The following is a 53,695-nucleotide window of genomic DNA, read 5'->3' as shown; positions in this document are numbered from 1 at the left end:
TGGACCGGCTGTTCCGCAAGGTGACCGGCTACCAGCCGCAGATGTGGGGCCCGTCAATCATCGGTTACGGCAGATACCACTACCGCTACGCAACAGGCCGCGAAGGCGAGTTCCTGGCGACTGGATTTGCGCCCCGCAGGGCGCGCCACTCGATCTACATCATGCCTGGCTATCAGGACTACAGCGCCATCCTGTCCCGCTTGGGCAAGCACCGCCTTGGCAAAAGCTGCCTCTATGTGAACAAACTCGCCGACATTGATCTGGACGTGCTGGGGGAACTTATCCGCGCGGGCCTCAAGGATCTGCACGCGATCTGGCCGGTTAAGCCGGAGTAACTTTCCAGCTCTTCTTCTTTGTCAAAATACTCGCGCCGCAGGCATGCGCCAAAGGCGCGTTAACCCTCGCGAAACTGGACAAACCGCGGCCCATGTGACAAGGGGCAGGGCAACAGGAGACTCGTGATGACCACCACCCGTTTTGCCCCGTCGCCGACCGGCTATATCCATGTCGGCAACCTGCGCACCGCGCTGATGAACTATCTGATCGCCCGCAAGGCAGGCGGCACCTTCATCCTGCGCATCGACGACACCGACCCGGAACGGTCCAAGGAAGAATATGTCGATGCCATCAAGCAGGACCTGGAATGGCTGGGCCTGACTTGGGACAAGGTGGAGCGCCAGTCCGAGCGCCTCGACCGCTATGTCGCCGCTGCTGACAAGCTTCGGGAGATCGGCCGCTTCTACGAGGCTTTTGAGACCCCGACCGAACTGGACCTGAAGCGCAAGAAGCAGCTGAACATGGGCAAGCCGCCGGTCTACGACCGCGCCGCGCTGAACCTGTCCGATGACGAGAAAGCCGCTCTGCGTGCTGAGCGTGGCGACGGCGTCTGGCGTTTCAAGCTGGACCATCAGCGTATCGAATGGACCGACGGCATCCTGGGTGACATCTCCATCGACGCGGCCTCGGTTTCCGACCCGGTGCTGATCCGCGGCGACGGCCAGTTCCTCTACACCCTGGCCTCGGTGGTGGATGACACCGAAATGGGCGTGACCCATGTGGTGCGCGGCTCTGACCACGTGACCAACACCGCCACCCAGATCCAGATCATCGAGGCGCTGGGCGGCTCTGTGCCGTCCTTCGCGCACCACTCGCTGCTGACCGGCCCGCAGGGCGAGGCATTGTCCAAGCGCCTGGGCACCCTGGCGCTGCGCGATCTGCGCGAGGCCGGTGTGCAACCGATGGCGCTCCTCAGCCTGATGGCGCGCCTGGGCTCCTCCGACCCGGTCGAGCTGCGCTCGGAGCTGGCAGAGCTGATCGACGGCTTCGACATCAACCGCTTTGGCGCTGCGCCGACCAAATTCGATGTAGAGGATCTCTACCCGCTGACCGCCCGCCACCTGCAGTCGCTGCCGCTGGAAGCCGTGCAAACCCATGTGGACGCGCTGGGCGTGCCGGCTGAGAAACAGGCCGCCTTCTGGGACATGGCCAAGGAAAACATCACCACGCTCAAGGATCTCGCGGGCTGGTGGGAGCTGTGCCGTGACGGGGCTGAGCCGCTGGTGGCGGATGAAGACAAAGAGTTCATCGCTGAGGCAATGGCTTTGCTGCCCGAAGGCCCCTACGACAGCGAAAGCTGGGGCAAGTGGACCGCCTCGGTGAAAGAAGCGACAGGCCGTAAGGGTAAAGGCCTGTTCATGCCGCTGCGCAAAGCCGTGACTGGCATGGAGCGTGGCCCCGACATGTCTGCCCTGCTGGCGCTGATGGAAACCGTTCGCGCCCGCGGCTGACGTCTGAGACATTCTAATGAAAAAAGGGCGGTGCCTGATGGCGCCGCCTTTTTCTGTCCAGAAGGGCTGGGTGCGGATGGTTCAGCCCCAGCGGCCGTCCTTTACCTCCCGGCACATCTCCTTGGCCGCCTCTGCCATGTCCGGGTTCGGATGCCCGCTAAGCGCATCCAGCGACTTCTCCATCCAGCGCATTACCGAAGGCGAGTCGCTGCCGCAGCGGGCAATCGGCGGAAAGGCGCAGTGCAGCAGATGCTTGGCAGTGACCGGCGGGATGCTCACATTCGGATAGGTTGCCTCGCGTGTCCCGCTTGTCTCATCCGCGGGCATGTTCTCCCACAGCAGCCGTTCCAGCCGCCCCATGACCTCCACCGCGGTGCCGGGATCATTGACGCCGGGCGACAGCGCCCGCTGCGCAGTCTCCGCCAGCAGGGTGAGGCCAAAGGACGGGTCCTGATCGAAGCTGCGCACATCGCCGATGTCGATCGCGGCTGAGGCCGCCTTGCAGAATTCACTGTCCCCCGCCGTGGCCCAGGCCACCGGCTGGCCGCGCAGAATGTACTCTCCCGGTGCCCGCGCCAGGGTGATCTGCGTGCCCGCTTCCTCCGCCAGCTCATTCAACTGGGTCAGCGCCGCAAAACGGACAAAGCCGCTCTTGGCGGCAGGGATATCCACGGCATCCGCGGGTTTGGCGTCTTCGCGCGCGCACAGCCCGCCCAGGCAGGGCTCGTCCATTCGCGCCTCCAGGCTGGCGCGGGTGCGGCTCTCAATCAGCCGTAGGGTATGGTCCATGCTGCCGAGGCTCGACAAATGGTCGATCCAGCGCAGGATGGCACCGACAATCAGCACCACCACGATGACGGTCTGGCCAAACACCACCAGCGCGCCTTCCGGGGTGAAATAGCCGGCCCGGAACAGGATCACCGCGCTCAGCGAATAGATGAAGCCGCTGACAAATGTCGCCAGCACCCGGTGGGTGACGGTGTCCTCCAAGAGCAGCCGGTAGACCCGCGGTGTCGCCATTGACGCGGCCGTGCGGTAGGCGCTGACCATGACGTTCAGGGAGAAAGTGGTGACCGCCAGCATGCCAGACGCCAGGATTGTCAGCACCGGCAGCACTGCGTCGCGCCCGAAGTCCTCGCTCAGGTTGTCCGGCAGCCAGGGTTTCGCCAGCGGCGCCAGCAGCAGAGCCAGCACTGACATCATGGAAATCAGCACAACCCGGAACCAGAGCTGCCGGGCAATCCGGCCCAGGTGCAATAATAGCTTTTCGATCATGCCTTGCAGACTATGCGGCGGGCGCCGGTGCTGTCGATCAGATCGTCAAATATTTTGCGCTCCGCTGCACTGATCTCCTGATGGCGCGGATAGCGCGGTGCTGCACGGTCATCCAGAATTGGCGCGTCCCAGCCGTCGGTGGTCTCCACGAAACCCTGCAGGCCCTCTGTGCCGAACACCTGCAGATAGCCCTGCAGCACCACATCCAGATAGCTCAGCAGGATCGGGTGCAGCTCGCTGACGCCGTTCTGCTTGTCCGCGGCAACCGCATAGACAGAAATTTCCGGCGCGCCCGCCAGCCCGTGCTGCACGCGGTCTGAGGCCGGCAGCCGCTCATAGGCAAACTCCCTTTCGTCCAGTGCCGCCCAGTCGGCACCCGGCACCTCGGCAATCAGACCGTCGATTTCACTGTTCTCGCAGGGTACCGCCGACAGAAACGCCACCTCGCGCAGGGAGGTGTGCACCCAGGCCCGCCGCCAGCCCCGCAGGCGGGCAGGATGTGCGCTGCCGTAGCTGTGCGTCGCCGTGTTCACCAGGCTGCCGTAGCCGAAGAAGTAAGGAGCTGTCATCTGCGCACCCTTCCGCCGCATTTCCGCCAATTGATGTATGTCAAACCGCTTTTTGGCGGCTTGTGCAATAAGCTATGCAATCTAGCTTCGGGAGCACCCCATGCGCATTACCAAAAGGACCAACATTGCCGTGCGGCTGCTGATGTACTGCGCCGCGCATGAAGACCGCCTGGTGACCAAGGCCGAGATCGCAGAGTGCTGTAATATCTCGGAAAATCACCTGGCACAGGTGATCAACCAGCTGAGCCAGCTGGGCTATCTTTCGACCCAGCGAGGCCGCAACGGCGGTATGAACCTGGGCAAACCCGCGGCAGAGATCCGAATCGGCGACGTGTTCCGCGATGTCGAGGGCAACCTGCCGATGGTGGAATGCTTTGCCGACGCCGACAACACCTGCCCGCTGGCCTCGGCCTGCCGGCTCAAAGTGGCATTGGCGGATGCGGCGCAGGCTTTCTACACCTCGCTGGATGACATCTCGCTGGAATCTCTGGTCTGCGACAACCATGATCTGATGCGCCTCCTGCAACCGGTGTCCTGCGGCGTCCGCTAGGACGGGCCGCCGCAAACCTGATTATTCCCGGGCGCGCAGGATGCGTGCAGGCTTGGCGGCCAGCGGCCGCAGCGCAAAGGCAAGCCCGGCCAGCAGCGTCGTCAGCACCCCGCCGGAAATCACCATCAGGGCATTGGGCCAGATCACTGCATAGCTGGTCTCGAACACGTAGGCGTTGATTGCCCAGGCCCCGGTAATACCGGCAGCCAAGGCAACCATCCCCGCCGCTGCACCCAACAGGGCAGAGCGAAGGGCAAAGCTCGCCAGGATCTGCTTGCGCGGCGCGCCCAGGGTTTTCAGCAGCGCCGCTTCATAGCGCCGCGCGGGCTCCCCCGCCGCCGCGGTGCCCAGCAGCACCAGGAACCCGGTCAGCAGCGTCGCTGCCGCGCCATAGGCTGTGGCAGCCGCCAACTGGCGCAGGATGTCTGACACCCGGTCGATGGCATCGCGCATCCGGATCGCGGTGATATTCGGCATTTCCCGCGCCAGATCGCGCAGGATCGCTGCCTCCGCTTGCTCCTCGGCATAGACGGTGGCGATGAAACTGTGCGGCGCACCTGCCAGCGCGGCCTCGTTCAGCACCATCACAAACCCCATTCCGGCGGTGGAGAAATCCACGTTGCGGAAACTGGTGATGGTGCCGGTGATGTCGCGGCCCAGGATGTTCAGCGTCAGTGTGTCGCCCAGCTTGAGGCCCAGTTCCTCCGCCTCCTCGGCGGCAAAGCTGATCTGCGGCTCACCGGAATAATCCTCCGGCCACCATTTGCCCGCTGTGACCTCAGTCGCCTCCGGCTGGGCGGCGGCATAGGTGATGCCACGGTCGCCACGCACCACCCAGTGATCGCCTGCGACCTCGGTGGCGGGCTGCCCGTTGATCCGGGTCAGCACCCCGCGCAGCATCGGCGCGTTTTCCACCCGGGTGACGGAGGGGTCATTCTCCACCCGCTCCAGGAAGGCAGGCATCTGGCTGCGCTGGATATCGACAAAGAAATAGCTCGGTGCCACATCCGGCAGGTTGCCCGCAATGGCGCGGCGCATGTTGCCGTCGATCTGGCCGATGGCAGCCAGCACTGTCAGGCCTAGCCCCAGCGCCAGAACCGCAGGCACCGCGCCATCGCGCGCGCTGCCAATGGACGAGAGCGCCCACCGCAGGGCAGGGCGCCCGCGCGACGCCCCGGTGCCGCGCCGCGCAGCAAAACCGATCGCTAGCGCCGCCAGCAGCAGCACCATCAGCGCCCCCATCAGCCCGCCCGCGGTCCACAGTGTCAGCTGCGCCGAGCCGCTGAACCATGCGGCCAGTCCCACCAGTGCCGCCAGAGCGATCCCGGTTGCCAGCAGGTAACGCGGCGCGGGCAGCCTTGTGCGGCTGGCAAAAGCGTCCCGGAACAGGGAAGCCGCGCGGATCCGTTCTGCCCGCGCCAGCGGCCAAAGGGCAAAGATAAAGGCCGTGAGCACGCCATAGACAGCGGCCTCTGCCAGCGCGGACGGGTAAAGCGAGAATACCGCCGGGAACGGCAGCTGCGCCGCAATCAGCGGACCCAGCAGCACTGGCCCCAATCCGCCCAGAACCAGGCCGATGCCCACGCCCACCAATGTCAGCGCGCCGATCTGCAGGAAGTAGGTGAGGAAAATCGTCTGCCGCTCCGCCCCCAGCGTGCGCAGGGTGGCGATGGTCGCGGTTTTGGTCGCCAGGTAGGCGCGCACGGCAGCGGACACGCCGACGCCGCCGACTGCCAGACCGGACAGGCCGACCAGAACCAGAAACCCGCCCAGCCGCTCGACGAAGGTAGTGATGCCCGGCGCGCCGTTCCGTGCATCGCGCCAGCGCATGCCGGTGGTTTCAAACAGCCCTTCGGCCTCTGCCTGCAAGGCAGTCAAATTGCTGCCCGCGGGCAGTTCCATCCGGTACTTGGTGTCAAAAATGGTGCCGGGTTCCAGCAGGCCGGAGTCACCCAGGTCTGCTGTCCGCACCATCGTGCGCGGCCCAAGTTCAAAGCCTGAGGCGGCGGCATCCGGCTCCAGCGCGATCATCGCCATCAGCCGGAAATCCTGGGTGCCGAGCCGGAAGGTATCCCCCGGCTGCAGCCCCAAACGGTCGGCCAGCACCCGGTCCATCACCCCGCCGGGCAACCCGTCCGCGCCCGCCAGGGCAGTCTCCAGCGGCATTTCCGGTGCCAGCTTCATCTCTCCCTTCAAGGGATAGAGGCCATCCACCGCCTTCACCTGGGTCAGCCCGCGTTCCTCGCCCACGGTCGCCATGGAGCGGAACTCGGCAATCCCGGAATGGCGCAGCGCGGTCCGCTCCAGCCAGGCGCGTTCCTCTTCGGTTGCAAAGCGGTAGGTGAAGTTCAGCTCCGCATCGCCGCCCAGGATGGTGGCGCCCTCGCGCTCCAGCCCGGTCTCGATCGACGCGCGGATGGAGCCGATGGCGGCAATCACCCCGACCCCCAGCGCCAGGCAGGCGAGGAAGATGCGGAACCCCTTCAGGCCGCCGCGCAGCTCGCGCAGGGCAAAGCGCCAGGCAAGGCGGAAGGCTGCAGCATTCATTCCGCGGCCTCACGCGCCGCGGCGTCATCCACCCGCCCGTCGCGCAGCCGCACCACCCGGTCGCAGCGCGCGGCCAGTTCCGGCGCGTGGGTGACCATCACCAGCGTCGCGCCATAGCGGTCGCGCAGGCCAAACAGCAGGTCCATCACCGCGGCGCCATTGGCCTCATCCAGATTTCCGGTGGGTTCGTCCGCCAGCAGGATGGCGGGCCGCGGCGCGAGCGCCCGCGCCAGCGCCACCCGCTGCTGCTCGCCGCCCGACATCTGCGCCGGGAAATGGCCCGCCCGGTGGCCCAGGCCCACGGCTTCCAGTTCTGCCTGCGCGCGGGGGAAGGCATCCTTGACGCCTGCCAGCTCCAAAGGCGTTGCCACGTTTTCAAGCGCCGTCATGGTCGGGATCAGGTGAAAGCTTTGGAACACCACTCCCATGTTGTTGCGCCGGAACCGCGCCAGCGCGTCCTCATTCATCGCGGTCAGATCCTGGCACAGGGCCGTCACCGTGCCGCCGGTCGCCTGCTCCAGACCGCCCATCAGCATCAACAGCGACGACTTGCCCGACCCGGACGGCCCCACCAGCCCCAAGGTCTCCCCCTGCCGCACGTCCAGCGAGATGTCGTGCAAAATCTCTACCGGGCCGGTATTGCTATTCAGGGTCAAACTCGCATCTAAAAGATGCAGAACGGGGCTGTTTTGATCGGTCATCGGGCCTGCCTGTTGGATGCACCTAACCGATATGGAGTGTTTGCCGCCATGCGCAAGACATTGGCACTGCTGAGTTTGCTGCTTTTCACCGGTGCTGCCTGGGCGGAACCGCTGCGGATCACCGCGCTCGGCGACAGCCTCGTGCAGGGCTACGGGCTGCCGCAGGGCCAGGGGCTGGTGCCGCAATTGGAACGCTGGATGATTGAGAACGGCGCTGAGGTCACGCTGCAAAACGCAGGCGTTTCCGGCGACACCACCGCCGGCGGGGCAGAGCGCGCCGAATGGACCCTGTCGGACAATCCCGACGGACTGATCGTGCTGCTAGGCGGCAACGACATGCTGCGCGGGCTGGCCCCGCAGGAGGCGCGCGCAAATCTGCAACGCATCCTGCAGACGGCTCAGGACAAGGGGATCGAGGTTCTGCTGATCGGCATGAAGGCTCCGCGCAACTACGGGCCGGACTACAAGCAGGATTTTGATGCAATCTATCCGGAGCTTGCGGCTGAATACGGCGCTGTGCTGCACCCGGACGCCTTTGCCGGCATCGCAGCGGCGGTCGGCAACGATCCTGCGGCAGCTCAGGACTTCATGCAGGACGACGGCATCCATCCCAACGCCAGGGGCGTGGCGCTGAATGCGGCCGCAATCGGCCCGGCTGCCCTGCAGCTGGTTGCGGCCATAGACCGCTGAAAACAGCCCCGGCCGTCAGGGCTGTTTGAAAATCTCGGTGCAGATCAGAGGATCAGGAGACCAGTGCGATATCCACTGCGGATTCGCGGCCGTCGCGGCCTGCGCGCAGCTCATAGGTCACTTTCTGATTGTCTGCCAGGCCGGTCAGGCCGGAACGCTCAACAGCGGAAATATGGACAAAAACGTCCTTGCCGCCTTCTTCGGGTGCAATAAAGCCGTAGCCTTTGGTGGTGTTGAACCATTTGACGGTGCCAGTGGCCATCGTCGTCTTCTCCTAAGTCGTCTCAGTTCTCTGCCCGCTTATGCGGCAGTCCGGCAAGGTTTGCAGATGATCATGACCGCGCCGGGTAAGGAACAGTGATGGCATTCGCGTAACATCGCCGTGACAGAATTGGGTACGAATCCCCCTTAGCGCAAGAAAAATGCGCTGTGACGCGGGGTTCCGGGGCAGATTCCGGCGGCAGAGCGCTTAATGAACCGTCAGTTGTGCGCCTATAGCACAGTCACCACCGTGCCCAGCGGCACCCGTTCGTACAGGTCCATCACATGCTCGTTCAGCATCCGGATGCAGCCGTTTGACACCGAATGGCCGATGGTCTGCGGCTGGTTGGTGCCATGAATGCGGAAGTATGTGTCGATGCCGTTCTGGAACAGATACAGCGCCCGCGCACCCAGCGGATTGTCCGGTCCGCCCGGCTGGATGTATTCATTGTCGACGAATTTGGCGTAGGCCCTTGGGTCGCGCTCGATCATTTCGTCGGTGGGGCGCCAGGTCGGCCATTCCTTCTTGCGTTCGATCACAGCCTTGCCCGTGAACTCCAGCCCCGCCTTGCCGACGCCGACGCCATAGCGCATCGCCTTGCGCTTATCAGTCACGAAGTAGAGGTAATAGGACCGCGGCAGGACCAGGATCTGGCCGGGGGCAAAATCCTTGCGGATGCGCACCTCCTGCGGGGTGGGGTCAAAAGGCGCAGGATCCTTCTTGCGGGCCAGCGCAGGCAGCGGCAGAGCGGTGGCGGCAGTTGCGGCCAGGAAATTGCGTCGGGAAAACATGAAACCCTCACTGGTCTATGGGACTGTCCTGCCCAGTCTGAAAGCCGCGGGAACAGGCGTCAAGAGGGCCAAAGACGCCGCAACCTTGCCGGATCACAAAACCGTGATAGCTTTGTGGGTAAGGGCAGGCATTCCCGTCAGGCGTGCTGAAAAGCCCTGCAGAGGGACCGGTTTTTCAGGAGTTTTTGTTATGCGGTATTCTTTCCTGCTGCGCGCCCTAGGGGCTGCGCTTGCTCTGGCAGCTGCACCGTTTGCCGCCTTGGCCCAGGACGGGGCGGGGTTTATCGGCACCGATCTGCGCTATTCCGAGCGGATGTTCGACCGGCAGGAGGATGTGACCAATAAAATCGCGACTGCCTTGCGTGCCCGCCAGAGCGGCGTGCTGGATCCTTACCGCCTGTACATCGGCGGCCGTTTCCTTGGCACGGTGATCCACGAGGAAACCAGCACCCCGGGCAAGTTTCCGATCCTGTCGCGGCTGCCGCCGACGCATACCAAAGGGTTTTCCGACACTTACGACGTTATCAATGACATCTCGCTGAATGCGACGCTGGCGCTGCCGATGGTCACGGCCTTTGTGCAAGGCGAATACACCGAAATCGAATACCCCGGCCAGGACGAAACCCAGCTGCGCAAATACTGGATTGCTGTGGGCGATCTCAGCCGGTCGCCGTTCTATCTGGCAGCGGGGCGGAAAACCGTGAACTTCGGCAATTTCGCCACCTACGCGCCGTTCACCCACAGCCACAGCAATCACTACTTCTGGTCGCAGGTGGAGGATCCGCTGGTTGAGCTGGGTTATGTCACCGACCGGACCGAACTGGCATTCTCCCTGATCCGCAACCACCGCGGCCTGCGGGTGATCAGCAGCCCCGGCAATGACGGCGGCTGGGAAAACTTTGCCTTCAATGCCGCCCACAGCTTTGATGCCGGCCAGGACATGCGCGTGCGGCTCGGCGCGGGCTACCTGCGCGGCACCATCTATGACAGTATCATCGCGCACCATCCGCCCAGCCAGGGCATCGACCGCGGCTGGAACGGCGCCTGGAACCTGAACGCCACCCTCAGCGGGCGTGATTTTGACGTGATGGCGGAATTCACCCGGACTGAGGATGTCTGGCCCGCCACCGGCCACCGGGTCAGCGCGCTGACGCTGCAGGGGCGCTACCGGTCAGAGCTGTTCGGCAAGCCGGCCACCTGGTCAGTTGCCGCCAGCCGCGGCGTGCAGGGCGCGGAGGGCACCGAATGGGAAAGAATGGACCAAGTGATTTTCGGGCTCGAAGTCGAGGTCGCAGAGCATGTGAAGCTAGGGGTGGAATACCTGTACAACGACCGGTTCGTGCCGCTGATCCTGCCGACCATCACCGCGGATTCCGCGGTCCGGTCGGATACACTTATTGTCGGGGCCAAGCTGACTTTCTGACCGCTGCTGGCGGGCTTGCCCTTGCCGCCGCCCTGCGTGCGGCGGTATCTGCCGGGCAAGACACAGCCGGAGGAGCCATCATGGGCGCCAAGACCCTGACCTGCCTGACCTGCACCCAGCTGAACCGGGTGCCGGAGGAGAAGCTGGGCAGCGGCCCGAAATGCGGCAGCTGTGGCGCCGCGCTGATGCCATCCAGGCCGGTGGACGTGGACCCGGCCACGCTGCAAAAGGCGCTGCAGAATGATGATGTGCTGTTGGTGGCGGATTTCTGGGCGCCCTGGTGCGGCCCCTGCCGGATGATGGCGCCGGAATTTGCCAAGGCTGCCAAGGCCCTGGCAGGCCGCGCGCGGCTGGTCAAGCTCAACACCCAGGACCATCAGTCAACCGGTGCCCGCTACCGCATCCGCGGCATCCCGGCACTGGTTGCCTTTGAGCGCGGCAAGGAAAAGAAACGCCAGGCCGGCGCGATGCGCTCAGGGCAGATCATCAGCTGGCTGCGCGGCTGACACCGCACGCAAGCCCATTCAGAACTGCCCGGGCTGTTGGCCGGGGCGCACTTCGGGGCCGCGGCCCTGGCTGGCGCCGGCGCCTTGCTTCGGGCTGCGGGGATTGCCGCTGCGCCATAGCTGGACCGCAAGCATCCCAAGCATCAGAACTGCGGCTGCAACAGGGTAGAGGAGCGCAATCAGCCACAGCGGCCAGCCGGTGATCAGGCCGGCGCCAACAGCCAGCACAAGGCCGCCCAAAGCACCGAATAACGCGCTGAACCAGGCCATACAGCCCTTCCCCCAAAGTCCCCTCCTGCAAAAGGTAGGGCGCAGCACACAGGCTGGCAACTCTGCAAATGACACCTTAGGGCGAAAATTGAGCGGACAGCTATGTCAGGGGTAGTTCATCAGGCTGCTTCTGCGGAGGCGGTGCCGCCCGGTTCAGGCGGCGGCCAGCTGACCGCCGGGGGGCATCCCGCCATCAGGTCCCGCCGCCTCGCTGAGCCAATAGAGGATGGCAGTTGCCAGCAAGGTCACGGCCGTCCCTGCAGCCGGATAGATCAGAAAGCAGGCCCACCAGGGCAGCCCGGCAAAGGCATAGCCCATCACTGCGGCGCACAGACCTGCAACCATACCCAGAAAAACACCTGCCCAAGCCATGACGTCCCCATTGCCCCACGCAGCACGGACCCGGTGCCCGGCTGCTCCTGCGCCCATCATCCGGTCAAGAGTGTTATCAAAAGGTTAATTTTCCGGCGATGCCGGCAATCCTGAGTAAATAATTGGAACGCAAGCCCTATTTCGAGGTCAACGCCACCCCGCCCTTGGCCTTGGGTATCCGTCCCTTGCCCTGCTGCAGCACATGTACCAGCTCATGCACCAGCAGTTCCGGGTTCTTGGCATCGCCCGGTTTCATGAAGAAAATGTCGTTGCCATAGGTGAACGCCTTGGCTTTCAGCTCCTTGCAGACGTCCTTGGCGTTGCCGCCCGAACGCTCCGGGGGAGCGTTTGAGGGTCGGACGGGCGGAGCCCTTCGCATCCAACCGTGCAAGTCAAAGAGCAGCGTTTGCTGGATCTCTACTGGGACGTGAGGTGACGTGCTCCCCTGAAATGTCCTCGCTTTGAGGTTAGCCTGTTCTCCAACTGAGGAGACAGACGATGAAAAGAAGCCGGTTCAGCGAAGAGCAGATCATAGGCATTCTGAAGGAGCACCAGGCCGGGTTGGGCGCGAAAGAGTTGTGCCGCAAGCACGGCATCAGCGATGCGACCTTTTACAAGTGGCGGTCGAAATATGGCGGCATGGAAGTTTCGGATGCCCGGCGGTTGAAGGCGCTGGAGGCCGAGAACGCCAAGCTGAAGAAAATGCTGGCGGAGCAAATGCTTGATGTCGCCACGCTGAAAGAGATGCTTGGAAAAAACTTCTGAAGCCCGGTTCAAGGAGACGCGCCGTGGACTGGGCCATGAAAGAGAAAAGCTACTCGCAGCGGCGGGCTTGTGCGCTGGCCGGGATCGATCCGCGTGTGTACCGGCGGCGGCCGGTCAGGCCGGAAAACAAGGACCTGCGGCACCGGCTGCGTGAACTGTCTGGTGAGCGCAGGCGGTTTGGCTATCGGCGCCTGCACATTCTTCTGAAGCGGGAAGGCTGGGAGGTGAACTGGAAAAAGCTTTACCGGGTCTACCGGGAAGAGGGGCTGACGGTGCGCAAACGGGGCGGCCGCAAGCGCGCAATCGGAACCAGGGCGCCCATGGCGGTCCCGCAGGGGCCGAACCAGCGGTGGTCGCTGGACTTCGTCTCAGACACGCTCTCGGACGGGCGCCGGTTCCGTATTCTGTGTGTGATCGACGACTTCAGCCGGGAATGCCTGGCCACTGTCGTGGACACATCTCTGTCGGGCCTGCGTGTCGCCAGGGAACTGGACAGGATCGCGGATTTGCGTGGCTATCCCTGCTTGGTGGTGTCCGATCGAGCCATTGGAACGCCATTGGTCCGAGAGACAATGGCGAGGGGCACCGAACTGACCAGCAACGCGATCTTGAAATGGCAGCAGGACCGGCAGGTCGAATGGCACTACATCGCGCCCGGCAAACCGATGCAGAACGGCTTCGTGGAGAGCTTCAATGGCCGTCTTCGGGATGAGTGCCTGAACGAGCACTTGTTTGCGAGCCTGCGCCATGCCTGTCACCTGATCCACGCCTGGCGCAACGACTACAATCACCACCGCCCGCATTCGAGCCTCGACGGGCTCACCCCGCGGGAGTATCACCAACGGTCAAGAGAGGACCAAACCCTGAACAGAGCTAACTGAAATACGCGGACTCTAAGGGGAGCACGTCAGAGGCGCCAACCGCACGGCCCGCACCTGACCTTCCATTCATGCCGAAGGAATGCCCTCAGCATGACGAAGGCGCATTCGCGCACTCCCAGGGTAAGGCCTGGGCCTTGTGTTGCGCGATAGTAGCCAAAATAGGCACTGAAAAGGCTTGCGGTAAAAACAAACCTACTCCGCCTTAGCTAAGCCGCTGGAATCTAAGGCCGGCATTTGTTCAGCCCGCTCATGCTGAACCATTTGGAAATGCCGGCAGATACGCGGCTCCCGGGATTGGTCGCTTTTTGAAAAGTGACTTTGACAGCAACAAGCGGGGCATTGGTGTCAATCAGCTGAAAACCTGAGTTGAGCTGAGTGGCCGCCAGCTTCGCTTTGATGGAGTTGAAATGCCGGGACCAGTAAACCCGGCAGAGGGACTGGGCGTCCCGCTGCAATGAGTTGCCGGTGTCTGACACCGTATATGTCAGTTCCAGCACATTGCCTGCAGCTGTCCCGCCATATTTCGAAGGCGCAGTGACCAGCGCCGAGCTTGAAAGTTCAGCGCGGACGCCGGACTTCAGGCGCACCTCTTCTGCATGAAGAGGAAGGGCGGCCGTTAAGGCCGCCCCAAGAAACCACCGTTTCAGCCAGCTCACCGCACAAATTTCTTGTGCTTCAACCGCTTGGGCTCCAGCGCGTCGGGACCCAGGCGGCGCTTCTTGTCCTCTTCGTAGTCCTCGAAGTTGCCCTCGAACCACTCCACATGGGCGTCGCCTTCAAAGGCCAGGATGTGGGTGCAGATCCGGTCGAGGAAGAAACGGTCGTGGGAGATCACCACGGCGCAGCCGGCGAAATCAACCAGCGCATCTTCCAGCGCCCGCAGGGTCTCCACGTCCAGGTCGTTGGTCGGTTCGTCGAGCAGCAGCACGTTGCCGCCCTCTTTCAGAAGCCGCGCCATGTGCACGCGGTTGCGCTCACCGCCGGACAGCAGGCTCAGCGGTTTTTGCTGGTCGCCGCCCTTGAAGTTGAAGGAGGAGCAATAGGCGCGGGAATTGACCTGCGCGTCGCCCAGCTCGATGATCTCGGCGCCGCCGGAAATCGCTTCCCAGACGGTTTCATTGTCCTTCAGGTCATCGCGAGACTGGTCGACATAGGACAGCTTCACCGTGTCGCCGTATTCAACGGTACCGGAATCGGGCTGCTCCTGGCCGGTCAGCATCTTGAACAGGGTCGATTTACCGGCGCCGTTGGGGCCGATCACGCCGACAATTCCGCCCGGCGGCAGCGAGAAGTCGAGGCCTTCGATCAGCTGCTTGTCGCCGTAGTGCTTGGCGAGGCCGTTCACTTCGATCACCTTGGAGCCCAGGCGCGGGCCGTTCGGAATGACGATCTGGGCGCGGCCGACCTTCTCGCGTTCAGACTGGCTGGCCATCTCGTTGTAGGCCTGGATACGGGCCTTGGACTTCGCCTGGCGGGCTTTCTGGCCCTGGCGCATCCACTCCAGCTCGCGCTCCAGCGTCTTCTGCTTGGCCTTGTCCTCGCGGGCTTCCTGCTCCAGTCGCTTGGCCTTCTGCTCCAGCCAGGCGGAATAGTTGCCCTCGTAGGGAATGCCGCGGCCGCGGTCCAGTTCCAGGATCCAGCCGGTGATGTCATCCAGGAAGTAGCGGTCGTGGGTGACGCAGAGGATGGTGCCCTTGTAGTCGATCAGGTGCTGCTGCAGCCAGGCGATGGTCTCAGCGTCCAGGTGGTTGGTCGGTTCGTCGAGGAGCAGCATGTCAGGCGCTTCCAAGAGCAGCTTGCACAGCGCCACCCGGCGGCGCTCACCGCCCGACAGATCCGCGATCTTGGCATCATCCGGCGGGCAGCGCAGCGCCTCCATCGAGACGTCCACCTGGCTGTCCAGATCCCACAGGTTCTGGGCGTCGATCTCGTCCTGCAGCTTGGCCATCTCCTCGGCGGTCTCGTCCGAGTAGTTCATCGCCAGCTCGTTGTAACGGTCGAGGATGTCCTTCTTGGCCTGCACGCCCAGCATGACGTTTTCGCGCACGCTCAGGCTCTCATCCAGCTGCGGCTCCTGCGGCAGGTAGCCGACTTTGGCGCCTTCCGCGGCCCAGGCCTCGCCGGTGAAATCCTTGTCGAGGCCGGCCATGATCTTCATCAGCGTGGACTTACCGGCGCCGTTGACGCCGACCACACCGATCTTCACGCCGGGCAGGAAGGAGAGGTGGATGTTTTCAAAGCATTTCTTGCCACCCGGGTAGGTCTTGGAGACACCCTGCATGTGGTAGACGTACTGGTAGGAGGCCATGTGCTCGCTCCGTTAAGGGGGAAATTTGCTGGCGGGAGTGATAGCGGATGGGCGGCGGCGGGGCAATGCGGGATGCAGGCCTGCGCGAGGGGGTGCCAAGCGTGCACTCCCTGTGCACCCCCTGTGCACCGGGTGGTGCCTCAGGTGCCGCACCCGAACCTAGGGCGCCCGCGCTTGTCGAGTGTATTTTTGCGGCTTGGTGGGGGGGGCTGATGCAGTAGGCGATAGGAATTGCCCTCTTTTGCATCGGAAAGCAAGATTGCGTAATTTGTACCATCCCTAACGCGAAGCGGTCACCCGAAGGGCGACCGATCCAAAAACTTCTGAAGGTAAGTCTGCTTCTGTGGTTCTATCTGCTCCGCTTCTAGCATCGCCTTGCTGTTTAGCCTTCCTCTTCGCTTTCTTCTTGCTCGTCTTCGGTGATCTCATCGTAGACTTCTTCGATCACATATAGGTCATCTAGGGCTCCTTCCGTATCCCTTAGGATGTCCATAAACGCGTCCATTCCTTCGCTGATCCCCCAGCGGATGGCTCCTTGAATGATGGCTTCTGCAATCGTTTGCCATATTGGTCGCTTTCTTGGTTTGTCGTCCAAGGGCATCATTGCTCCTTTCTAGAGTCATGGTGAACGGTTCCTTTCTTCGTTTGGGTGCTGCTGTTCTAAGTCCCTCCTTTTCTGTTCGCCTTGAGGCCTGATTTGGTAGCTCATTACCGTTCCTCCGTTGGTTAACTTATCCCTGTGTGGCGGCTCTCTTTCTGGAGCCCCCTTGTTCTGGACACACTGTGCCCGCGATCACATTTACATCATCAGCTGTGAGAAAACAACTTATCTTGTCATACTTTTTCACACTTTAGATGTTGACGCTTGGCGCTGATCATGCCTATATCGTTGTCAGTGTGATATCCGGCCCTACGACAAAGGTTGGCCATCGCACTTCGATCAAGGCTCTCCGAAACAGGCAAACGGAGCGCTAAATTCAACTATAAGGAGATACGTCATTATTGCTGAAATGCAGAAAGATGGCGTTCATGAAACTATAAAAACAAGCAAACCCACCAAGCAGGTTAAGGGACGAGTCACGATTGCTTTGTCCCCTAAAAGTGTAGCCATCTTAGATGAGTTGAAGGACTACACAGAGGCAGAGACAACGACAGAGGTATTCCGGGACTCTCTACGCCTGGCCTATACTATCATGAACGCACAAAAGAATGGACTTCGCGTTGAAGTCACAAACCCGGCCGACCCTAATGCACGCCCTTCGATCATTGGTGTCGGAAATGAAATTCCGGGTTAAAAATCAGAGCAGCCCCCTACTGGAGGCTGCTTTACTTTGCCGAAGTCAGCATGTTTGTCTCCGCACTTTGCACTCAGTACGTGCATCGAGCGCCGAACCCGAGGAGATGGCAAGGTCCGATCTAATACCGTCCCGAGGGCAGCACGAACTGCGCCTGCCGCCCCATCAAACCGCAGAATTGTCTAAGGTAAAACCGGACGGGCGCTTCGCGTCCAACTGCGGACAAGCGCTGCCTTCGCGTCCCTAAGAGGGTTCCTCCTCACATCTTCCACTTCTTCTTCACGTTGTCCGGCACCGGGTAGATCAGTTTGCGGTTGTCGAAGTGATGGCACTTGATGCCTTCGCTGTTCCTTTCCGCCAGGTAGCGCAGGCAGGTGGACAGCGCCTTGATGATCTTGGGGTCGGTGCGGGTGGTCACATCCACCGCCTGGCCCGACAAGTGGCGCGAGATGTATTTCCAGTTGGCCTTCTTGAACATGCACTCGATGAAGCCCTTCTTGTCCTTGGCCTGAACAAACCCGTCCAGCTCCAGCCGCAGCTCCTCGTTGCTCTTGAGGTAGGAATAGATCCGGCCGTGTTTGAGGTGGCTGTTCCAGCCGCCGTACATGGCGCTGGCCTGGCCTTTCTTGTCACGCAGCCCGGAGACCACATGGATGGTCTCGCCGTAGTGGGAGGAGACCTCCATCAGCACATCGAGGATCTTCTTCTTCACCCCTTGCGTCTTGCCTGTGAGGCGTCCGGGTTTCTGCACACCTCCGGTGTCGACGGTCTTGATGACATTCTCCGCAGCTTTCTTCTGCGCTTCCTTGGCGGCCTTCTCCGCGGCCTGCTTCGCCGCCTTCTGGGCGTCCTCTCCCTTTTTCTCGCCCTTGGCAAAATAGCTGTCGTAGAGCGAGGTGGCGTAGTCCTCGATCTCCTCCAGCAGCGCGGCCCAGCCGCCCTTGTCCAGCGACTTGGCCTTGGCCTCCTTCATCACCGCGTCCTTGGCGGCCTTCACTGCCTTGGCCTTGGCTTCTTCCTTGGCCTTTTCGTCCTGCTTTTCCTTGGCCTTCTGCTCCGCCTTGGCCTTGGCCGGGCCTGCGTTCAGCTTCTTGATGGTGTTCTTGCCCGGATCGATCCGGTAGTCGGCCTTGAAACCGCAGACCTCCTGCTGGAACTGGCCGATCATCTTTTCCAGCACCGGTGTCGGGGTCCCGTCGGTCTTGACCTTCTTGATCCCGGATTGGCCTGCAAAGGCATTCAGCAGCTGTTGTACGGTTTTGACGTCTTCGGGCAGGTTCTTGCCCTTACGCCCGACGGAGGCGGAAAGCTTGGCAACCATGGTGAACTCGCAATTTGGAACCTGCGGGCCGGAAACACTGCCCGCGCAATAAAATTCTACACCCAAAGCGGCGTGCCAGGCAATCTGCGCAGGGTTGTGCGCCGCCGGTGCAGGCGGCAATTGATCTCAGCCGGAAACTGTGCGCATCAAGGCGGTTATGGTTTGCAAGCTGCCGCATATCCGCCCGGGCCAGAGCGTCGGGTTGCTCGGAGGGTCCTTTGATCCGCCGCACCGCGGCCATGCGGCGATTTCCCATGCGGCGCTAAAGCGCTTCGGGCTTGATCACCTGTTCTGGCTGGTGTCGCCCGGCAACCCGCTGAAGACCCGCCAGCCGGCCTCCCTGCAGCGCCGGATCGCAGCGGCAGAGGTGCTGGTGCAGCATCCGCGCATCCATATCAGCGGCATCGAGGCGGATCTCGGCACCCGCTACACTGCCCAGACCCTGCGTCACCTGCGCCGCCGCCATCCGGGCGTGCGTTTTGTCTGGCTGATGGGGGCCGACAACCTCACCCATTTCCACCGCTGGAAGGACTGGCAGCAGATCCTGGAGACGGTGCCGGTGGGGGTGCTGGCGCGGCCCGGCGACCGGATCTCAGCCCGGTTTTCACCCGCGGCGCGGATCTACCGCCATGCGATGCTGAAAGGCAGTGAAAGCCGCCTGCTGGCGCAGGCCGAAAGCCCGGCCTGGTGCTTTGTGAACCTGCCGATGGTGGAGGCCAGCTCGACGGAAATCCGCGCCCGCGGCGGCTGGTCAGCGCCGCAGGAGGGCTGAGGCCAGCCCCGCCGACAGCACCACCGCCAGCCCGGCCCAGGTCCAGGCGTCCGGCAGCTGGCTGAACACCGCCCAGCCGAGGCCAACCGCGGCGACCAGCTGGAAATAGACCATCGGAGCCAGCTTCACCGCCTGCACCCGGCCATAGGCAAACAGCAAGAGCAGGTTGCCCGTCATCGAGAACGCCGCACTCCCCACTGTCAGCGCCGCGGTGGAGGGGGTGAACTCCGGCAGGTTGGCGAGGCCCAGCGGCAGCATCAGCAGGGCCGACAGCAAGAGTTGCGTCAAGCTCAGCTCCAGCGGCGTGCCGACATGCGCCAGCCAGCGCGAGCTGGTCAGGAAGCCGCCGTAGAAACAGCCCGCCAGCACCGCCCACAACAGGCTGACGGAGCCGCCGAACCCCGGCCGCACCACCATCAGCACGCCAACGAACCCCAGCGCCATCAGCAGGCTGCGCAGGCCGGTGGCCTGCTCGCGCAGCAGCAGCACCGACAGCACGTAGCTGACCACAGGCCCGATGAAGAAGGCGGCAAAGACATTGGCCAGCGGTTCCGTCTGCAGCGCCAGCTGGATCGAGAAGATGCCGCCGGTCAGCATCCCGGCCCGCAGCCACAGCCGCCAATCGCCCAGCAGGGTGAACGCCCGGCGCGGCACAAAGGGCAGGATCAGCGCGGTGCCGATGGCAAAGCGGGACCAGGCGACAAAGGCCGGCGTCGCCAGCCCGGCGCCGGTCAGCAGTTTCCCGCACAGGTCGCCTGCGGGGATCATTGACATGGCCGCGAACATGAGGAGTACTGCCTGAAACATGGCTGCCAGCGGTAGCAGGACTTGCCCGTGTGAAAAAGCCCGGACCTTGCGGCGCAAAGCTGCGGATCGGGGATTGAAGTAGAGCCGCTCCTGACCCTAAAAATGAACAAGATGACTTCACGCCGGACATTTCTCCTTTCCGGGCTTGCCGCTTTGGCGGGCTCCTCTGCGCTGGCCAATGCGCCGGCGGTTTCCTTGCGGCCTGTTGCCCGCAAGGTGAGCTCTCTGGCCGCGGGTGCCGATGGCCTCAAGGCGCTGATCGAACGCGCGGGGCTGCGCGGCGAGGCTGTTTGCGCAGTGGCTGATGTGAAAACCGGCAAGCTGCTGGAATCCTCCGGCGGCTCCCAAGCCCTTCCGCCGGCCAGCGTCGCCAAGGCGCTGACCGCGCTTTACGCGCTGGATGTTCTGGGCGCGGACCACCGGTTCGAGACCCGCATCCTCGCCACCGGCGGCGTGTCCGGCGGTGTGGTCAAGGGCGACCTGATCCTCGCGGGCGGCGGCGACCCGCTTTTGAACACCGATCATCTGGCGCTGCTGGCAAAGTCGCTGAAGACTGCCGGCGTGCGCGAAGTGCGCGGCAAGTTCCTGGTCTGGGACGGCGCGCTGCCGTCGGTCAAAACCATCGACCCCGACCAGCCCGATCATGTCGGCTATTCCCCCGCGGTGTCCGGCATTTCGCTGAACTTCAACCGGGTGCATTTCGAGTGGAAACGCGCCGCCAGCGGCGGCTGGGCGATCACCATGGACGCCCGTACTGAGAAATACCGCCCCGAGGTGGCCACCGCCCGGATGGAGATCCAGTCCCGCGCGGTGCCGGTCTATACCTACGCCGAGAAGGGCGGTGTCGATCACTGGACCGTCGCCTCCAAGGCGCTGGGCAAGGGCGGTTCCCGCTGGCTGCCGGTGCGCAATCCGGCTGCCTATGCCGGTGACGTGTTCCGCACCCTGGCGCGGGCCAACGGCATTAAACTGCCGAAGCCCAAGGAGACCCGCGCGCTGCCCTCCGCCACCCTGCTGGCCCAGCACCACAGCCCGCCGCTGGATGTGCTGCTGAAAGCGATGCTGAAATACTCCAACAACCTGATGGCTGAGATGATCGGCATGTCCGCCACCGCCGCCCGCGCGGGCCGCCCGGCCTCGCTCAAGGCGTCAGCCGCGGAGATGAGCCGCTGGGCAGCGGGCAAATACGGCATGTCCGGCAGCCGGCTGGTGGATCACTCCGGCCTTGGTGAAGACTCTCGGATGACACCCGCGGATCTGACCGGCGCGCTGGTGGCTGCCTACAAGGCGGGCCAGCTGAAGCCGCTCCTGAAGCCCTTCCAGATGCGCGACGGCAAGGGCCGCACCATCAAGGGGCACCCGATCAAGGTTGCTGCCAAGACCGGCACGCTCAACTTCGTCTCCGGCCTTGGCGGCTTCATGACCGCGGCGGACGGCACCGTGCTGGCCTTTGCCATCTTCAGCGCGGATCAGAAAACCCGCAGCCGCCTGACCCGGGCGCAGCGCGAGCGCCCCGAGGGCGCCCGCAGCTGGAACCGCCGCGCCAAGCAGCTGCAGCAGCAGTTGATCGAACGCTGGGGCGCGGTTTACGGCAGTTAGGCTCTGACTGGTCTGGGAAAGTTTTCACTTTCTGGACGTTTGCGCTGGGCCAGTTTGCAGGCAGACCGGCGGGCGGCATCTGCCTGCCCGGAGTGCAAAGGACCAGACCATGACCGAGCGTATCAATGACCACGGACAGCCCATCGGTGCCGCTCTGCCGGACTGGCAGGGCGCGCGCCTGCCCGGCCACGACGGCCTGGCAGGCCGCTATTGCCGGGTGGAGCCGCTGGACGCCGCACGCCATACCGCGGATCTGTTTGCCGCCTTCAGCCAGGATCCCAGCGGCGCGATCTGGACCTATATCCCCTGGGGGCCGTTTGGCACGGAAGCCGGGCTGCGGACCTGGATCCAGGGCGCCAGCGGCGTTGATGCCCAGCCCTATTTCGCCATCGTCAACGGTGCCAGCGGCCGGGCCGAAGGTGTCGCCAGCTACATGCGGATCAAACCCGAACATGGCGTGATCGAGGTCGGCGGCATCACCTATGCCCCCGCCCTGCAGCGCACCCCCGCCGCGACAGAGGCGATGTTCCTGATGATGGCGCGGGTGTTCAATGACCTGGGCTACCGCCGCTATGAATGGAAATGCGACGCCCTGAACGCGCCCTCCTGCCGGGCGGCGGAGCGGCTGGGCTTCAATTACGAGGGGCTGTTCCGCCAGGCCGTCGTCTACAAGGGCCGCAACCGCGACACCGCCTGGTATGCGGTGCTGGACAGTGAATGGCCGCGGCTGGAGGCGGCTTATGCCGAATGGCTCGACCCCGGCAATTTCAACGCCGACGGGCAGCAGAAACAGAGCCTAAGCAAGCTCATAGAGGCCCATCGGGGGTAGCGTCCGCCACTGTGCGCCCGGCCTGCGGGTCGTACAGCCCGCCGCCCAGATGCGCGTGGCCCCAGCCCATGATCTGCAGCAGCAGCGCCTCCAGGCTGCGGCCCTCCTCCGTCAGCGCATAGCGGTAGCGCACCGGCCGGTCCTGATACGCCTCCCGCGCCACCAGCCCCAGCGCCATCAGCCGCTTCAGCCGCTCTGACAGCAGGTTGGCGGCGATATGCTCCTCGCTCGCCTGCAGCTCCTGAAACGTATGCTTGCCGTGCCACATCAGGTCGCGCACCACCAGCAGCGTCCACTTGTCCCCCAGCACATCCAGCGTGCGGGCAATCGAACAGCGCGAGCGGTACTTTGTCTGCGGCTGGGTCACGGCGCGTCTCCTAAGGGTATTAGCCCTCTAACACTAAGAGACTTTTAAAATGAAAGCCACTGGCGCATAGTCACTTTAATTTTGAAAGTGAGTCGCGCAGCAAGGGAGACCCGCCGCATGAACGCCATCGGAAACACGCCGCTTGTTCAATTGAAGCATCTGACCACCCCGGACATGGCCGAGGTCTGGGTGAAATGGGAGGGCGCCAACCCGACCGGCAGCATGAAGGACCGGATGGCGCTGTCGATGATCGAAGGGGCGGAGCGGCGCGGCGATCTGGAACCCGGCGGCAGGGTGGTGGAATACACCGGCGGCAGCACCGGCAGCTCGCTGGCGATGGTCTGCGCCACCCGCGGCTACCAGGCGCATTTCGTCTCTTCCAATGCGTTCTCGGAGGAAAAGCTGCAGACCATGCGCGCCTATGGCGCCGAGGTGGAGATCATCCACGCCGAGGGCGGCATCCTGACCGCCGGCGTGATCGACCGCACCATCGCGCGGGCCAGAGAACTGGCGGCGGAGCCGGATGTGTTCTGGACCGATCAGGTCAACAACATGGACAACAAGCGCGGCTATCACGGTATGGCGCGGGAGATCCTGTCGCAGCTGGACGGGGCGGTGGATGAGTTTGTCACGGCCACCGGCGGCGGCGGCTGCATCTCCGGCAATGCCGAGGTGCTGAAGGAGGTGAACCCGGCAACCCGCATCATCGCCATCGAGCCCTACCACGTGCGCAACCTGTCGGGCGGCGACACCAGCGGCACCCACCAGCTGGAGGGGATCGGGCTGTCCTTCCTGCCGAAAATCCTACGCCGCGACCTGATTGATGAGGTGGTGCCGGTCCGGGACGAGGACGCCTTTGCCGCGGCTCGCATGCTGGCGCAGCAGGAAGGCTTGCTGGGCGGTATCACCTCCGGCGCCAATATCTGGGCGGCGCTGCAGCGGGCGCGCGAACTGGGGCCAGGCAAGCGGGTGGTCACCGTGGTGATCGACACCGGCCTGCGCTACCTGAACTCTGCTCTGTACCAGTGATGAAAGAAGTACGGCCGGCGCGGGGTGTGCGCCGGCCGGGTCCCCGGAAGCACTGCTCAGGTGCCGGAAGTTTCCAGCACGCCGGCCTCACTGCGCATCATGTCCCTGGCCAGATCGCTGAGGATCTCCATGCTGAAGCCGCCCATCTGCCGGTGGAGCGCCTGGACCGCGGTCCAGATGTCCTCGCGGCGGATATTGTCCAGCAGTTCGTGGCCGCTCCAGGTCAGGCCGCGCACATGCCAGTTGCCGTTCGACAGCCGGCTGAACTGCGCCAGCCCGGCGCTTTCCAAGAGGCTCAGGTGATAGGACAGCTTGCGGGCCTCGGCGTCGGGCAGGCACTCCTCCGCGGGCAGCATCATTGCTTCGGCAGAAGAGCGCGGCAGGGCGCAGAACGCCTCTCTGCCGCCCTCAATCTCAAGCAGAAGCCTGCGGATTTCACCAATATCTCTTTGCCACCTGACCATGAACCGATTCCCACTTCGCATCGAACTAGCGCGAAATGGGAGTCGGTCAAATTTTCTGCAAGCCTGCGTTGTGCAACCCCGCCATGCGCGGGCAGCAAGGGAAGCTGCGACAACTTCTGGCGTTAGACCATGTGCCGCGCCCGTGCGCCGCGCTCGATTGCGGCGGCGTGCAGCCTGTCGATGTTCAGCTCGTAACGGACCTCTGCCAGGAACTCCAATTCGGTCTCGCCCAGCACCCCGTCGGCCGCCGCCACATCGCAGGACAGCGCATAGGCTGTCTCAAACAGCCGCTCCGGCAGATCGCCGCGAATGAGGCCGAACAGCGCCTCCAGACCGTCCTCCTGCTCAAACAGGTCGAACACGGTGCGGGAAATGCGGCTCACCCGGTCGATGTCATAGTCGGCAAACACCGGCAGCATGTTCACTGCCGACTGGATCTTGACCAGCTCGGCGGTGCGGATGTTCTCGTCCGAGGCAGACACCGCCACCATCAGCGCCACCAGGCAGTCCTGCGGGGACATCGGGTGCGGGGTTTGCTCTGTCATGGACGAATTCCTTGTCTGGAAAAAATGCGATGCAATCAGGATAGGTATGCCCGCAGCCGGGTTCAACGGCAGACCGCGCCGCCGCGGCATTTTTTGCACCACCCGCAGCCCCATTCGCCGCCGCGCGGGGCTGCCATTATTGACTCATGCTGCACAGGCACAATAGAGGGAAGGGCCGGATGCATGGGGCATCCGGGATGATCACGCGGCACCCCGATAGCTGACAGAACTGCCGCCGATGGAGAACACAAATGTCTGATGTGCGCGAAGAAGCTCTGAAGAGCAAAGCCTGGCCGTTTGAAGAAGCCCGCCGGGTTCTCAAACGTTATGCCAAGGGCGCGCCGGAAAAGGGCTATGTGCTGTTCGAAACCGGCTATGGCCCCTCCGGCCTGCCGCATATCGGCACCTTCGGCGAGGTCGCCCGCACCACCATGATCAAGAAGGCGTTCGAGACCATCTCGGATATCCCGGCCAAGCTGATCTGCTTCTCCGACGATCTGGACGGCATGCGCAAGGTGCCCGGCAACGTCCCCAACCAGGAGGCGCTGGCAGAGCACCTGCAAAAGCCGCTCACCTCGGTGCCGGACCCGTTCGGCACGCATGAGAGCTTTGGCCACCACAACAACGCCATGCTGCGCCGGTTCCTCGATACCTTCGGGTTCGAATATGAGTTCTACTCGGCCACCGAATTCTATGGCTCCGGCCAGTTCGACGAGATCCTGAAGCGCGCCGTCGAGAAATACGACGACATCATGGCGATCATGCTGAAGTCCCTGCGTGAGGAGCGCCGCCAGACCTATTCGATCTTCCTGCCGATCCACCCGGACACCGGCCGTGTCCTCTATGTGCCGATGAAGAATGTGGACGCGGAAAACTACACCATCACCTTCGACGACGAGGACGGCAAGGAATGGACCCTGCCGGTCACCGGCGGCAATGTGAAGCTGCAGTGGAAGCCGGACTTTGGCGCCCGCTGGGCCGCGCTGGAAGTCGATTTCGAGATGTACGGCAAGGACCATTCCACCAACACGCCGATCTACGACGGCATCTGCCGGGTGCTGGGCCAGCGCGCGCCGGAGCATTTCACCTATGAGCTGTTCCTGGATGCCAACGGCCAGAAGATCTCCAAATCCTCCGGCAACGGCATCTCGATCGACGAATGGCTGACCTACGCCTCGACCGAGAGCCTGGCGTATTTCATGTACCAGAAGCCCAAGACCGCCAAGCGGATGCATTTCGACGTGATCCCCAAGGCGGTGGACGAATACCACCAGCAGCTGCGCGCCTACCACACACAGGACCTGAAGGCTCAGCTGAACAACCCGGTGTGGCATATCCACGGCGGCGACGTTCCGCAGTCCGACATGGTGGTGCCGTTCTCGATGCTGCTGAACCTGGCCTCTGCCTCCAGCGCCGAGGACAAGGCAACCATGTGGGGCTTCATCAACAAATACGCCCCCAACGCCACCCCCGACACCCATCCGGGCATGGACCAGGCGGCGGGCTTTGCGGTCGCCTATTTCAACGACTTCGTGAAGCCGGCCAAGGAATTCCGCCTGCCCACCGATCAGGAGCGCGCAGCACTCAGCGATCTGGCAGACGCGCTGAAATCACCGGAGGCCGCACTGGCTGCGATTGCCAAGAAGAACGAGATCGCAGGCAACGACGACCCGCTGCCCGAGGCCAACTTCGCGGATGAGGAATTCCTGCAGTCGGTGGTCTTTGCCATCGGCAAGATCCACGGGTTTGAACCGCTGCGTGCCTGGTTCTCGGCGATCTACGAAGTGCTGCTGGGCGCCTCCCAGGGCCCGCGTTTCGGCGGTTTCATCGCGCTTTACGGTGTCGAGGACACCATCGCGCTGATCGAGAAGGCATTGGCGGGCGAGCTGGCCTGAGCCTGAACAAGTTTCCGCAATTGAAGGGCGCGGTCTTCCGCGCCCTTCTTCGTTTTCAGCCTTGCTGATCACATCAGGCTGCGGCGCTGCGCCGGGCAACAAAATTACCAAACCGCAAAAAATATTTTGACGCAGCGTCACTCTGTCCTAACATTAAGCAACGGACCGGGAGGGACAGATGCGCAGTGTTCTGTTTGCGGGGGTAAGTGTTTTTCTTCTGACCTTTCCGGCCATAGCGCAAAGAGAGCCGGTCACTGCCGTGATCGGCTCTCAGTTTGAGGCCTTCCTGAACAATGATGCTGAGACGGCGTTCACCTACGCCTCCCCGAATATCCGGCGGATTTTCGGCACGCCCGAGCGGTTTGGCGAAATGGTGCAGCAAGGCTATCCGATGGTCTGGCGCCCGGCTGAGGTGCGCTATCTGGATCTGCGCGAAGTGGCCGGCAGCCTGTGGCAGCGGGTCATGATCACTGATCAAAGCGGCGCCGTGCACCTGTTGGATTACCAAATGGTTAATCTGGAAAGCGGCTGGAAAATCAATGCTGTACACCTTCTGAAAGGGCAGGCTGACAGCGTCTGAACCCAGGGCAGCGTACGCACTGCTGGGCGGAATTTAATGCCCTTTCTGTACTTCCTTTTCCCCGAACGCGAGATGCGCAGCAGGAAAGGAAGCTTCCATGAACAAGGCAATCACCGACGGTCTGCAGCTGATGCCCCCCGCCTTTGCGGAAGGTCTCAATGTCTGGTCCAGCGGCGACGGCACACCGGGGTCTGACACCTATGACGGCGCTGCCAATGCGGTCTTTGTGGCGGCGGATGGCGATTTCGGCGGCTGCCTGGAAATGCAGAAGACCGGGAACACCCAGAAGCTGCGCTTCATGGGCCAGACACCGCTGGAGCCGGGCTGTTATCTGCAGATCAGGATCCGAATCAAGGCCATGAGCGGCGCGCTGCCTTCGGTCCGGGTTGCGGGCTGGGCGGCGGCGGCAGGCGGCAGCCACATCAGCGGCGTCACTGAATTTGCGCCGCAGGCGTCGCTCAGCACCTATGGCCAGGTGGTGGAGGTGACCGGCATCGTCGGCAGCGGCAGCCGCGGCGGCGTGGACATGCCCTGGGGCCGCGATGCGGCTTACGGCCATTTCGGCCTCGACCTCACCGGCCCCAACGGCGGCGTGGTGCGGATTGATGACATTGAGATCACCGACATCACCAGCGCCTTCCTGCGCGATATGCTGAGCGTGGTGGACGTCACCGATTATGGCGCAGTGGGCAACGGCAGTTTTGACTGCACCGCAGCGTTTGAGGCCGCCGACGCTGCCGCCGACGGCCGCCGCATTCTGGTGCCTGCGGGGGAGTTCTATCTGGCCAGCACCGTGTCGCTGAACCACCAGGCGGTGTTCGAGGGCACGGTCGGGATGCCGGACAGCGCCATGCTGCTGCTGACCCGGAACTTTGATTTCCCCTCCTACGCCGCGGCCTTCGGGGATGAGGGGCTGGGTTTCAGGAAAGCTTTCCAGGCACTGCTGAACAACTCCGACCATGAATCGCTGGACCTGATGGGCCGCAAGATCACCGTCAGCGCCCCCATCGATATGGCGGCGGCAGTGCCCAACAAGACCACCTATGCCACCCGCCGCATCATCCGCAATGGCCAGATCGAGGCCGCGGACAGCGCCGCCTGGGACACGCAGGTGGTCACGTCGCAGGCCAGCTACAGCGCCTCGGATGCCAAGAAACTGACCAATGTCGCGAATATCGCCAATATCGCCGTCGGCTCCCTGGTCGAAGGCGCGGGCGTGGGGCGCGAGGTCTATGTCAGGTCCAAGAACACCGGCGCGGGGGAGCTGACCCTCAGCGCCCCGCTCTATGATGCCGAGGGCACCCAGACCTTCACCTTCCGCAACTTCAAGTACCTGGTGGATTTCAGCGGCTTCAGCGCGCTCAGCAAGTTCGGGCTTCAGGATATCGAGTTCCAGTGCAACGGCCGCTGCAGCGCTGTGCGGCTGGCGCCGTCGGGTTCGGTGAATACTTTTGACAGCTGTTTCATCTCCCGCCCCAAGGACCGCGGCATCACCTCCATCGGCACCGGCTGCCAGGGCGTTCTGATCGACAATTGCCAGTTCCTGTCGAATGAGGACGCGCTGGATGTGCCGGACCGCGTCAGCATCGGCCTCAACGTCAATGGCAATGACGCCAAGCTGCGCGGCAACCGCGCCACGCGGTTCCGCCATTTCGCGGTGCTGGGCGGCAGCTACAACACGGTGGCCGGCAACCACTTCTTTCAGGGCGACGCTGTTGCAAACGGGGTGCGCACCGCCGGGCTGGTGCTGACCTTCAACAACTGCACCTCCACCGTGTCGGATAATTACATCGACAACTGTTTCATCGAATGGACCAACGAGCGCGACACAACGCCGGATTTTGACGGCGGTTTCTCTTTCAGCGCCTTGTCCATCACCGCCAATGTGTTCCTGTCCGGCGATGTGGCGCCCTGGTTCAGCTACATTGTCATCAAGCCCTACGGCAGTGGTAATTTCCTGAATGGCGTCTCTGTGACCGGCAACAAGTTCCGCTCCCTCAATGGCACCATCGACCGCGCGGAAAGGGTCGATACCAGCTTTGCCGATCTGGATTTCAGCCGCTCCAAACACGTCGATTTCAGCGGCAACATGTACCACAACGTTCTGATCCAGTCGGCAAACCCGCTGCGGCGGGTGCATGATCAGGCCTCGGCCGCCTCCACCTGGACCGTTGCCGCCGGCGGTGAGCTGCCGTTCCAGGGGCACGCGCGGTTTGTCGACAGCGTGGTGCCGCTGGGGGCGTTGCAATCCAGCGGCAACAGCACCCGCTACATCACCCCCTATGCAGAGGTTTCGCAGGGGGCGAACAATGACAACGTCAATCTGCGCTGGCCTGAGGCAGTCAAGGGTGAGGTGCAGGTGCTGATGCGGATGGACAGCGGGTCCTGACGCGGTGGCCCTAATCGCCCGGCAGCAGATCAGCGGCGGCAAGGCGGAACGCCTTGCCGAAGCCGCCGTTCAGATGCGCCGCCGTGACAGTGAAGCGGACAAAGCTGAAATCGGCAAACTGCAGGTACAGTTTGGCCTTGGGCTGATGCGCCAGATAGGCCGCGGCAAGGGTTTCATGGTCCGGGTTTTCACGCGGCACAAACGCCGCCTCCGCCAGCAGGCTGAGGCGCGGATGGGTCAGCGCATCGCCCTTGCTGCCCGGCTCCCCCACCATCAGCGAACATGCCGGATGCTGCCGCAGCGCCTGCGTGTGCTGCGCCAGGTCCGAGATCAGGCTGACGGGATGCCCGCCCGGGTCCAGACCAAAGGCCACCCGCGTCACCAGCGGCTGGCCGCCCTCCAGCAGCACGCCAAGCGCGGCGAACCGGGCCCCGGTCATCAGGCCGCGGGCCAGCTCGCGGGCGTCGTCATCGGTGGGGCGGATCACATCGGCCATGGCGCACTTTCTGTCTGGGTCTTCCTGTCCGGGCCAGGGGGTTCAGAATTTCTGCCACAGCCCCAGCTTCAGGCCAAGGCTGCCTTCGCCCGCGCTGCGGTGCTCCACCCCCACAACCAGCTCGCGCCCGGAGCGCAAGGGATAGCGCAGCGACGGTGTCAGCGTATAGGAGAACACCCCGCCATCCGGTTTGGAGGTCTCGATCTGCAGCATCGGGGCAGGTTTGCCGGGGCGGTTCAGCCCCAGGGTGGCGTCCAGTTTCCAGACCGCCGCCAGCCCGTTGTTGCGCAGCTCATAGGCGGCGTCGACGGCCAGCCAGCCGCTGGCGGTACCGGTGTTGAAGCTGCGGCCATAGGACAGGGTGGCCTTCTGCATCATCATCCACACTCCGCGGTCGTGATTGCCGCCAAAGGCGGCCTCTGCCGCCAGCCGGTAGCGCCCTCCCTCGCGCAGCGGCAGCCGGGCAAAGACCAGCGCATGGCCGGACAGGTCGCCGGTCTGGTTCAGATCCACCCCCAGCGTCAGCTTGGGCGTGATGCCAATGGCGCCGTAATAGTTCAGCTCATGCTGCGCGCCGCTGGCGGTCTGCCGGTAGCTGGCGCTGGCCGCTGCAAAGCCCTGGCCCGGTGTCTCAAGCCAAGCGCCGCCATCCGCCGGCGGGGCCAGCAGCACGGCAAGACAGGCGGCATAGGCAGGTCTCATCCCGAAGCCTCATTGCGACTGCTTCAAGGGTTCGGGTTTATGGTTAAGGTTGTATTAACCATGTTGAAAGCGACTAGGAGGCGTTCCGTAAAAAATGTCGTGCGCTTTCTGCGCGAACGGGCGTAGGCTGGGATCACGTCAACGGAGGAGCCAATGCCGAAAATAGCAAAAACCGCGGACATCCAGACCGTTATCACCACATTTGAGATGACGCCGGGCACCTGCCAGGACCTGCTGGAGGCGCTTGAGGACGCCTATTCCGAGTTCATCTCCAAGCAGCCGGGCTTCATTGCGGCCGGCCTGCATGTGAATGATGCGCAGACCCGGATCGCCAACTACTCGCAATGGCGCCGCCGCGAGGATTTCATGGCAATGCTGCGCAGCCCGGAGATGCGCGAGCGCAACCGCAAGATCAACGAGCTGTGCCGCAGCTTCGAGCCGGTCATGTATGACGTCGCTGAGGTTTTCGGGGCCTGAGCCCCGGCTGCCTCAAATGAACCGGCGCAGGGTCATCAGACCGGAGCGGATGATGACCTTGGCCGAATCCACCACAGTGGCGATACGCTCGTAATGCTCCTTGATCGGCCCTTGGGAGCGCAACAGGATCGTCACCGCATCAGCCCGGGCGCGCCGGAAGGCCTCAGCCGCCGGGCTCAGCCCTTCGGGCTTGATTGCCTTGAACGTCTTTCCGCCGCTGCGCAGGGAAGCTGCCGATCTGTCCCGGTACTGCTTGAGCGCCGCATTCAGGGTGCTTTCCACCATCTTCAGCGCCTTGCGCCCGTCCTTGTAATCCGGGTAGCGGCTCAGCTCTGATGCGGCGCGGCGGTAGAACTGCCGGTAGCAGTCGATCTGATAGGCAGGGGGCAGCTGGCGGCAGGTGCCATTGCCGCTGGTCAGCACCTTCACCGCCTTGGCGGTGACGCTGTCCGACATCGCGATGGTGTAGCTGCCCTGCGGTGCCTGCGGGCTGGCGGACGCGGGCAGGGCCAGCGCCACCGCGAGAAAGCCTGCGGCAAGAGATTTGAAAATCATCCGGGTACCTTTCAATCAATGCCCCGGCGCGAAACCGGGGCAGGGGCCTCATCCGGAACCATAGGCGGGCGGCGGCGTTTGGCACAAGACAAGAGCAGTCGCGCCCCCGCCTGCACGCTGCAGATGATCCCCGTCAACGCACCGGGCGGCAAAAGGGTGTAGACTGGCAAAGAAGGGAGAACTGCCATGTATCATAATATTCTGGTTCCGGTCTCATTTGACCCTGAACGCGACACCACCGGGCCGCTGAAGGTGGCGCGGCTGTTGTCCGCGCCGAACGCCAAGGTGACGCTGCTGCACGTGATCGAAGAAGTGCCGGCCTATGCGATTTCCTATATCCCTGCGGATTTCATGGAGGGCACCCGCACGGCGCTGCAGGCAGAGCTGGACGGTCTGGCCAAGACCCTGCCCAATGCCGAAGGCGTGCTGGTGGAGGGGCATTCCGGCCGCACCATCCTGGACTGGGCGGAGCAGAACCAGCCGGACCTGATCATCCTCGCCTCGCACCGGCCGTCGATGCAGGACCTGATCTGGGGGTCGACCTCAGGCCACGTGGTGCGCCACGCGGCCTGTGCCGTGCATGTGGTGCGCTGACGCTAGGCCGGAACCGCCGCTTTCAGCAGGCTCCAGGCCAGCCGGATCATGCCGCCGGGCAGCAGGGCGGAGCGCAACAGAACCTTGTTCGAATTCACGGCCTCTGCGATGCGGGCATAGTGCACCTGCTTGTTCGCCGGTGAGCGCAGCAGGATGGTTTCGGCTTTTTTCATCGCCGACTCCGCCTGCCGCTTGATCTGCGGCACCGCTTCCGGTTTCACCGCGCGGTAAAGGTTCAGCCCCTTGCGCTTGACCGGCTGGGCCGGGTCCAGGTTCTGCTTGACGGACCGCGTCAGGGTTTCCTCCACCAGCACCAGCGCCTTGTAGGCCTCGGCATAGGCCTGGTTGCTGCTCAGCTTCTGGGCCGCCAGCTTGTAGGTGTGGCGGTAGCAGTCGAACTTGTAGACCCGGGGCAGGGTGCCGCAGCGTTCGAACCCGCTGACCAGGGTTTTCACAACCGCCTTTGTGGCCTTGGAGCTGAGGCCGCTGCGATGGCCGCCGCCAGTGTCCATGCCCATATCCCTGCCGCCGCCGCCGCCGCCGCCTTCACCGGCCAGGGCGGGCACGCAGGACAGGATCAGGGCCAGAAGCCCGGCGAGGATGGTCTTGCTGCTCATGTAAGCCTCCTTGATTTGGCCCCAGCTTACCACGCGTCAGCTGTCTGGAAACGGGCGGAAAGCCGCAAATTGCGGGTTTTTGCGCCAGCTTTGCCTTGCAGGAGGCCAAAGCGGCTCCCACGTGAAAGGCTGGAGTTGTGCAAGGAGACGCGAATGCAGTGCCCGATTGACGGAACCGAACTTGTGATGTCCGACCGCGCCGGGGTCGAGATCGACTATTGCCCGCGCTGCCGCGGCGTGTGGCTGGACCGGGGCGAACTGGACAAGATCATCGAACGGTCGGCACAGCCGGTGCAGCCCGCGCCGCAGCCGCAGCGCTATGACGACCGCGGCCGCGATCATGAGCCGCGCTACGAGAAGAAATACTACAAGAAGAAAAAGAAGAATTTCCTGGAAGATCTCTTCGATTTCTGAGGGCCGGTTGCGCCGCCCCGGTTGCACGGGGGCGGCAGGCCGGAAATGTCAGTGCCGGGTCAATGCATGGTGCAGAAGGACCCGTGTTTGGCGTCCTTCATCAGGGTGTCGAAATCGGCGCCCTTCATCTCCACCAGCGTTTTGTGGTCGCCGGCCTCGAACCAGACCTTGTCGAGCCCGGTGAGGCTGTCGTCGATCACCGTGGGCACCATATAGGCTGCGCCGACGCAAGGCGCCGCGCCGGGGTCGCAGTCATCAAAGACCTGATCCAGTTCAATTTCCGGCGCCAGCCCGAGGCGGCGGTCGACCATCGACTGCAGCTTGTGCAGATCGACCTTCTGGTCAGAGGGGATCACCGCCAGGAAGGGGCCTTCCTCCATGTGAATGAGCACCGATTTGGCCAGATGGCCGCCCGGCACATGGGCGGCTTCGGCGCATTCGGACGCGGTGGCGGTATAGGGGTGGCGGACGGTGGCAAAGGGCAAGCCCTGTGCCTCCAGATGATGTTTCAGGCGTGAGGCAATCATCGAAGGGTCCTCCTGTCTGGGGCGGGACCCCGGCGGCGCGTGGCGCAGGTCCTGGCCGCCGCGGGAGCCTGCTGGCTCACTGATCTGGCGGCGGCATCAGCCCTAGGCGCAGCAAGCGGCAATCCGGGGCGCGCGCAGGTTTAAGGTGCCTGACAGTCTGCGCCCGAAGGGGTGAGTCGGGCAAGGGGGGCGGCAAGGCCGGGCGGCAAGCCGCGGAAATCTCTTGGGAACCCTTTGCGCCCCTGGGCCGTTATCCCTGCGACGCACCGCTGTGGTGCCAGGTAATCGAGAGGGATTAAAGCATGAAGACCGGATCTGCCGTTGCCATTGGAGCTGCCGCCGTTATCGCCATTGCCGCCGCTTTCTACATGATCGACGTCGATCAGACCGAAGAGGCCCGCCTGCCGGACGTGGATGTGAGCGTCGAGGGCGGCAACCTGCCGGAATTCGATGCCGAGGTCGGGTCGGTCGAGCTGACCGAGGAATCCGCCACCGTGAAGGTGCCGGATGTCGACGTGGAGATGAAAGACGCCGAGATCACCGTGCCCGGCATAAAAGTGACCCCGCCCGAAGATGCCGGCACCGAGACCGCCGCCGACAACTGATTTAAGATTTGTGGTGAAGAGTGGTCCCCCCTCCGGAATTTCCGGAGGGGTTTTTTGTGGTTTGGGCCTGGGGAACCGTGGCCCGGGTGCGGGTGTGAATGAAAGGAGGTTTCGCTGCGAAATCTTGTTTATTTATAAATGGTTAATGGGTTTTCGTTGGTTTTACGAAAGTAGTTGTTTAGTGCAGTTGTAAGCAGCGTCCGTCCACCCCCCTCCGACGCGCCAAAGGTACGATGTCAAGGGGAGGGGTCGGCTTAGTGCGCTTTTGCGTTTTTCTGAGCCAGGAAAGCTGCCACGTCGGCAGCATTCTCCGCCGGGTTATCAATCTGCGAAAACGCTTTCCGGATGATCCCGTTTTCTATGATCAGCGTGATCCGGGTCAAAAGCGTCATCCCGCCTGCTTCGAACAGATGAAGCCCAAGCTTCTCTGCCAGTTCCAGTTTTTCGTCAGAGAGGATGGGAAACGGCAGGGCCAGGCGTTCTGCCATTTCCCTCTGGTAGGCGGAATCCTGTGTGGACAGCCCGTAAACACCGCAGGCGCCTGCATTCAGAATCGCATCGTAGTGCTCGGCAAATCCTTTGGATTGGGGCGTACAGCCGCGTGCGCCGGGAATTTGATCCCACCCTTCGATCGGCGGCTCGTTCGGCGGGCTGGTACGCGGATAAGCGTAAACGACTGCCGTTCCCTTGATGGATGCCAAGTTGACGGGGGAGCCATCGGTTGCCATCAGTGTGACGTCCGGCACGGGCTTTCCGGTAAGCGCTTCAACATATTCGTTTGTTGCCATGAATGTATCCTTACAGCTAATGGGAGAGTGGGTACCGGGATCTCCCGCTTCGGGCAATTTTTTTGGAAAAATGCTTCAACCCCTTAGTCGTCAGGCAAGTATTTGAACTTTAAATGAGATTGTTTTTCAAGGCGGCCTTGTTTTGCGGATCTTGAAGGATCTGCAAGAAAATTGCGGTAATAAGCACCCGGTTTTGGGTGCAGAGACAGGAGTGGGCCTCCGCCGAGTTTACCAGCGAAGCCCATACCAGCGGCGCCACGTTGCCCGCCCTAGGAAAACTTCTTCTGCGACTTGCCCCGGTATGCCCTTGTCCCGGCCTTCCCAGCCGTTGAACGGCCCCGCGATTTGACGGCGGCCTCTGACGCCGCCTCCACCGCCGATTGCCGGGCCAGCGGGTCATCGGAGATGGCGAGGTCGACTGCCTCCAGCCGCTTGATCTCGTCGCGCAGGCGGGCGGCTTCTTCGAACTCCAGGTTCTCCGCAGCCTTGCGCATCTCGTCGCGCAACCCGTTCAGATGCGCCTCCAGGTTGGCGCCGTGCATCGGTTTATCAATCTGGGCGGTGACGCGGTTCATGTCCACATCGCCCTCGTAAAGGCCGGCCAGCACGTCCTCGACGTTTTTCTTGACCGTCTCGGGTGTGATGCCGTGCTCGAGGTTGTAGGCGACCTGCTTTTCGCGGCGGCGGTTGGTCTCGCCCAGGGCGCGCTCCATCGAGCCGGTGATCTTGTCGGCATACATGATGACGCGGCCGTCGGCGTTGCGGGCGGCGCGGCCGATGGTCTGGATCAGCGAGGTCTCGGAGCGCAGGAAGCCTTCCTTGTCGGCGTCCAGAATGGCGACGAGGCCGCATTCGGGGATGTCGAGCCCCTCGCGCAGGAGGTTGATGCCAATGAGCACGTCGAAGGCGCCGAGGCGCAGGTCGCGCAGGATCTCGATCCGCTCCAGCGTGTCGATGTCGGAGTGCATGTAGCGGACCTTGATGCCCTGTTCGTGCAGGTACTCCGTCAGGTCCTCGGCCATGCGTTTGGTGAGGGTGGTGACCAGGGTGCGGAAGCCGTTGGCGGTGACTTTGCGGATTTCGTCCAGGAGGTCGTCCACCTGCATGCCGACGGGGCGGATTTCGACCTCCGGGTCCAGGAGGCCGGTGGGGCGGATCACCTGTTCGGTGAAGACGCCGCCGGACTGGTCCAGCTCCCAGCCTGCGGGGGTGGCGGAGACAAAGACCGACTGCGGGCGCATGGCGTCCCATTCCTCGAACTTGAGGGGTCTGTTGTCCATGCAGGAGGGCAGGCGGAAGCCGTGTTCCGCAAGGGTGAACTTGCGCCGGTGGTCGCCGCGGTACATGCCGCCGATCTGTGGGACGGAGACGTGGCTTTCGTCGGCAAAGACGATGGCGTTGTCGGGGATGAATTCAAACAGGGTCGGGGGCGGCTCGCCCGGGGCGCGGCCGGTCAGGTAGCGGGAGTAGTTCTCGATGCCGTTGCAGTGGCCGGTCGCCTCCAGCATTTCGAGGTCGAAGTTGGTGCGCTGCTCCAGCCGCTGCGCCTCCAGCAGTTTGCCGTCGTTCACCAGCTGGTCGAGGCGCTGTTTCAGCTCGGCCTTGATGGAGATGACGGCCTGGTTCAGCGTCGGCTTGGGCGTCACGTAGTGGGAGTTCGCATAGACGCGAATCTGGTCGAAGGAGCCGGTCTTTTCGCCGGTGAGCGGGTCAAACTCGGTGATCGCTTCCAGCTCCTCGCCGAAGAAGGAGAGTTTCCAGGCGCGGTCCTCCAGGTGGGCGGGGAAGATTTCCAGCGTGTCGCCGCGGACCCGGAAGGAGCCGCGCTGGAAGGCCTGGTCGTTGCGCTTGTACTGCTGGGCGACCAGATCGGCCATGATCTGACGCTGATCGTACATTTCGCCTGCCTTCAGGTCCTGGGTCATGGCGGAGTAGGTTTCGACCGAGCCGATGCCGTAGATGCAGCTGACAGAGGCGATGATGATGACGTCGTCGCGTTCTAGCAGGGCCCGAGTGGCGGAGTGGCGCATCCGGTCGATCTGCTCGTTGATCTGGCTTTCCTTCTCAATATACGTGTCCGAGCGCGGCACATAGGCCTCCGGCTGGTAGTAGTCGTAGAAGGAGACGAAGTATTCGACCGAGTTCTCCGGGAAGAAGCCCTTGAATTCGCCGTACAATTGCGCCGCCAGCGTTTTGTTCGGGGCGAGGATGATCGCGGGGCGCTGGGTTTCCTCGATCACCTTGGCCATGGTGAAAGTCTTGCCGGTGCCGGTGGCGCCCAAGAGGACCTGGTTGCGCTCGCCCTCCAGCACGCCCTGGGACAGTTCCCTGATCGCGGTGGGCTGATCGCCGGCCGGATCGAAGGTGGTGTTCATGACAAACTGCTTGCCGCCCTCCAGCTTGGGCCGCTGCTGCGGCGCGCGCTGGGTCATCATCGGAATGGTCTTGTCGGAATGGGCATAGGGCATCAGGCGACTCCGTTGGCGGCTGGCGCCGATTTTGGTCTGTTTTTGTTCCGGTGCAAGGGGGCGGGAGGTGCAATCCGGGATATGGTGTCAGATTTTGTCAGCAGGCGCGGGGCGCAGGAGCTTTTCCAGCAGGTCTGCCAGCCGCCGCGCCTCGCCTGCACTGAAGTGCGGGGTGACGGTCTGCTGCATGGTGTCCGAGTAAACCGCCCAGATCTGCGCGCGGGTTTCGGCGCCCTCGGGGGTGATCAGCAGCACCTGGCCGCGGCCGTCGCCGCTGCAGTCCTGCCGGGTGAGGTATCCGGCCTTGGCCAGCCGGTCCGCCAACCGTGAAACACCGTATTGCGGCAGCAGCAGTTTGTCCTGCAGCTCATAGGGGCGCAGGCCCGCGTCTCCTGCGCATTCCAGTTCCCACAGCAGGTCGTACCAGTCGAGGCCGGGCAGGCCTGCCTGTTTCAATGCGGCCTCCACCGCGGTGAGGATGGTCTTGTGCGCGCGTGCCAGCGGCAGCCAGACGGCAAAGGGATCGGGGGCGGATGTCGTCATGGCGGGAATTTAGATGCAAGTGCATTGACATTCAAGGGTGCCTGTCCATCTGGTATACATGCAAATGCATCTAACTGGAGAAGCCCATGAGCGACCTGCATCTGATCAGCCACCACCTGTGCCCCTATGTGCAGCGGGCGGTGATTGTGCTGAGCGAGAAATCCATTCCGCACCGGCGCAGCTATATTGACCTTGCGGACAAACCGGAGTGGTTCCGGGCGCTGTCGCCGACGGGCCGGGTGCCGCTGCTGGAGACCGGCGGGCGGGTGCTGTTTGAAAGCCAGGCGATTGCGGAATACCTGGATGAGACCACGCCCGGCTCCTTGCATCCCGAGGACCCGCTGGAGCGGGCGCGGCACCGGGCCTGGATTGAATTCGGTTCGGACACGCTGGCGGCCATCGGCAAGCTGTACAATGCGCCGGATGAGGAGGCGTTTGCCGCGGCTGCGGACACCCTGCGCGGACGGCTGGAGCGGATTGCGCCCGAGGTGGCGGGGGTGTTCTTTGCCGGGGACAGTTTCCATATGGTGGACGGGGTCTGGGGCACCATCTTCCGCTATTTCGACACCTTTGATGCGATCGGAGACTTCGGGCTGATGCCCGCGCAGGGCCGGATGGTTGAGTGGCGCGCGGCAGTTGCGGCCCGGCCGTCGGTGCAGCAGGCACCGCCTGAGGGCTACCCGGACCGGCTGATGGCGTTTCTGGCCGCGCGGCAATCATATCTGGGAGCATTGGCGCGGGCGGCCTGTGGCGGCGTTGCAAAGCCCGGATAACCCTGTTTAAAATGCCACCTTGCCGCAGGCCCGCATCCGGCGCATAAAAGCGCTGGATTTGAGACTCAAGCGGGAGACAGCCCATGCAAGCGCGGATTTACCGGCCGGCACGCAACGCCATGACATCCGGCATGGCCAAGACGCGGAAATGGGTGCTGGAGTTCGCGCCTGCCTCGGCCCGCGAAGTGGACCCGCTGATGGGCTGGACCTCCTCCACCGACACCCAGGCGCAGGTCAAGCTGCGGTTTGACAGCAAGGAAGCGGCGGTGGAATACGCCGAGGACCACGGCATCGACGCGGTGGTTGTCGAGCCGAAGGTGCGCAAGGCGAACATCCGCGCTGGCGGTTACGGCGAAAACTTTGCTACCAGCCGCCGCAGCCCCTGGACCCACTAAGTATTTGAATTTTCCTGGGTTCAACTGCCCGGTCTGATGAAAAAGGCGCCCGCCGGGCGCCTTTGCTGTATCCGGAAACTGGCGGATGCGTGCCTGCAGGTTGCCGGAGCTATCTCTTGCGGGATGCCAGGACCCCGGATTCCCGTATGATCTCGGACACCTCGTGTTCCTTCCGGTAGGCCATGACATGCACTCCGGACACACCGGCAATCTCCCGCATCTGCTGGATCAGCTCGACGCAGATCTTCTTGCCTTCCTGTCCGGGTTTTTCAGCCTTCTCCATTCGGTCGATGACCGCATCGGGCACATGGATACCCGGCACATTCGAGCGCATCCACCGAGCCGCCCGCGCCGACGCCAGCGGGCCGACGCCTGCCAGGATGTAAACCTTTTTGTCCAGTCCCAGGTCCCGCACCCGGGCCATGAATTTCTCGAACAGAGGCACGTCGTAGATGTAGTTGGTCTGGATGTATTCGGCGCCGGCCTCCACTTTCTTGGCCAGCCGTTCCGGGCGCCAGTCATATGGCGGGATGCAGGGGTTCTCAGCCGCCCCCAGAAACAGCTGGGGCGGGTTCTTGATCGTGCGTCCGGACAGGAACTTGCGCTCATCCCGCATTGTCTTGATGGTGCGAAGCAGCGAAAGGGAATCGAAATCGAAGACCGGTTTCGCGCCCGGCTGATCACCCACGCCGACGCCATCCCCGGTCAGGCACAGAACATTGCTGACGCCCATGGCCGCGGCGCCCAGAACGTCGCCCTGGATGGCGATGCGGTTCCGGTCGCGGCAGGAGATCTGGTACACCGGCGAATAGCCCGCCCGGGTCAGCAGCGCACTGATGCCGATCGAGGACATGTGGCAGTTCGCGCCCGAGGCATCGGTGGCATTGATTGCATCGGCAACCTCGCCCAGCGGGCGTGCGGCCTCATAGACATCCGCGGGGTCGGCGCTGTCCGGCGGGTTCAGCTCAGCGGTGATGGCAAAGCGGCCGGAGCGCAGCACCCGTTCCAGCCGGCTGTGGGAGACATGGCCCTCGGGCGGCGCGGAATAGGGCTGGGACATCGTATGATCCATCACTTACTGCCTTTCACGGCCTGCGCGGGCTCCTCTGCCAGCGGCGCGGCGGAGGGCTCGTTTGCTCGGGCATCGGGGAAGGCATCCGCAATGGCGGTGCGGCGCTTTTCCCGGGCTTCCCGCAGATGCGCAGCTTTTTCGCGGCTGACCCGCAACCAGGACGATGACCCTTCGAGATTGCGTTCGACCGGCGGCAGAACGGTGTGAATCTGCGCGCCGCCTTTCATCCGCGACGCCCCGTCCCAGGCCAGCGCCCAAACGCATTTCATGTCCGGCTTGACCTCGCAGAAACCGCCTGGCCTGACGCCGCCGCAGGGGCCGTTGCGCAGCTGTTTGGGGCAGTTCATCGGGCATGACATGCCGGTTGAGGACAGCACGCACTGCCCGCACATCTTGCAATCGAACAGCACGGTCTTGACGCATTTTTCGACAAAGGCGACCGGGCGCTCAACCCGGTCATAGCCGATCTTTCCAAGAAGCGGGTCCAGCGCGATCATGGCGCGTTCCAGGCGTTTGTAGATCCATTCAAAACTGCGCGAATGGCGGATGGCAAACAGGCGGATCCTGTACAACGGGCTTCCCTTTCTCCATGCACTAACAGCATCTTATTCACAGAGTGCGGCTGCAATGAACTAGAAATAGTTTTTGCAGCCTCGGCCGCCATGTTTTCTGTTGCTTGCGGAGGTTCCTTTTCCGCCGGACACTCCGGTTCCAACCCGGCCATCGCCGGATGGTTTCCCTGCCTGTTTCCCAGGCAGGGATTGGGGCTTAGGGTCAGGCGTCCTGGCTGGACCGGTCGCCCAGTGTCACGTCCAGGGTCACTTCCTTGCCCTTGCGCAGGACCTTGATCTGGGCTTCCTTGCCCGGGGCGTTCACGGCCACTGCGGCCGTCAGGTCGCGAAGTTCATGGATCTCCGCTGTGCCGAACCGCAGCACCACGTCGCCGGGTTTCAGCCCTGCCTCTGCCGCCGGGCTGCCGGGCTCGACGCCTTCGATCACCACGCCCTTGCCGGCCTCGCGGCCCAGCACATTGGCGGCATCCTCAGAGAGCGGCTTGATCTGCACACCGAGCCAGCCGCGGGTGATCTCGCCGTCGTCTTCGAGATCGGCAACGATCTTCTGAACCATATCGGACGGCACCGCAAAGCCGATGCCGACGGAGCCGCCGCCCGGCGAGTAGATCATGGTGTTGACGCCGACGACCTCGCCTTCGGCATTGAACAGCGGGCCGCCGGAGTTGCCTTTGTTGATGGCTGCATCGGTCTGGATGAAGTCGTCAAACGGGCCGGAGTTGATGTTGCGCGAGGTGGCAGAGACGATGCCGGAGGTCACGGTGCCGGCAAGGCCGAAGGGGCTGCCCATTGCGAGCACCTCGTCCCCGACGCGCAAGTCACCGGAGGAACCGAACTCCACCGCGGTCAGCGGCGCATCGGTATCGACCTTCAGCAATGCGATGTCGGTCAGCGGGTCGGCGCCAATCACCTCGGCAACATGCTTGCTGCCGTCGGAGAGGGTTACGGTCACGGTTTGGGCATTGTCGATCACATGGTGGTTGGTGACGATCAGACCGTCCTCAGAGATCACGAAACCGGAGCCTGCGCCCTTGACCGGGCGGCTGTTGCCGAAGTCCGGCGCGCGGCCGCCGAAGCGGCGCATGAATTCTTCCATGAACTTGTCATTGGGCATTCCCTGCCGGTCCGCGGCGGGTTCTGCCTTGGCGGTGACCTCGACAAAGACGACGGCCGGGGAAATGGTTTCGACCAGATCGGCATAGCCGCCCGCAGGCACGGCCAAGGCGGGGGCGGGGGCCAGAGCCATCATTGCGGCTGCTGAGGCGGCGGCGGTCAGGGCAAAGGCGAACCGTTTGGGAGCTTTGGTCTGGGGCATCTGTGTTTCCTTGCTTCACTAGGGATGCAAGGCAGATGGCAGGCCCTCATTTCAATCGCCTGACGCATTCTATACAGATCTGTAATGTGTGCTGAAACCGGATCCGGTGTAAGAACCGGAAGGCGCAGCAAAGCGGGGAATGGCTTGAAGATCCTGGTGATAGAAGACGATGCCACGACCGGGCCCTATGTGGCCGCCGGCCTGCGCGAGGAGGGGCATACCGCGGATCTGGTCACCGATGGCCGCGAGGGGCTGCTGCAGGCAACCGCGGCGGATTACGATGTGCTGATCATCGACCGGATGCTGCCGTTGCTGGACGGGCTGAGCCTGATCAAGACCCTGCGCGGGGCCGGGGTGCGGACACCTGCCATCATGCTGACGGCGCTGAGCGGTGTGGATGACCGCATCGAGGGGCTGGAGGCGGGGGCGGATGATTACCTGGTCAAACCCTTTGCCTTTGGCGAGCTGGCGGCGCGGGTGGCCGCGTTGGCCCGTCGTCCGGGGCTGCAGGAGCAGGAGACCGTGCTGCGGGCGGGGGATCTGGAGGTGGATCTGGTCCGCCGCAGGGTTACCCGTGCAGGCCAGGAGATCGAGCTGCTGCCGCGCGAGTTCCGTTTGCTGGAGCATCTGTTGCGCCGCAAGGGGCGGGTGCAGACCCGGACCATGCTGCTGGAAGCGGTCTGGGACATCAGTTTCGATCCGCAGACCAACGTGGTGGAAACCCATATCTCGCGGTTGCGGTCCAAAGTGGACCGGCCCTTCGGCAGCGGTCTGATCGAAACCGTGCGCGGCGCGGGGTACCGAATTGCCGGGTGATGCCATGAGCCGCGCGCGGGTTCTGCTGCGCTCCTCGCCGGTGCGGCAGTCGATGTGGCTGTCGCTGCTGTTTGTCATCGCCAGCGCGCTGAGCCTCGGGGTTACCTATTACGTGGCGCATGGCACGCAGGACCGGGCCATCCGGGAAAGCCTGATGCAGGACATGGCGGGGTTCCGCGCGACGCCCTCTGCCGCGGCGCTGGCGGCGCTGGTCAATGCCGAGACCGCAGAGACAGACCCGCAGCGGCGCCTGCTCAGCTACCGGCGGCCCGGCGGGCGGATCGTGGCCGGTAATGCTGCCATCATGCAGCAGCAGGAGGGGTTCCGGGTGGTGGCGCTGGGCCCGGCGCCGGTGGAGATCGCGGGCCGCTTCATTTCGCTCAGCGCCTATATTCATGGCGGTCTTCTGACGGTTGCGCAAAGCGCCAGGCCGCTGGATGAGCTGCGCCAGACCTATCTGAGGGTGGTTCTGTTCAGCCTGCTTCCGGCCATTGCCGCCGCGGTGCTGGGCGGGGTGCTGCTGGCGCGGCGTGCGGCACGGTCGCTGGCGGGGATAGAAACCACGCTGTCGGCGCTGACCTCCGGTGATCTGGGCGCCCGGGTGCCGCAGATGCCTGGCCGCCAGGGCGATATTGCCCGCATCGGCCGCAGTGTGAACCGTATGGCGGAAGCGCAGCAGCAGTCCACAGAGGCGCTGCGGCAGGTGTCGGCGGATATTGCCCATGACCTGAAAACCCCGATCCAGCGGCTGGCGGTGCAGCTTCAGCGCCTGCAGGACACTCCGGGCCTGCCGGAAGAGGCCCAGGCACTTGCCGGCACGGCGCTGGAAGAGACCCGCGGCATCACCAGCACGTTTCAGGCGCTGCTGCAAATTGCCCAGCTGGAGGAGGGGGCACCGCGTGCGCGGTTCGAGCCGCTGGACCTGTGCGAACTGGCCGCAACCTTTGCCGAGATCTATGAGCCGGCGGCAGAGGAGCAGGGCCGCCGCCTCAGCCTCAGCCTGCCCGAGGCGCCTGCCATGGTGACCGGCGACCGCACGCTATTGGGCCAGCTGCTGGCCAACCTGATCGAAAATGCGCTGCGCCATACCCCGGAAGGCTCTGCCATCAGCCTGTCACTGCGGCATCAGGGGGAGGCAACTATCCTGTCGGTGCGGGACCACGGCCCCGGTATCCCCGAAGAGGAGCGCGGCAAGGTGCTGCGGCGCCTGTACCGGCTGGAGCGGAGCCGGACAACGCCGGGCAGCGGCCTGGGGCTGAGCCTGGCGGCGGCGATCGCTGGTCTGCACGGGGCTGCATTGCAGCTGTCCGATGCCGAACCCGGTCTACGGGTTGACGTGGTTTTCGGGACCTGATCCGTTGCCGCGGGCCAGGGCGCGCCGCAGCGCTGGATGAATGTGTTGCCAAGACGCGTGCTTTATTCCAAGCCTGGCACTGCGGGCGCCGCGGCGCCTTTTTTGACCCGGCACCAGGACAGGATCTGAGCCCATGACCACCGTTTCGACAAGAACGCTCTCACTCGACGAAGTGCGGGCATTGGCCAAATCCGTCCTTGTGTCTGCGGGCATGGATGCGGCGGGCAGCGATCTGATCGCGGAGATCGTCACCTGCTCGGAACGCGACGGCCCGCGCAGCCACGGGCTGCGGATGCTGCCGGTCTATGCGCAGAGCTTCACCTCCGGCTATGCTAATGGTGCCGCTGCTCCGAAGATCGAAAAGATCGCGCCGGGTGTGCTGCGCGGCAATGCGGACAACGGCTATTATCAGATCGCCGCCGCTGCGGCGCGGGCGGAACTGATTGCGCTGGCCCGCGAGAACGGCATTGCCGCCTTTACCTGTGCCAACTGCCATCACCTGGGCGGTTTGCGGTTTGATACCGAGCCGCTGGCCGAGGCCGGGCTGGTGGCGCTGGCGGTGATCAATTCGCTGTCGATGGTAGTGCCGCAAGGCGGTGTGCGCCCGGTGTTCGGCACCAACCCGATGTCCTTTGCCTGCCCGCGCGAGGGCGCGGCACCGGTGGTCTGGGATCAGGCGGCCTCGATGGTGGCGCTGATGGATATCCGCATGGCCGCCGCCGAAGGCCACGAGCTGCCGCGGCCTGCCGGGCTGGACCCGGACGGCAACCCCAGCACAAACCCGGAGGCCATCCTCGAAACCCGCAGCCTGCTGCCGTTCGGCGAACACAAGGGCGCGGCGATTGCCTTCATGATCGAGGTGCTGGGGGCAGCCCTGGCCGGCGGCACGCTGTCGGTCGACAATCAGGAACGGGAATCCTTAGGGGCGCTCAACATCAAGGGCGGCGCCACCCTGATCGCGATTGACCCGGAGCGGTTCGGCAATGCCGCATTCGGCGGCTATATCACCCGCATCTGCGCCGAGATCGAGGGCAACGGCGCGGCCCGGGTGCCGGGCGACGGGCGATTGAGGAAACGTGCGGCGGCAGAGGCGGACGGTGTCGAGGTCAGCACCGGACTGCTGGTGCAATTGGACGCGCTGGCTGGCGTCTGAACACGGCCAAAGGTAAATGATCCGGTGAGGATGTTTTGATGGGCAGCCCCTTTCTTCTGAGCGGCGGCGGTGCGGACCGCACCACAGTTCTGCTGGCGCATGGGGCCGGCGCGGCCATGGACACCCCGTTCATGAATGCCATTGCCGAGGGCCTTGCGGGGCAGGGGCTGCGGGTGGCGCGGTTCGAATTCGGCTACATGGCTGAACGCCGCAACGGCGGGGCGAAGCGGCCGCCGCCAAAGGCGGAGAAGCTGCAGGCGGAATTCCAGTCCGCCGTCAGCCAGCTTGCTTGCGAGGGGCCGCTGATCATCGGAGGCAAATCCATGGGCGGCCGGGTGGCCAGCATGATCGCTGACGGGCTTTATGCCGAGGCGCGGATTTGCGGGCTGCTCTGCCTTGGCTACCCGTTTCACCCGCCCGGCAAGCCGGAGCGGTTGCGGACGGCGCATCTGGAGGAGCTGAAAACGCCTGCGCTGATCTGCCAGGGCAGCCGCGATCCCTTTGGCACGAGGGCGGAAGTGCAGGGCTACGCACTGTCCGCGGCGGTCAGCCTGAACTGGCTGGAGGATGGCGACCACGATCTGAAACCGCGCAAAACCGTGACGGGTTTCGGCTAGGACCGCAATCTGGACGCGGCCTGCGCTGCGGCCGGCACGTGGGCCAGGGCGCTGACGCAGGCCTAGGGGATCAGGTTTCCGTCACGGGCAATTCGATGATTCGCCAGTAGCGGTCCATCATGTTGACAAGCCGCAGGAAATCACGCCCGGCGGTTTCCTTGGTGATATAGCCTGCGGCGTTCAGGTCATAGGCCGCCGCAATGTCCTGCTGGTCGCGAGAGGTAGTCAGAAAAAACACCACCGACTTGTGCAGGTCCGGGTCGCTGCGCAGTTCCTTGACCAGGTCGATGCCGTTCATCCGCGGCATGTTGATGTCGGCAAGAACCACATAGGGGGGCACCAGCCTGGTTTTGCCGCCGGTGCCGCGCAGGATGTCAAGCGCGTCGATGCCATCAACGGCCCGGGTGATTTCATTTGCGATACTGGCCTTGCGGAAGGCGCGCCGCACCGCCTTGGCATCGCCGTCATCGTCATCAACAAGCAAGATGTTCAGCTCTTTCCAGGCGGACGGGGTGCCGGTTGCATGGTTCATGTTAAGTGCCTCCTGTGGTGGCGAGCTGTTGTTTGGGCCAGGTGAAACGGAATTCGCAGCCTTCACCCGCAGCGGAGTGAACGGAAATCGTGCCGCCTGCCTGCTGCACATGTTTTTGGACAATGGACAGGCCCATGCCGCTGCCCTCCACCCGGTCCCGCGATTTGAGCGTCTGGAACATCTTGAAAATTTGCTGGTGGTATCTGGGCTCGATCCCCGGGCCGTCGTCCGCCACAGAGAAGATCCAGTTACGGCCCGCATCCTGCAGTGTCACATCCACCGTGCCGGTGCCGCTCTCGCTGTGCTTGACCGCGTTGGAGATGAGGTTGGCGAAAATCTGTTTCAATGGCATGTTTACAAGCTGGATGTTTTTGAAGGCCGGGTCGATGCGGATCGTAAAGCCGTCTGGCTGGTCAACCAGCATCAGCACCTCCTGCATCAGCACGTCACCTTGCATCAGCTGCTGGTAACGGTGATCGCTCTTGCGCCCGATCCGGGAATACTCCAGCAAATCGTCCAGCAGCCGGTCCATCCGCGCCACCCGGGAGCGGAGCAGCTGCAGGCTTTCGCGGCTGTCCTCGTCCAGAACGTCTGCCAGATCCTCCGCCAGCCAAGTGGAGGCATTGTCGATCACCCGCAAGGGCGCCCGCAGATCGTGAGAGGCCACATAGGCAAAATCGTCCAGATCGCGGTTCGACCGGGACAGGTCCTCGATGTATCTTTCTCGTTCCGCCTCGGCGCGCTTCTTTTCTGAAATGTCGCGGACAATGCCGCTGAACAGGACTTGGCCGCCGACGCGTACTTCGCTAACTGAGAGGTGTAGCGGGAAGGTGGTGCCGTCTTTTCGAAGTCCCCGCACTTCGCGGCCGATACCAATGATCTTTTTCTGCCCGGTGCTATGATAGTTTTTTAGATAGCTGTCATGCGCCGAATGATCAGGATCGGGCATCAGAAATTTGACGTTTTGCCCAATAGCTTCTTCGGCGCTGTAGCCAAAGATAGTTCGGCACGCGCGATTGTAGCTAAGGATGGTTCCGGCCGCGTTGATTGTGATCATCCCGTCAACCGTGTTCTCCTGAATTGCCGCCAGCTCATTTTGTTTCTGTTCCAGTGATATCTGAATGTTTTTCTGCCGGTAGACCATGAAGGCGAAGCTCCACAGGGCCAAAACTGTGAGCCCCCGATTGGTCACAATGATCCATTCGTTGATCCCGGCCTCGTGAAACAGCAAAAATCCAAGTACCGTTAGAACGGTTCCTGCTGTTGCATAGTTGTAGGCGGCGACGGGTTTATCTGCCCAAATAGTGCAAAGGACTGCGATGGTGTAAATTACGCCTGCAGCCACCCCCAGAGGGGTCAGGAAGTCGAACAGAAATCCGGCAGCAACCATTATGGCCGCAGCGGCATGGGCGCGCTGGCCTTCTGGAAGCAGCCGGAGGGCTGGCTGGCGGATGCCGGTTTGCCGGGCGTAGGTCATATGGCGAGCGGTCCCTTGGTTTGTTGCAGGCGGATGGAACTCCGGTTTCTGACTGCGGCCCTGTTTGCGGCGGGCTGGCGGTTTGCCTGGAAACAGTACATCCTCTGTGTGTTTCATCAAGAAAAATACATCTTAAAGTTGCTTTTTGTGTGGCGAGCGCGGACTGGGCAGTCGGATCGCCACGGCAGGTCAGGTGCCGGATAAGCCAGCAGGGCCAGAAGTCGGGACCGCGGCAGGACACCCGTCCCATGCCGGACTGAGAGGTTTTGCAAGCGCTGTGCAGCACTGAGGCCGCGGCGGACCAAGAGTGCCGCTGGGCTTTGGGCGGAGCTTGCAGGGGCGCGGAAAACCGCTCTGGAGCCGGTTAAGAAATTTCTGTCGGTTTGACGCTAGCTTTGCGCGACCCTTTTAGAATCACGAATGTGCGGAGCGATAAATGTTTTTCAAATCCAAGGCGGCCAAACCTGCAGAACAGCTCAGCAATGAAGAAATTATTGCCGGTATGGTCGACCGCACGCAGGCTACGATCCAATTTCAGCCTGACGGCACCATTTTGACAGCGAATGCCAATTTCCTCTCAGCGCTGGGCTACAGTCTGGAGGAAATCGCGGGCAAGCATCACTCGATGTTTCTGGCGCCGGATTTGGCGGCCAGCGCGGAGTACAAGTCGTTCTGGAAGGAATTGGCGCAGGGTCGGGTGTTTACCGATCAGTTCCCGCGGGTGACCAAGGCTGGTGAGACCATCTGGATTCAGGCCACCTATGCGCCGGTTGCCGGGCCGGATGGCTCTGTCGTGCAAGTGGTGAAGGTGGCGACTGACGTAACCGTGCGCCGCCGCGGCTTGCAGGAGATTGCCCGCGGGCTGGAGGCAATGAGCCAGGGCGACCTCGGCGTCCGGGTCACGCTGTCGGAACAGGCAGACATCGCCGCGCTGGGCGAGGCGTTCAACCGCTCTGCCGAGCAGCTGCAAACGGCAATTGGTGCTGTCACCCGGGTGTCGGATGCGGTGGGGCGCACCTCCGATGAGATTTCAAAGGCGGCCAGCGACCTGTCGCAGCGCACCGAAAGCCAGGCGGCGACGCTGGAGGAGACGGCGGCGGCTATCGAAGAGCTGACCTCCACCGTGCATTCCGCGGCTGAAGGGGCCGGGAAGGTGGAAGGCATCGTGAGCGAGGCGAAGACCGCAGCGGAGCGCAGCGGCCGGGTGGTCGAGGATGCGGTGGCAGCAATGTCGCAGATCGAGAGTTCCTCTGAGGAGATCGCCAAGATCATCGGGATGATCGACGACATCGCCTTTCAGACCAACCTGCTGGCGCTGAATGCGGGCGTTGAGGCGGCGCGGGCCGGCGATGCGGGCCGCGGTTTTGCGGTTGTGGCCTCCGAGGTGCGGGCGCTTGCGCAGCGTTCCGCCGGGGCGGCAGGGGAGATCAAGCAGCTGATCAGCGAAAGCAAGCAGCAGGTGGCCAGCGGGGTCGACCTTGTGGGGCGCACCGGTGCAGAACTGAAAGAGATCATTGGCAGCGTCGGCACCATCTCCAGCCACATCAGCAGTATTGCCACGGGCGCAAAGGAGCAGGCGACATCGCTGAGCGAGATCAACCTGGGTGTTTCGCAGCTGGATCAGGTGACCCAGCAGAACGCGGCAATGGTGGAGCAAACGTCGGCCGCCAGCCAGCAGCTGTCGTCTGATGCAGGTCAGCTGACCCGTGAGGTCTCCAAGTTCAGCGGCTGCGGCGGCGCGTCCCCAGCACCCTCGGGTGCGGATGTGATCGCCTTCCAGCGTCCTGCGGCGGCGCCGGCTGCTGTACACGACGAACTGCCCGCGGCGCAGGGCTGGGACGATTTTTGAGACTGCTGCAGGTCCGTCGGCCGGTTCCGCCTGGCTCTGCCTGAACTGACGTGTTGACACTCCCCGCCCGTGCCGCAACGCTGGCCGCAAAAATGACGGGGTGAACACATGGACAGCCAGGATGCGGCTGCATATCCGCTTGTCCGCCGGGCCGGGCTGAGCGGCACGTTGGTCAGTTTCGGCGGCAGCCTGAGCGAGGCGTCCAACCGCGCGGCGCTGGCCTTCCGCACCGCAGTGGAGGCGCGGGCAATGGAGGGTGTGGTGGAAACCATGGCCTCGCTGGCCTCTGTTTTTGTCCGGTTTGATCCATCCGCCCTGCCGCACGGAAAGCTGGAGGGTGCGCTGCGGGATTTGCTGGCGGCACAGGACTGGCTGCAGGCGCCGCTGCCGGCCGGGCGGCGGTTCTGGCGGGTGCCGACCGTCTATGGCACCGATCTGGCGCCGCAGCTGGCAGAGGCCGCGGATGCCGCAGGCATGAGCGAGGCGCAGGCCATTGACAGCCTGAGTGCGGCGCGGGTGCGGGTTCTGACCATCGGTTTTGCGCCCGGCCAGCCCTACCTTGGTTCGCTGGGGCCGGAATGGGATTTGCCGCGGCAGACCGAGCTGACGCCAAAGGTGCCGCGCGGCGCGCTGGTGCAGGCGATCCGTCAATTCGTGCTGTTCACCAATCCGGCGCCTACCGGCTGGCGCCATGTTGGCCAGACCGGGTTCAATCTGTTCCAGGCTGGCGCGGGCCAGCCCTTTGCCCTGCGCCCCGGTGATGAGATGCAGTTTGAACCGGTTTCCATGCCGGAGTTTCTCAAACTTTGCGAAGATGATCCATTGCGCGGCGGCGCGGCCGCTGAGGAGATCGGCGCATGAGCGGCCTCAAGATCCTCCGCGTCGGGCCGGCCGCATCGGTGCAGGACATGGGCCGCCCCGGGCTGCTGGGGCAAGGGATATCCCAGGGCGGTGCCGCGGACACCCTGGCGCTGGCCGAAGGCGCGGCGCTGCTTCGGCAGGATCCGGGCCTGGCGGCGCTGGAAATGGGCGGCATGGGCGGCGAGTTCGAAGCAACTGGCCCTCTGCGCATAGCGCTGACAGGCGCACCGATGGCGGCAGCGCTGGATGGCGCAGCGCTGACCTGGAATGCCTCGCACCGCATGGAGTCGGGGCAGCGCCTGACCATTGGAGCTGCCCGCGCCGGCGTCTATGGATACCTGCATCTGGGCGGCGGCATTGCCACGGAACCTGTGCTGGGCGCGCGCGCTGTCCACCTGATGGCCGGCCTCGGCCGCGCGGCAGAAGCCGGGGACCTGCTGCCGGCAGGCCCGGACCCGAACAGCGAAACCGGGCTGGTGCTGGTTGCCGAAGACCGGTTCAAGGGCGGCGAGCTGCGGATCGTTGAAAGCTTCCAGAGCCATCTGTTTCCTGAAGCGGTCCGGGCACGTTTCGCCGCCGAAGGTCAGCTCAATATCCTGTCCGAAGTGATCCTGCCCGGTGACGTTCAGATGACCGGCGATGGCAAGCCCTTTGTGCTGCTGCGCGAATGCCAGACCACGGGTGGCTATCCCCGGATCGGTACGGTGCTGCCCTGCGACCTGCCCAAGGCGGCACAGGCCCAGGCCGGCGCGCCGCTGCGGTTCCGCTGGGTCAGCCTGGAGGACGGGCTGGAGATTCAGTCCAGGTTCAGGAAATCACTGAAAGGCCTGCCCGCAGCCTGCCGCCCGCTGGTGCGCGATCCTGCTGCCATCCGGGACCTGTTGTCCTATCAATTGATCAGCGGCGCTGTTTCGGCCGGCGCCGACCCGTTCGCAAAGGGAGAAACCGCATGAGCAAGACTGTCGATCTGAATGCCGATATGGGCGAAAGCTTCGGTCCCTGGACCATGGGTGATGACGCGGCGCTTCTGGATATCGTGTCCTCTGCAAATATCGCTTGCGGCTTTCACGCAGGCGACCCGGATGTGATGGCGCGGACCATGGCGCTGGCGCGGGACAACGGCGTGGGGATCGGCGCCCACCCGGGGTTCCTGGACCTGCAGGGCTTCGGCCGCCGCAAGATGCAGGTGCCGCACGGAACCCTGGCCAACATGATCCGCTACCAGCTGGGCGCCGCCCGGGGAATGGCGCAGGCGGCAGGCACAGAAGTGCGGCACTTGAAGCTGCACGGGGCTCTTTCCAATATGGCCTGCACCGACCACGCGATGGCGCGTGCCTGCTATGAAGCGGCGCTGGATGTCGACCCGGATATCATCATCATGGTGCTGGCTGCCACCGCTATGGAAGAGGTGGTGCGTGAGCTGGGCTGCAACTGGTGCGGCGAGATCTTTGCCGACCGGGCCTATAACGATGACGGCACCCTGGTCGACCGCGCGCTGCCGGGCGCTGTCATTCACGACCCGGCGCTGGCCGGCCCGCGCATCCTGCAGATGGTAGAGGAAGGCGCGATCATCACCGAAAGCGGCAAGCGCATCCCGGCGGCGATCGACACAATCTGCCTGCACGGCGATACCGCTGAGGCAGTAGAGCTTGCGGCTTCTGTCCGCAGCAGCCTGACTGCAGGCGGAATAGCCGTCAGAACGTTCTCCGGCCGCCGGGGGTGAAGCCGGGCAGCCGAATCCCCGGGGGTGCGGCAGCGGGGTTCCCTCCTGGCCGGGAATATCCCCGGAATCGCACAGCTTGAGGTGCAGGATTCGGGAGCTCCCGACTCGCAGCACCTGATCCGTCTTGTGTGCCTTGGGGTGCCGCTCCCCAACATATAGTGGAGGCCCTTTGGAAAGGCGGATCTGCCGGTTTTCGATAGGCGTCAAATGACCTGGGCCAAAGGCCGTCGAGTAGCTTTGTTCTTAAGTTAAGTCACTGTTTTTACTTGTTTATACTTCTGCCCCCTCAAAAAGTCACAGAAACTTCAAAAAAGGGGTTGCGACTCTTCGGCGCTAACCATAGAACACCCCTCACCGGCGGCGCTGAGGCGCTGACGGTCACCACCGAGGGTTAGCTGGAACGGCGGCGCAGCAAGAAATTGGAGCGCAGCCGGGATTGTTGTCTCTCAGAGGTGATGCTCTTTGACATTGATGGAATACTGAAGAGATATGCGGGCGGTTTGGTTCATTTCGATGGATCAGCCGATGCATATCGCGCTGCTAGGGCTTTGGTCCGATGATGCAGTGTCAGCTTCACTGTTTGTACGGTTCTTCGGTGCCTTTGGTACTGAAGCACATACAGACAGAGACTTTCATCAGGATTAGCCTCCTGGTGAAGATGTGCAGAGGTTCGAACGTCAAGGATATGCTGGTGACAGCATTCGGTGCCTTTGGTACTGAAGCACATACAGACAGAGACTTTCATCAGGATTAGCCTCCTGGTGAAGATGTGCAGAGGTTCGAACGTCAAGGATATGCTGGTGACAGCATT

59 protein-coding genes (1 of these 59 cut by a window edge) are annotated in these 53,695 nt (G+C 63.4%); 29 read left to right on the top strand and 30 right to left on the bottom strand.

Annotated elements, in window-relative coordinates; all coding sequences use genetic code 11:
- Together A9D60_RS11930 and gltX are read left to right on the top strand one after the other, a co-directional pair.
- On the top strand, positions 1-335 hold the 3' portion of the coding sequence (locus A9D60_RS11930) for a DUF1801 domain-containing protein (RefSeq protein ID WP_065267808.1). It extends 94 nt beyond the left edge of the window; only the last 335 of its 429 coding nucleotides appear in the window; the start codon falls outside the window, past its left edge; its stop codon occupies positions 333-335.
- A gap of 126 nt (positions 336-461) precedes the next feature.
- A complete protein-coding gene (gene gltX, locus A9D60_RS11925; protein ID WP_065267807.1) occupies positions 462-1,787 on the top strand; it encodes a glutamate--tRNA ligase in 1,326 nt (441 codons plus the stop codon).
- An 81-nt stretch (positions 1,788-1,868) separates the two neighbouring features.
- Here the strand turns inward: gltX and A9D60_RS11920 are convergent, their stop codons facing one another.
- Positions 1,869-3,062, bottom strand: a complete 1,194-nt coding sequence (locus A9D60_RS11920) for a DUF2254 domain-containing protein (RefSeq protein WP_065267806.1) — start codon at positions 3,060-3,062, stop codon at positions 1,869-1,871.
- A complete protein-coding gene (locus A9D60_RS11915) occupies positions 3,059-3,631 on the bottom strand; it encodes a gamma-glutamylcyclotransferase family protein (RefSeq protein ID WP_065267818.1) in 573 nt (190 codons plus the stop codon). Before A9D60_RS11915 ends, A9D60_RS11920 begins: the two co-directional genes overlap by 4 nt.
- Before the next feature lie 100 nt (positions 3,632-3,731).
- On the opposite strand from A9D60_RS11915, the gene A9D60_RS11910 reads away from it, so the two are divergent.
- Positions 3,732-4,181: an RrF2 family transcriptional regulator gene (locus A9D60_RS11910; RefSeq protein ID WP_065267805.1), complete on the top strand. Its 450-nt coding sequence runs from the start codon at positions 3,732-3,734 to the stop codon at positions 4,179-4,181.
- Positions 4,182-4,202: 21 nt separating this feature from the next.
- Here the strand turns inward: A9D60_RS11910 and A9D60_RS11905 are convergent, their stop codons facing one another.
- Together A9D60_RS11905 and A9D60_RS11900 are read right to left on the bottom strand one after the other, a co-directional pair.
- Positions 4,203-6,728 (bottom strand): ABC transporter permease, encoded by a 2,526-nt coding sequence (locus A9D60_RS11905; RefSeq protein ID WP_065267804.1) that lies wholly within the window; start codon positions 6,726-6,728, stop codon positions 4,203-4,205.
- Positions 6,725-7,429, bottom strand: coding sequence for an ABC transporter ATP-binding protein (locus tag A9D60_RS11900; protein WP_065267803.1), 705 nt, complete (start codon positions 7,427-7,429; stop codon positions 6,725-6,727). Before A9D60_RS11900 ends, A9D60_RS11905 begins: the two co-directional genes overlap by 4 nt.
- 48 nt (positions 7,430-7,477) lie before the next feature.
- On the opposite strand from A9D60_RS11900, the gene A9D60_RS11895 reads away from it, so the two are divergent.
- A complete protein-coding gene (locus A9D60_RS11895) occupies positions 7,478-8,119 on the top strand; it encodes an arylesterase (RefSeq protein WP_065267817.1) in 642 nt (213 codons plus the stop codon).
- A gap of 52 nt (positions 8,120-8,171) precedes the next feature.
- Here the strand turns inward: A9D60_RS11895 and A9D60_RS11890 are convergent, their stop codons facing one another.
- Together A9D60_RS11890 and A9D60_RS11885 are read right to left on the bottom strand one after the other, a co-directional pair.
- Positions 8,172-8,381, bottom strand: a complete 210-nt coding sequence (locus A9D60_RS11890; protein WP_027236435.1) for a cold-shock protein — start codon at positions 8,379-8,381, stop codon at positions 8,172-8,174.
- 230 nt (positions 8,382-8,611) lie between these two features.
- Positions 8,612-9,172, bottom strand: coding sequence for a L,D-transpeptidase (locus A9D60_RS11885; RefSeq protein ID WP_065267802.1), 561 nt, complete (start codon positions 9,170-9,172; stop codon positions 8,612-8,614).
- Positions 9,173-9,362: 190 nt separating this feature from the next.
- Here A9D60_RS11885 and A9D60_RS11880 point away from each other — a divergent pair, with 190 nt between their 5' ends.
- Positions 9,363-10,595 (top strand): hypothetical protein, encoded by a 1,233-nt coding sequence (locus tag A9D60_RS11880; protein WP_065267801.1) that lies wholly within the window; start codon positions 9,363-9,365, stop codon positions 10,593-10,595.
- Between the two features lie 80 nt (positions 10,596-10,675).
- A complete protein-coding gene (gene trxC, locus A9D60_RS11875) occupies positions 10,676-11,101 on the top strand; it encodes a thioredoxin TrxC (protein WP_065267800.1) in 426 nt (141 codons plus the stop codon).
- An 18-nt stretch (positions 11,102-11,119) separates the two neighbouring features.
- Here trxC and A9D60_RS11870 read toward each other — a convergent pair whose 3' ends face one another.
- The 3 genes from A9D60_RS11870 to A9D60_RS11860 all read right to left on the bottom strand — a co-directional run bounded on the left by A9D60_RS11870 (position 11,120) and on the right by A9D60_RS11860 (position 12,122).
- Positions 11,120-11,371, bottom strand: coding sequence for a hypothetical protein (locus A9D60_RS11870; protein WP_065267799.1), 252 nt, complete (start codon positions 11,369-11,371; stop codon positions 11,120-11,122).
- A gap of 153 nt (positions 11,372-11,524) precedes the next feature.
- Entirely contained in the window at positions 11,525-11,743 is a 219-nt protein-coding gene (locus A9D60_RS11865; protein ID WP_065267816.1) for a hypothetical protein, read from the bottom strand.
- Between the two features lie 136 nt (positions 11,744-11,879).
- Positions 11,880-12,122 (bottom strand): eCIS core domain-containing protein, encoded by a 243-nt coding sequence (locus A9D60_RS11860; RefSeq protein ID WP_254656683.1) that lies wholly within the window; start codon positions 12,120-12,122, stop codon positions 11,880-11,882.
- Between the two features lie 119 nt (positions 12,123-12,241).
- Between A9D60_RS11860 and A9D60_RS11850 the strand changes: the two genes are divergently transcribed.
- Positions 12,242-13,389 (top strand): IS3 family transposase gene (locus A9D60_RS11850; RefSeq protein ID WP_141117908.1). Its coding sequence is split into 2 segments (ribosomal slippage): positions 12,242-12,497 and positions 12,497-13,389, totalling 1,149 coding nucleotides; the frame shifts between segments, so codons are not numbered across the junction.
- A gap of 221 nt (positions 13,390-13,610) precedes the next feature.
- Here A9D60_RS11850 and A9D60_RS11845 read toward each other — a convergent pair.
- The 3 genes from A9D60_RS11845 to A9D60_RS11835 form a co-directional block, all read right to left on the bottom strand.
- A complete protein-coding gene (locus tag A9D60_RS11845; protein ID WP_141117907.1) occupies positions 13,611-14,045 on the bottom strand; it encodes a hypothetical protein in 435 nt (144 codons plus the stop codon).
- Positions 14,042-15,697, bottom strand: a complete 1,656-nt coding sequence (ettA, locus tag A9D60_RS11840) for an energy-dependent translational throttle protein EttA (RefSeq protein WP_065267797.1) — start codon at positions 15,695-15,697, stop codon at positions 14,042-14,044. The genes A9D60_RS11845 and ettA overlap by 4 nt, the downstream gene beginning before the upstream one ends.
- Positions 15,698-16,079: 382 nt before the next feature.
- Positions 16,080-16,298 carry a hypothetical protein gene (locus A9D60_RS11835; protein WP_141117906.1) on the bottom strand — a complete coding sequence of 73 codons (219 nt, stop codon included), beginning with the start codon at positions 16,296-16,298 and terminating at the stop codon, positions 16,080-16,082.
- A 409-nt stretch (positions 16,299-16,707) separates the two neighbouring features.
- Here A9D60_RS11835 and A9D60_RS26600 point away from each other — a divergent pair, with 409 nt between their 5' ends.
- Positions 16,708-16,992, top strand: a complete 285-nt coding sequence (locus A9D60_RS26600; protein WP_175392953.1) for a ribbon-helix-helix protein, CopG family — start codon at positions 16,708-16,710, stop codon at positions 16,990-16,992.
- Positions 16,993-17,251: 259 nt separating this feature from the next.
- Here A9D60_RS26600 and A9D60_RS11830 read toward each other — a convergent pair whose 3' ends face one another.
- Positions 17,252-18,313, bottom strand: coding sequence for a peptidoglycan-binding domain-containing protein (locus A9D60_RS11830; RefSeq protein WP_141117905.1), 1,062 nt, complete (start codon positions 18,311-18,313; stop codon positions 17,252-17,254).
- Positions 18,314-18,470: 157 nt separating this feature from the next.
- Here A9D60_RS11830 and A9D60_RS11825 point away from each other — a divergent pair, with 157 nt between their 5' ends.
- Positions 18,471-19,085 (top strand): nicotinate-nucleotide adenylyltransferase, encoded by a 615-nt coding sequence (locus tag A9D60_RS11825; protein ID WP_065267814.1) that lies wholly within the window; start codon positions 18,471-18,473, stop codon positions 19,083-19,085.
- Here A9D60_RS11825 and A9D60_RS11820 read toward each other — a convergent pair.
- The gene (locus tag A9D60_RS11820; protein WP_254656682.1) at positions 19,065-19,871 is read right to left on the bottom strand and encodes a DMT family transporter; all 807 of its coding nucleotides are present in this window, start codon (positions 19,869-19,871) and stop codon (positions 19,065-19,067) included. The two genes, A9D60_RS11825 and A9D60_RS11820, sit on opposite strands and share 21 nt — an antisense overlap.
- A 132-nt stretch (positions 19,872-20,003) precedes the next feature.
- On the opposite strand from A9D60_RS11820, the gene dacB reads away from it, so the two are divergent.
- Together dacB and A9D60_RS11810 are read left to right on the top strand one after the other, a co-directional pair.
- Positions 20,004-21,491, top strand: a complete 1,488-nt coding sequence (gene dacB, locus A9D60_RS11815) for a D-alanyl-D-alanine carboxypeptidase/D-alanyl-D-alanine endopeptidase (RefSeq protein WP_083194179.1) — start codon at positions 20,004-20,006, stop codon at positions 21,489-21,491.
- A gap of 109 nt (positions 21,492-21,600) precedes the next feature.
- A complete protein-coding gene (locus A9D60_RS11810) occupies positions 21,601-22,320 on the top strand; it encodes a GNAT family N-acetyltransferase (protein WP_065267792.1) in 720 nt (239 codons plus the stop codon).
- Here the strand turns inward: A9D60_RS11810 and A9D60_RS11805 are convergent.
- Positions 22,298-22,687, bottom strand: coding sequence for a winged helix-turn-helix transcriptional regulator (locus tag A9D60_RS11805; RefSeq protein WP_065267791.1), 390 nt, complete (start codon positions 22,685-22,687; stop codon positions 22,298-22,300). The genes A9D60_RS11810 and A9D60_RS11805 overlap by 23 nt on opposite strands.
- 117 nt (positions 22,688-22,804) lie before the next feature.
- Here A9D60_RS11805 and A9D60_RS11800 point away from each other — a divergent pair, with 117 nt between their 5' ends.
- Positions 22,805-23,716, top strand: a complete 912-nt coding sequence (locus tag A9D60_RS11800; RefSeq protein ID WP_065267790.1) for a PLP-dependent cysteine synthase family protein — start codon at positions 22,805-22,807, stop codon at positions 23,714-23,716.
- Between the two features lie 56 nt (positions 23,717-23,772).
- On the opposite strand, the gene A9D60_RS11795 is transcribed toward A9D60_RS11800, so the two are convergent.
- Both A9D60_RS11795 and A9D60_RS11790 read right to left on the bottom strand, forming a co-directional pair.
- Positions 23,773-24,180, bottom strand: a complete 408-nt coding sequence (locus tag A9D60_RS11795; protein WP_065267789.1) for a DUF2513 domain-containing protein — start codon at positions 24,178-24,180, stop codon at positions 23,773-23,775.
- Positions 24,181-24,302: 122 nt separating this feature from the next.
- Positions 24,303-24,725, bottom strand: a complete 423-nt coding sequence (locus A9D60_RS11790) for a tellurite resistance TerB family protein (protein WP_039147779.1) — start codon at positions 24,723-24,725, stop codon at positions 24,303-24,305.
- A 251-nt stretch (positions 24,726-24,976) separates the two neighbouring features.
- Between A9D60_RS11790 and A9D60_RS11785 the strand changes: the two genes are divergently transcribed.
- From A9D60_RS11785 to A9D60_RS11775, 3 genes are all read left to right on the top strand, one after another.
- The gene (locus tag A9D60_RS11785) at positions 24,977-26,620 is read left to right on the top strand and encodes a lysine--tRNA ligase (protein WP_065267788.1); all 1,644 of its coding nucleotides are present in this window, start codon (positions 24,977-24,979) and stop codon (positions 26,618-26,620) included.
- 178 nt (positions 26,621-26,798) lie between these two features.
- Complete coding sequence (locus A9D60_RS11780) at positions 26,799-27,200, top strand: DUF4864 domain-containing protein (protein WP_065267787.1); 402 nt, start codon at positions 26,799-26,801, stop codon at positions 27,198-27,200.
- A 97-nt stretch (positions 27,201-27,297) separates the two neighbouring features.
- On the top strand, positions 27,298-29,589 hold the full coding sequence (locus A9D60_RS11775; protein WP_065267786.1) for a glycosyl hydrolase family 28-related protein: 2,292 nt from the start codon (positions 27,298-27,300) through the stop codon (positions 29,587-29,589).
- Between the two features lie 10 nt (positions 29,590-29,599).
- Here A9D60_RS11775 and A9D60_RS11770 read toward each other — a convergent pair whose 3' ends face one another.
- Together A9D60_RS11770 and A9D60_RS11765 are read right to left on the bottom strand one after the other, a co-directional pair.
- The gene (locus A9D60_RS11770; RefSeq protein WP_065267785.1) at positions 29,600-30,085 is read right to left on the bottom strand and encodes a HugZ family pyridoxamine 5'-phosphate oxidase; all 486 of its coding nucleotides are present in this window, start codon (positions 30,083-30,085) and stop codon (positions 29,600-29,602) included.
- A 42-nt stretch (positions 30,086-30,127) separates the two neighbouring features.
- Positions 30,128-30,787: a hypothetical protein gene (locus A9D60_RS11765; protein ID WP_083194173.1), complete on the bottom strand. Its 660-nt coding sequence runs from the start codon at positions 30,785-30,787 to the stop codon at positions 30,128-30,130.
- Between the two features lie 153 nt (positions 30,788-30,940).
- Between A9D60_RS11765 and A9D60_RS11760 the strand changes: the two genes are divergently transcribed.
- Positions 30,941-31,264 carry an antibiotic biosynthesis monooxygenase family protein gene (locus A9D60_RS11760; RefSeq protein WP_065267784.1) on the top strand — a complete coding sequence of 108 codons (324 nt, stop codon included), beginning with the start codon at positions 30,941-30,943 and terminating at the stop codon, positions 31,262-31,264.
- A gap of 12 nt (positions 31,265-31,276) precedes the next feature.
- Here the strand turns inward: A9D60_RS11760 and A9D60_RS11755 are convergent, their stop codons facing one another.
- Positions 31,277-31,819: a hypothetical protein gene (locus A9D60_RS11755; protein WP_065267783.1), complete on the bottom strand. Its 543-nt coding sequence runs from the start codon at positions 31,817-31,819 to the stop codon at positions 31,277-31,279.
- A gap of 186 nt (positions 31,820-32,005) precedes the next feature.
- On the opposite strand from A9D60_RS11755, the gene A9D60_RS11750 reads away from it, so the two are divergent.
- The gene (locus A9D60_RS11750) at positions 32,006-32,413 is read left to right on the top strand and encodes a universal stress protein (RefSeq protein ID WP_065267782.1); all 408 of its coding nucleotides are present in this window, start codon (positions 32,006-32,008) and stop codon (positions 32,411-32,413) included.
- Positions 32,414-32,415: 2 nt separating this feature from the next.
- Here the strand turns inward: A9D60_RS11750 and A9D60_RS11745 are convergent, their stop codons facing one another.
- On the bottom strand, positions 32,416-33,030 hold the full coding sequence (locus A9D60_RS11745) for a hypothetical protein (protein WP_065267781.1): 615 nt from the start codon (positions 33,028-33,030) through the stop codon (positions 32,416-32,418).
- A 153-nt stretch (positions 33,031-33,183) separates the two neighbouring features.
- On the opposite strand from A9D60_RS11745, the gene A9D60_RS11740 reads away from it, so the two are divergent.
- Positions 33,184-33,444: a TFIIB-type zinc ribbon-containing protein gene (locus A9D60_RS11740; protein WP_065267780.1), complete on the top strand. Its 261-nt coding sequence runs from the start codon at positions 33,184-33,186 to the stop codon at positions 33,442-33,444.
- Between the two features lie 59 nt (positions 33,445-33,503).
- On the opposite strand, the gene A9D60_RS11735 is transcribed toward A9D60_RS11740, so the two are convergent.
- Positions 33,504-33,971, bottom strand: coding sequence for an aminoacyl-tRNA deacylase (locus tag A9D60_RS11735; RefSeq protein WP_065267779.1), 468 nt, complete (start codon positions 33,969-33,971; stop codon positions 33,504-33,506).
- 302 nt (positions 33,972-34,273) lie between these two features.
- Between A9D60_RS11735 and A9D60_RS11730 the strand changes: the two genes are divergently transcribed.
- Positions 34,274-34,576, top strand: coding sequence for a hypothetical protein (locus A9D60_RS11730; RefSeq protein WP_065267778.1), 303 nt, complete (start codon positions 34,274-34,276; stop codon positions 34,574-34,576).
- A gap of 254 nt (positions 34,577-34,830) precedes the next feature.
- On the opposite strand, the gene A9D60_RS11725 is transcribed toward A9D60_RS11730, so the two are convergent.
- From A9D60_RS11725 to A9D60_RS11715, 3 genes are all read right to left on the bottom strand, one after another.
- Positions 34,831-35,364, bottom strand: coding sequence for a peroxiredoxin (locus A9D60_RS11725; RefSeq protein WP_065267777.1), 534 nt, complete (start codon positions 35,362-35,364; stop codon positions 34,831-34,833).
- A 269-nt stretch (positions 35,365-35,633) separates the two neighbouring features.
- A complete protein-coding gene (gene uvrB / locus A9D60_RS11720; RefSeq protein ID WP_065267776.1) occupies positions 35,634-37,832 on the bottom strand; it encodes an excinuclease ABC subunit UvrB in 2,199 nt (732 codons plus the stop codon).
- An 87-nt stretch (positions 37,833-37,919) separates the two neighbouring features.
- A complete protein-coding gene (locus A9D60_RS11715; RefSeq protein ID WP_065267775.1) occupies positions 37,920-38,375 on the bottom strand; it encodes a MarR family winged helix-turn-helix transcriptional regulator in 456 nt (151 codons plus the stop codon).
- Between the two features lie 86 nt (positions 38,376-38,461).
- Here A9D60_RS11715 and A9D60_RS11710 point away from each other — a divergent pair, with 86 nt between their 5' ends.
- The gene (locus A9D60_RS11710; protein ID WP_065267774.1) at positions 38,462-39,148 is read left to right on the top strand and encodes a glutathione S-transferase family protein; all 687 of its coding nucleotides are present in this window, start codon (positions 38,462-38,464) and stop codon (positions 39,146-39,148) included.
- Positions 39,149-39,231: 83 nt separating this feature from the next.
- Positions 39,232-39,543 carry an ETC complex I subunit gene (locus A9D60_RS11705; RefSeq protein ID WP_065267773.1) on the top strand — a complete coding sequence of 104 codons (312 nt, stop codon included), beginning with the start codon at positions 39,232-39,234 and terminating at the stop codon, positions 39,541-39,543.
- Between the two features lie 109 nt (positions 39,544-39,652).
- On the opposite strand, the gene A9D60_RS11700 is transcribed toward A9D60_RS11705, so the two are convergent.
- The 3 genes from A9D60_RS11700 to A9D60_RS11690 all read right to left on the bottom strand — a co-directional run bounded on the left by A9D60_RS11700 (position 39,653) and on the right by A9D60_RS11690 (position 42,502).
- On the bottom strand, positions 39,653-40,615 hold the full coding sequence (locus A9D60_RS11700; RefSeq protein ID WP_065267772.1) for a methylenetetrahydrofolate reductase: 963 nt from the start codon (positions 40,613-40,615) through the stop codon (positions 39,653-39,655).
- Entirely contained in the window at positions 40,615-41,187 is a 573-nt protein-coding gene (locus A9D60_RS11695; protein ID WP_065267771.1) for a methylenetetrahydrofolate reductase C-terminal domain-containing protein, read from the bottom strand. The genes A9D60_RS11700 and A9D60_RS11695 overlap by 1 nt, the downstream gene beginning before the upstream one ends.
- Positions 41,188-41,389: 202 nt before the next feature.
- Complete coding sequence (locus A9D60_RS11690) at positions 41,390-42,502, bottom strand: trypsin-like peptidase domain-containing protein (RefSeq protein WP_065267770.1); 1,113 nt, start codon at positions 42,500-42,502, stop codon at positions 41,390-41,392.
- A 144-nt stretch (positions 42,503-42,646) separates the two neighbouring features.
- Between A9D60_RS11690 and A9D60_RS11685 the strand changes: the two genes are divergently transcribed.
- From A9D60_RS11685 to A9D60_RS11670, 4 genes are all read left to right on the top strand, one after another.
- A complete protein-coding gene (locus A9D60_RS11685; RefSeq protein ID WP_065267769.1) occupies positions 42,647-43,318 on the top strand; it encodes a winged helix-turn-helix domain-containing protein in 672 nt (223 codons plus the stop codon).
- Between the two features lie 4 nt (positions 43,319-43,322).
- The gene (locus tag A9D60_RS11680) at positions 43,323-44,672 is read left to right on the top strand and encodes a sensor histidine kinase (protein ID WP_065267768.1); all 1,350 of its coding nucleotides are present in this window, start codon (positions 43,323-43,325) and stop codon (positions 44,670-44,672) included.
- Positions 44,673-44,805: 133 nt separating this feature from the next.
- Complete coding sequence (locus tag A9D60_RS11675) at positions 44,806-45,825, top strand: Ldh family oxidoreductase (protein WP_065267767.1); 1,020 nt, start codon at positions 44,806-44,808, stop codon at positions 45,823-45,825.
- A 38-nt stretch (positions 45,826-45,863) separates the two neighbouring features.
- Entirely contained in the window at positions 45,864-46,442 is a 579-nt protein-coding gene (locus A9D60_RS11670; protein WP_065267766.1) for an alpha/beta family hydrolase, read from the top strand.
- Positions 46,443-46,512: 70 nt separating this feature from the next.
- Here the strand turns inward: A9D60_RS11670 and A9D60_RS11665 are convergent, their stop codons facing one another.
- A complete protein-coding gene (locus A9D60_RS11665) occupies positions 46,513-46,974 on the bottom strand; it encodes a response regulator (RefSeq protein ID WP_065267765.1) in 462 nt (153 codons plus the stop codon).
- A 1-nt stretch (position 46,975) separates the two neighbouring features.
- A complete protein-coding gene (locus A9D60_RS11660; protein WP_254656681.1) occupies positions 46,976-48,451 on the bottom strand; it encodes a sensor histidine kinase in 1,476 nt (491 codons plus the stop codon).
- A gap of 436 nt (positions 48,452-48,887) precedes the next feature.
- Here A9D60_RS11660 and A9D60_RS11655 point away from each other — a divergent pair, with 436 nt between their 5' ends.
- The 4 genes from A9D60_RS11655 (at position 48,888) to A9D60_RS11640 (ending at position 52,884) form a co-directional block, all read left to right on the top strand.
- A complete protein-coding gene (locus tag A9D60_RS11655; protein WP_065267764.1) occupies positions 48,888-50,300 on the top strand; it encodes a methyl-accepting chemotaxis protein in 1,413 nt (470 codons plus the stop codon).
- Positions 50,301-50,408: 108 nt separating this feature from the next.
- Positions 50,409-51,161 (top strand): 5-oxoprolinase subunit B family protein, encoded by a 753-nt coding sequence (locus A9D60_RS11650; protein ID WP_065267763.1) that lies wholly within the window; start codon positions 50,409-50,411, stop codon positions 51,159-51,161.
- A complete protein-coding gene (locus A9D60_RS11645; RefSeq protein WP_065267762.1) occupies positions 51,158-52,114 on the top strand; it encodes a biotin-dependent carboxyltransferase family protein in 957 nt (318 codons plus the stop codon). The genes A9D60_RS11650 and A9D60_RS11645 overlap by 4 nt, the downstream gene beginning before the upstream one ends.
- The gene (locus tag A9D60_RS11640) at positions 52,111-52,884 is read left to right on the top strand and encodes a LamB/YcsF family protein (protein WP_065267761.1); all 774 of its coding nucleotides are present in this window, start codon (positions 52,111-52,113) and stop codon (positions 52,882-52,884) included. Before A9D60_RS11645 ends, A9D60_RS11640 begins: the two co-directional genes overlap by 4 nt.
- Positions 52,885-53,695 lie beyond the last annotated feature (811 nt).

It is taken from the genome of Leisingera sp. JC1 (assembly GCF_001679925.1).
Taxonomy (GTDB): domain Bacteria; phylum Pseudomonadota; class Alphaproteobacteria; order Rhodobacterales; family Rhodobacteraceae; genus Leisingera.
This window is presented reverse-complemented; position numbering and strand designations above follow the sequence as displayed.

Excerpts from the sequence above, each read along its gene's own strand:
- A9D60_RS11660 (WP_254656681.1), bottom strand. The coding sequence starts at position 48,451 with ATGACCTACGCCCGGCAAACCGGCATCCGCCAGCCAGCCCTCCGGCTG.
- A9D60_RS11810 (WP_065267792.1), top strand. The coding sequence starts at position 21,601 with ATGACCGAGCGTATCAATGACCACGGACAGCCCATCGGTGCCGCTCTG.
- A9D60_RS11865 (WP_065267816.1), bottom strand. The coding sequence starts at position 11,743 with ATGGCTTGGGCAGGTGTTTTTCTGGGTATGGTTGCAGGTCTGTGCGCC.
- trxC (WP_065267800.1), top strand. The coding sequence starts at position 10,676 with ATGGGCGCCAAGACCCTGACCTGCCTGACCTGCACCCAGCTGAACCGG.
- A9D60_RS11785 (WP_065267788.1), top strand. The coding sequence starts at position 24,977 with ATGTCTGATGTGCGCGAAGAAGCTCTGAAGAGCAAAGCCTGGCCGTTT.
- A9D60_RS11745 (WP_065267781.1), bottom strand. The coding sequence starts at position 33,030 with ATGAGCAGCAAGACCATCCTCGCCGGGCTTCTGGCCCTGATCCTGTCC.
- A9D60_RS11800 (WP_065267790.1), top strand. The coding sequence starts at position 22,805 with ATGAACGCCATCGGAAACACGCCGCTTGTTCAATTGAAGCATCTGACC.
- A9D60_RS11830 (WP_141117905.1), bottom strand. The coding sequence starts at position 18,313 with ATGGTTGCCAAGCTTTCCGCCTCCGTCGGGCGTAAGGGCAAGAACCTG.
- A9D60_RS11880 (WP_065267801.1), top strand. The coding sequence starts at position 9,363 with ATGCGGTATTCTTTCCTGCTGCGCGCCCTAGGGGCTGCGCTTGCTCTG.
- A9D60_RS11835 (WP_141117906.1), bottom strand. The coding sequence starts at position 16,298 with ATGCCCTTGGACGACAAACCAAGAAAGCGACCAATATGGCAAACGATT.
- A9D60_RS26600 (WP_175392953.1), top strand. The coding sequence starts at position 16,708 with ATGCAGAAAGATGGCGTTCATGAAACTATAAAAACAAGCAAACCCACC.
- gltX (WP_065267807.1), top strand. The coding sequence starts at position 462 with ATGACCACCACCCGTTTTGCCCCGTCGCCGACCGGCTATATCCATGTC.
- A9D60_RS11770 (WP_065267785.1), bottom strand. The coding sequence starts at position 30,085 with ATGGCCGATGTGATCCGCCCCACCGATGACGACGCCCGCGAGCTGGCC.
- A9D60_RS11645 (WP_065267762.1), top strand. The coding sequence starts at position 51,158 with ATGAGCGGCCTCAAGATCCTCCGCGTCGGGCCGGCCGCATCGGTGCAG.
- A9D60_RS11665 (WP_065267765.1), bottom strand. The coding sequence starts at position 46,974 with ATGAACCATGCAACCGGCACCCCGTCCGCCTGGAAAGAGCTGAACATC.
- A9D60_RS11650 (WP_065267763.1), top strand. The coding sequence starts at position 50,409 with ATGGACAGCCAGGATGCGGCTGCATATCCGCTTGTCCGCCGGGCCGGG.
- A9D60_RS11760 (WP_065267784.1), top strand. The coding sequence starts at position 30,941 with ATGCCGAAAATAGCAAAAACCGCGGACATCCAGACCGTTATCACCACA.
- A9D60_RS11670 (WP_065267766.1), top strand. The coding sequence starts at position 45,864 with ATGGGCAGCCCCTTTCTTCTGAGCGGCGGCGGTGCGGACCGCACCACA.
- A9D60_RS11715 (WP_065267775.1), bottom strand. The coding sequence starts at position 38,375 with ATGACGACATCCGCCCCCGATCCCTTTGCCGTCTGGCTGCCGCTGGCA.
- A9D60_RS11915 (WP_065267818.1), bottom strand. The coding sequence starts at position 3,631 with ATGACAGCTCCTTACTTCTTCGGCTACGGCAGCCTGGTGAACACGGCG.
- A9D60_RS11655 (WP_065267764.1), top strand. The coding sequence starts at position 48,888 with ATGTTTTTCAAATCCAAGGCGGCCAAACCTGCAGAACAGCTCAGCAAT.
- A9D60_RS11920 (WP_065267806.1), bottom strand. The coding sequence starts at position 3,062 with ATGATCGAAAAGCTATTATTGCACCTGGGCCGGATTGCCCGGCAGCTC.
- A9D60_RS11740 (WP_065267780.1), top strand. The coding sequence starts at position 33,184 with ATGCAGTGCCCGATTGACGGAACCGAACTTGTGATGTCCGACCGCGCC.
- A9D60_RS11690 (WP_065267770.1), bottom strand. The coding sequence starts at position 42,502 with ATGCCCCAGACCAAAGCTCCCAAACGGTTCGCCTTTGCCCTGACCGCC.
- A9D60_RS11710 (WP_065267774.1), top strand. The coding sequence starts at position 38,462 with ATGAGCGACCTGCATCTGATCAGCCACCACCTGTGCCCCTATGTGCAG.
- A9D60_RS11725 (WP_065267777.1), bottom strand. The coding sequence starts at position 35,364 with ATGGCAACAAACGAATATGTTGAAGCGCTTACCGGAAAGCCCGTGCCG.
- A9D60_RS11885 (WP_065267802.1), bottom strand. The coding sequence starts at position 9,172 with ATGTTTTCCCGACGCAATTTCCTGGCCGCAACTGCCGCCACCGCTCTG.
- A9D60_RS11680 (WP_065267768.1), top strand. The coding sequence starts at position 43,323 with ATGAGCCGCGCGCGGGTTCTGCTGCGCTCCTCGCCGGTGCGGCAGTCG.
- A9D60_RS11870 (WP_065267799.1), bottom strand. The coding sequence starts at position 11,371 with ATGGCCTGGTTCAGCGCGTTATTCGGTGCTTTGGGCGGCCTTGTGCTG.
- A9D60_RS11775 (WP_065267786.1), top strand. The coding sequence starts at position 27,298 with ATGAACAAGGCAATCACCGACGGTCTGCAGCTGATGCCCCCCGCCTTT.
- uvrB (WP_065267776.1), bottom strand. The coding sequence starts at position 37,832 with ATGCCCTATGCCCATTCCGACAAGACCATTCCGATGATGACCCAGCGC.
- A9D60_RS11890 (WP_027236435.1), bottom strand. The coding sequence starts at position 8,381 with ATGGCCACTGGCACCGTCAAATGGTTCAACACCACCAAAGGCTACGGC.
- A9D60_RS11730 (WP_065267778.1), top strand. The coding sequence starts at position 34,274 with ATGAAGACCGGATCTGCCGTTGCCATTGGAGCTGCCGCCGTTATCGCC.
- A9D60_RS11860 (WP_254656683.1), bottom strand. The coding sequence starts at position 12,122 with ATGCGAAGGGCTCCGCCCGTCCGACCCTCAAACGCTCCCCCGGAGCGT.
- A9D60_RS11755 (WP_065267783.1), bottom strand. The coding sequence starts at position 31,819 with ATGATTTTCAAATCTCTTGCCGCAGGCTTTCTCGCGGTGGCGCTGGCC.
- ettA (WP_065267797.1), bottom strand. The coding sequence starts at position 15,697 with ATGGCCTCCTACCAGTACGTCTACCACATGCAGGGTGTCTCCAAGACC.
- A9D60_RS11795 (WP_065267789.1), bottom strand. The coding sequence starts at position 24,180 with ATGGTCAGGTGGCAAAGAGATATTGGTGAAATCCGCAGGCTTCTGCTT.
- A9D60_RS11895 (WP_065267817.1), top strand. The coding sequence starts at position 7,478 with ATGCGCAAGACATTGGCACTGCTGAGTTTGCTGCTTTTCACCGGTGCT.
- A9D60_RS11750 (WP_065267782.1), top strand. The coding sequence starts at position 32,006 with ATGTATCATAATATTCTGGTTCCGGTCTCATTTGACCCTGAACGCGAC.
- A9D60_RS11825 (WP_065267814.1), top strand. The coding sequence starts at position 18,471 with ATGGTTTGCAAGCTGCCGCATATCCGCCCGGGCCAGAGCGTCGGGTTG.
- A9D60_RS11705 (WP_065267773.1), top strand. The coding sequence starts at position 39,232 with ATGCAAGCGCGGATTTACCGGCCGGCACGCAACGCCATGACATCCGGC.
- A9D60_RS11675 (WP_065267767.1), top strand. The coding sequence starts at position 44,806 with ATGACCACCGTTTCGACAAGAACGCTCTCACTCGACGAAGTGCGGGCA.
- A9D60_RS11900 (WP_065267803.1), bottom strand. The coding sequence starts at position 7,429 with ATGACCGATCAAAACAGCCCCGTTCTGCATCTTTTAGATGCGAGTTTG.
- A9D60_RS11700 (WP_065267772.1), bottom strand. The coding sequence starts at position 40,615 with ATGGATCATACGATGTCCCAGCCCTATTCCGCGCCGCCCGAGGGCCAT.
- A9D60_RS11820 (WP_254656682.1), bottom strand. The coding sequence starts at position 19,871 with ATGTTCGCGGCCATGTCAATGATCCCCGCAGGCGACCTGTGCGGGAAA.
- A9D60_RS11905 (WP_065267804.1), bottom strand. The coding sequence starts at position 6,728 with ATGAATGCTGCAGCCTTCCGCCTTGCCTGGCGCTTTGCCCTGCGCGAG.
- dacB (WP_083194179.1), top strand. The coding sequence starts at position 20,004 with ATGACTTCACGCCGGACATTTCTCCTTTCCGGGCTTGCCGCTTTGGCG.
- A9D60_RS11910 (WP_065267805.1), top strand. The coding sequence starts at position 3,732 with ATGCGCATTACCAAAAGGACCAACATTGCCGTGCGGCTGCTGATGTAC.
- A9D60_RS11790 (WP_039147779.1), bottom strand. The coding sequence starts at position 24,725 with ATGACAGAGCAAACCCCGCACCCGATGTCCCCGCAGGACTGCCTGGTG.
- A9D60_RS11640 (WP_065267761.1), top strand. The coding sequence starts at position 52,111 with ATGAGCAAGACTGTCGATCTGAATGCCGATATGGGCGAAAGCTTCGGT.
- A9D60_RS11735 (WP_065267779.1), bottom strand. The coding sequence starts at position 33,971 with ATGATTGCCTCACGCCTGAAACATCATCTGGAGGCACAGGGCTTGCCC.
- A9D60_RS11765 (WP_083194173.1), bottom strand. The coding sequence starts at position 30,787 with ATGAGACCTGCCTATGCCGCCTGTCTTGCCGTGCTGCTGGCCCCGCCG.
- A9D60_RS11780 (WP_065267787.1), top strand. The coding sequence starts at position 26,799 with ATGCGCAGTGTTCTGTTTGCGGGGGTAAGTGTTTTTCTTCTGACCTTT.